The following is a 57,671-nucleotide window of genomic DNA, read 5'->3' as shown; positions in this document are numbered from 1 at the left end:
GTGTCAGAGCGTCCTGGACCCCGGAGAAGACGGAGTAGCTCTTCGAGCCCAGAAAGGACGCGGGAACGGCAAGGTTGTTGACTACGTGCAGCATCGCAATCGTCACGATGAAGCCAAGATAGAACCAATTCGCGACGTAGATATGAGGTTCCCGACGCTTTAGGATCGTCCCAAGATAGACGGCCAGGTAGGCCACCCAAACGATCGTAAGCCAGATGTCGACGTACCATTCCGGTTCTGCATATTCTCGGGCTTGATTGATCCCAAGGACGTAGCCTGTCGCCGCCATCACGATGAAGAGCTGATATCCCCAGAAGACAAACCAGGCGAGGCTGCCGCCGAACAGGCGCGCATGACAGGTCCGCTGGACGACGTAGAAGGAGGTCATGATGAGCGCGTTGCCGCCGAAGGCGAAGATGACGGCCGAGGTGTGCACGGGACGGAGACGGCCGAAGTTGAGATACGGCGCTAGATTGAGGTCCGGGAACGCCAACTGTGCAGCGACGACCACACCGACGAGAAAGCCGACGACGCCCCAGAAGACCGTAGCGATCAGTCCGTAGCGGATGACCTCGTCGAAATAGCCCGAGGTATCCGCCTTCGGCTGATTTCCAGCCGGCGAAAAGTCGACCTTCCTCAGCAGTAATATGGTGCCCGCGCATAGGCAGACGCATAGTATGCCCATATGGACCGCAAATAGGTGATCGTGCGCGAAGGCGGCTCCTAGCAGGGCCAGGAAAGCAGCGACCGCGACCACTACTGTTTCCGTTGTGTAGTTCATGATGTCGTCCCCAGTGCGCAGACGACCGCGTCGCGGCCGGCTCTCTCGTACTTTGAGGCAGGACTGTCATGGGTGCGGCCCGGTCTCCTTGATCTAGGTCAAAGAGCGAGGACTTTGGCGCCCAGGCATGGCGCAGTTACACGCTGTTACACAGTCTCACCATTTGCAACGGGCCAATCATTCCGGTGTGACGCGGGTGCTGTCTATTTCAGGCATCGAAAACGCGGGGACACCAAGATGCTGATGCAGAATCGCCAAGCTTTCCAACCAGTCGAGGCCGCCACGGACATTGCGCGCGGCGGGCGTTCCCTTGGTTCGTTATTCCAGATGTCGACGGTTGAAGTCGTTCCGGGTGGAAAGGCTATCTGCTGGGAAGGGGACGCTGCGAAGCATCTCTTCCAAGTCGTGGAGGGCGTCGTCCGCCTCCAGCGCATCATCGGCGAAGGACGCCGTGTGATTACCGCTTTCCACTTCGCAGGCGACGTTATCGGCGCCTTTTTGCAGAGCGACTTCCTGTTCACGGCCGAAGCCGTCACCGACTGCAAGATCCGCCGCGTTTCGCGCAAAAGCTTCAATGAGGAGGTTGGCCGGTGCGACTTGCTGCGTCCGGAATATATTTCCCTGCTCTGCAAGGAAACCGTCGCGGCTCATGACCAGATGGTGCTTCTCTCCAAGAAGAATGCCGAAGAGCGGTTGTGCACATTCATCGCCAGACTGGTGTCCCGTCGCAACGCCGAGGTCCACAAGGGCCTACTGCGGATTCCCATGAACCGACAGGATATCGCGGACTACCTCGGCCTGACCATCGAAACGGTCTCCCGAACGATCACCAAGCTTGCGTCCCGCAACGTCCTCCTTCCGGAAGGGCGCCACGACCTGAGGATCGTGAACCTGCGCCGGCTGCAGGAGCTGTCGGGCAACCCGGATGATTTTTCAGAGAAAACCTGCCATAGCGTCAGTCTCCACTAATCGAACGCTGGATAAGCCATGCCGCATCGTCTCGTATCGCCACGCACCGCCTCCTATCAGGAGCTTGATGTAATGGTTCATGTGCTGGACGGCGCGGACATTCTGATCCATCGGTTCGAGGGCACCATCACCCATTGGTCGATCGGCTGCGAAAACATGTACGGGTGGACCAGGGAAGAGGCTGTCGGCGAAAAAGTATACGAGCTTCTGGCAACCCGGTTTCCGGAGCCGGTAGACGAGATACGAAACCAGCTCAAGCAAAGAGGGTCCTGGCAGGGCGAAATCGTACACCGCCACAAAAGCGGGCATGAGATCCACACGGCGTCGCGCTGCGTGCTTGTGAACCTTCCCGATGGCGACCTCGCCATCATTCAGACCAACAGCGACGTCAGCGCCCTGAAGCAGGCTCAGGACGCGGTCAAATCGCGCGAGGCCCACCTGAGTTCAATTCTGGACACCGTGCCGGACGCCATGGTGGTCATAGACCACAAGGGAACGGTGCTGTCGTTCAGCAAGGCGGCCGAAAAGCTGTTTGGCATGCCGTCCGAACAGATTTGCGGGCGCAATGTCAGCACCCTGATGCCGAACCCCTACCGCGACGCCCACGACGGCTACATCGATCACTATCTCGAGACCGGCGAGAAACGCATTATCGGCTATGGGCGTGTCGTCACCGGGCAGCGGGCCGACGGCACCCAGTTCCCAATGGAACTCCACGTCGGGGAAGCTACTGCGGACGGCCAGCGCATCTTTACGGGTTTCGTCCGCGATCTGACAGGTCGCTTCAAGATCGAGGAAGACCTCCGCCAGGCGCAAAAAATGGAAGCCGTCGGACAATTGACGGGAGGCTTGGCGCACGACTTCAACAACCTTCTGACCGTGATCAGCGGTAATCTGGAGATGATCGAGGACAAGTTGCCTCCCGGCAAACTTAGAGACATCCTCCGGGAGGCCCAGGACGCGGCAGCCGACGGCGCTAAGCTTACAGGCCAGTTGCTTGCTTTCGGCCGGCGTCAGCCTCTTAACCCGAAGCATGCCGACCTCGGCCAGCTTGTGACAGGATTCTCGGACTTGCTTGGCAGAACTCTCGGAGAGGACATCAAGCTCACTACGACGATCGCGGGATCCGATCTGAACGTCGTGGTTGACAGCTCGCAGCTTCAGAACGCAATTCTCAATATCGCTCTCAACGCGCGCGACGCCATGCCGAAAGGCGGCAGCCTGACCACCGAAATCTCGCGCGTGCACCTCGATGCCGACTACGCAAAGATGTATCCCGAGGTTCGCAGCGGCAATTTCGTGCTCATTTCCATGACCGACACGGGAATTGGGATGACGGAAGAAGTGAGGAAGCATGCCATTGAGCCCTTCTTCACCACAAAGGAAGTAGGATCGGGAACGGGACTCGGGCTGAGCATGGTCTATGGCTTCGTCAAGCAGTCCGGCGGCCACCTTCAAATCTATAGCGAAGCTGGTCGAGGCACGACGATACGGATCTACCTCCCCGCCGTGACCGGATCCAAGCTACAGGAATCTGGTCTGCAGGCAGAGAAAAAGGAGAGCCCGCTTCCTCGAGGAAACGAGCTGATCCTGGTTGTGGAGGACGACGCTCGTGTCCGCCGGGTAGCTGTCGCGCGGCTCGGCGATATGGGATACGCGGTGCTTGAAGCGGACAACGGCCGTGGAGCACTCGAAATCCTGCGCAAAAACGAGGAAATCGCGCTTCTGTTCACCGACATCGTCATGCCCGGCGGCATGACCGGCGACGAGGTGGCGAGGGAGGCTCGGACCCTTCGGCCGGACATCGCCGTTCTCTTCACGTCGGGCTACTCAGAGCCGGCCCTTGCAACGACGGACGTCATTTCCGGTGCTCAATGGCTTCGCAAGCCCTATACCGCGCGAGAACTGGCTTCCATGATTCGCGAGCTTCTCGATCGGCGCTGATAGGCGCGGTTGCCCATTGTTGATCGACACACCTATGCTTCGTAACATTTTGGCAACCCGGATGCGGCAGCCGGTGCCGGGAGCGCGGCTTCACGTTGACTGGTGAAATTACCGGACTGCTTGATCCAATTTCGCCGGTGCCGATCTCCAACCGACAAGTCACGGAACCCGTCACCTCTTCAAAGAACACTGGCCCGTTCTCGACGCCAGGCCGCGACCCTCGCCCTGCCGAAATGGTCGAAGTGCCTCCGATTGATCGTCAGACGCACTATTCCGCTGCTGCGCCCAATGACGCCATAATCAAAAGGCCGAGCAAGCGTCGGCGGAGCACTGTTCTTTCAGGCAAATCCGATCGATGACGTTGTCCGTTCGAAGTCGGGCTCAGTCTTGAAAAATTGATTTTATCCAGGTTTGACGAGCATCAAAGAGCGCTGCGCTGCCATGTCCTAGAAGTGTCCCCGAGGCCAAATCCGGCCCCGCAAACAGGAGACATGAAAATGCGTTTGAAATTCGGTCTGATCGCTGTGGCTGCAGTTCTTGTTACCTCGGCGGCGCCGATGATGGCTGCCGATCACCAAGTTCAGTTGCTCAACAAGGGCGCCGACGGAGTAATGGTATTCGAGCCGGGCTTCGTCAAAGTCGCTCCAGGAGACACTGTCACTTTCGTCCCGACCGACAAGAGCCATAACGTTGAAACGTATAAGGGTCTCATTCCCGAGGGCGCAACCGAGTTCAAGTCCAAGCCCAACGAGCAGTTCCAGGCCACGTTCGACGAGCCGGGTGCATATGTCGTCAAGTGCACGCCGCATGCCGGCATGGGCATGGTCGCGCTCATCCAGGTGGGTGAGAAGCCGGCGAACCTCGACGCCATCAAGACTGCCAAGGTACCGAACCCGGTGCGTAAGCGCCTCGATGCCGATCTCGCGCAGGTTACCCAGTAACGCAGCTTGAAACAGCGGGTGGCGGCAGAACCGCCGTCGACCCGCCGACTGGACCTATGACAATGATCAAGCATCTCATGCTGGCTGCCATCGTTGCTGTCTGAGGCGCAAGCTTCGCCAACGCGCACATAACGCTGGAGCAATCCCAGGCAACCTCCGGAAAGGCCTACCGGGTAGGTCACGGTTGCGAGGGCAAGGCAACCATCAAGATCCGGGTAAAGGTACCCGAGGGACAGCTCTCCGCGAAGCCCATGCCGAAGTCCGGCTAAACCATCGAAAAAGTCCACGCCGCTTACAAGAAGAGCTACGACCTCTACGGAAAGCCGGTGAAGGAAGGCGTCAGCGAAATCGTCTGGAGTGGCGGGAGTCTCGCGGACGACGAATATGACGAGTTCGTTTTCCGGGCAACCGTGGCCAAGGAGCTGCCGCTCGGAACCCGCATCTACTTGCCGGTTGTCCAGGAATACACCGATGGCGCCGTGGAGCGCTGGATCGAAATTCCAGCGGCAGGGAAGAATACCGACGACTACGAGACCCCCGCGCCGTACTTCGACGTCGTCGAGCAGCCGCGTTCGTGATCGGATTGTCGTTCATGTGGTCAAGGATTCCGAATTGGGCGACGTTCATCCTTTCTGTCCGAGCAGCAGCCCTGCTGCTCGTCCTGGCGGCACTCGGCGGCCTCCTGCTGGCGAGCGCGCAAGCTCACGCCGTTTTGAGGAGTTCCTCCCCTGCCAACAACGAAATTCTGGATCGGTCGCCCAGCCGGGTCGATTTCATTTCAACGAGGTGGTCAGACTCGTCAGCGCGAGTGCCACCGACGCTTCGGGCGACCGGATAGATCTGCAAGGAGATATCGCCGGCTCGGTGGTCCTATTGAATCTGCCGGGCTCGATCTCTCGCGGCACTACGATCGTAAGCTACCGGGTGGCGTCGGAGGACGGTCATCCGATCGGAGGATCCGTCGTGTTCTACGTCGGTACCCCGACGGCCACGTCCACCGAAGGTGTCCGTTTCGCCTCTGGCGATTGCGATCTGGGTCGTGCACGCCTCATCCATCATCTTTCTTGCTGTGGTCGTCGGGAGAGCATTGTTCGACCGATGGTTCGGCATTGGGAACCCCTCCCCGTCGCGACAAGATCTCGCTGCCTTCCTCGGCGTCCTGCTGTTCTCCACAAACATCTACCTTCAGGGGCTCGACGAAATTGGCGGCGATCTGAGACTAGCCGGCGTTACGGCCGCTCTCTACGGGCGAAGCGATGCCTCATGGCTGAAGACATCCAGCAGGCGAAAGCAAAGCCGCCGTTGCGAGATTACGGATACCTCGGGCAAAATCCTTGCCGTGGTTCCAGCCTATCGGTGAGCCTGCCGAGACTTCGTTTCGGACAAACATTCTCTAGCTGAGTGCTCTGACCGCCAACTTCTCCGAATGATCTTTGGCGAATCCTTGCATCGCCTCAGCCATGCGCGAGCCGAAACGCGACCCGATCACCGCAAGCGTCGCCGCCTCCTCAGCGACTTCACCAATCGTATTTTGAACGTAGTCCGACGTCACCTCGAGAGCATCGTTATGATCGACGCTTTTAGCCAGATCTCCAAGAAAGCTCATCCACGACTTGCCCCAGCAGGTCGCGAACATCATCGCTTCGGATTGACAACGCAGCGCTGCGGCAATCGACTCGAGTTGGAGTTGAGTGCATAGCTTTGCGAAGCTCTCATTTCCCGAGGGGGGATCGAACGACGAATTTCCGAAATGCTCTAAGATCACGGGGAACCTCCTGGTTTGAGGGAATTTCGGTAAGCCTTGGAACGTTAATCTTTTATTCCGCTACGGCCCGACAGCGATCTCACTGAAATCCCGTAGAAGACGTGCGGTGGCGCCGAGAGCACTGGCAGTTCGGCGGGCTTTAGAGACCCTATTTCCCACCAGTCGGAATGCTGCCTCAGCAGCGACCAGGCATGAACTCTTTCGTCATGCCTGAAACTATCGTCTGGAAACTCTTCGAATTGGCCCTCGATGACGACGCTTGTCCATCCGCCCCCGCTCGCCAGACGCTCGACGTGCAGACAGACCTTGTCGTTCGCCCGCATCCAGTCAAGCTTCCTGCCTGGCATCGAAAAACTGTAGGCCACGTTTCCCGCAAAGGCGAAGTAGATTTGCCGCAATATAAGGCTGGCCATCCCTGCAGCACGCCAGGTGTCCGAAGCGCGCGTGTTCAAGGATTTCGTAGCATTCCGCGTGGCTCAACTCCCGTAGCGCAAATGCCATGAAAGGATCCTCCTCATTATGGTCACGGGAGGGATGCTAACGCTCCGGTGGCGTCGCGTCTTTGATCGAGCGCAACGGACATCCGGAAATCGGCTCGACCATTCCGCATCGACGAAAGCTGGATTGTCGTGAAAAACCGCGATCGGGCTGCGACTGCCACCAAACGACAGGCATTCTAAGCTGCCTCGATGACGGCCACAGACACTGGCTGCGCGTCCTGTCTTTCCAATGCTTTCAGGATCTGGCGAACGATTTCCCGTTCCGCTTTAATATGCCGACGCATGGAACAGAAGAACGAGCGTAAAAGATAACCAATCGCATCCCAGGAGAGATGGCATCGTCCCGCCTTCAGCGCGCAAATCGCGTCGACGACTTCCTGCGCGGCGTCGGCATCGAACAGTCTGCTCGTCCTGCGGCGCTCGACAGCCTCCGTCAGCTCGTCATCGATCATGATCAAACCCAGGTGCGATGAAACGACTCGCGCCTCCAGCAGATGCGTTGTGCTGAGAAGGGGAACGAGACCGTGGATGATGGTCTCGCATAGTCTGTCTTCGACATGGCAAGGCAGGAAGTCGGCGATGGCTTCGAGTAGATCGCACCAGCCCATGAGCTGCCCGTAGCAGGCCTCGAGCTCGGGAAAATTTTCCGTAAGAATGTTCGTCATGTCCTATCTCTGCAGAAAAGGCTGGTGGCGATCGCAATGGCCAGGACGGCGGTCACAACGCCGCAGGACGCCCATACGAAAGAGCGCTATCGCAAACGTCACGATGACAGGGGTCGCTATCGACAGTCCGATTTGAGCATCAGTCATCCGGCTCTCCTTTTCGGCGACAATAGGAGGTCCCCGGAAGACCTTCTTTGAGATCGATCAAAGATGGATTGAGTTAAGCCCCGACCTCTCATCTGGGGCTGCGAACCTGGTCATCATCGGAAAGGGCTGGCAGACGACAGACCGCTCGGCAGCCGAATTTTAAGAGCTGCGTCATCGGGAAGACGCTCCCAGGTCCAATCGACCTCCGTGATAATACGCAGCCGTATGACACGACGCCGACCTGTCGCATCGCTCTCCGCCGGGATTGGATGAGGTCCTGTTTGCGTTCCCGCAAACACACGATGCCATCGCGGCCCCAAGCTCACATCATGACTTCGACCGACGTTAATCAGGATGTGCACGGCCGAACCGCGTCGGACGGCGGCGACCTTCTTGTGTGGATACTTGCGTGGAGCGAACTAGCGGCATTCGGTGCGCTGCTGACGGCCTATGTCATCGCCTCGTGGATACACCCCGATGAATTCGCCAAGGGAGCGGCGAGGCTTCATCAGACGCTCGCCCTCGCCAACACCATTATCCTCCCGACCAGCGGGTGGTTTGCGGTAAAGGCCGCAAGCTGCTGGCATCAGCGGAGCCAGTGCCTGATGTTGCTCGGAGCGGCGGGTGGCGGCTTTTTATTTGTAGCGCTGAAGCTTTATGAATATCGGCTGGAAGGAGTCTCGCTGCTTGCCGCAGACACTTTCTCGCAACTATATCCTCTGATCACCGGCTTCCATATAGCGCATGTCCTGTTCGGGGCGTTGCTGCTCGTGCTCGTCGCCCGCTTCCCGTCACCTCAGAATGTACATTTGTTGACGACGCTCTGGCACGTGATCGATATCGACTGGCTGGTGATGCTTCCTGTGGTCTGTCTTCTATGAATACAGGGCGTGCCAGCACCCGTCCTTCGAGGGCGTTTGCCAGCTTCTGGCGCTTACATCGTATGTTTCAGCCGCCGGGCACGTTCAGGCGGCGATGCCGAAATTTGCGTTCGCGGTCATCGTCACAGTTATCGGAGTGTGGAAAGTGCGCTTCGTCGTCCTCGACTTCCTGGGAGAGCGACAACACCACTCTCCAATTGGGCGGGCGCTTGTCGCCTGGGCAAGTGCCGTGCTCGCCATCGCGCTGACGAAGGCTCTAATGGCTTAACCTGACATCGCGTTCTCGCGGTTTCACATCGAACACATGCCACAGGACGTGGCACTCGCCGACATTGCCCGAATAGAACTGAGCCGAGCCACCGCGGCTTGCGTCATTGAAGCTTTTCCAGGCATGAAAGAGCGGTACGTCCGTCTGAGCCTGGCTATCCTGGCATGTAGACGAAGAGGGAAGCTTCCATTCGTCGAAAGCGAAATTGAGCGGCTGGTCCAGGCAGTCCTCTCGTCGCCCTTGGATCAGCCACTCGCCGACAGCGTGCGGCCCGCGTTCAGGGCCGCCCCCGTGGGCCAGCGATCTGGCCAGACTTCAAACAGTTGGACGACCCCGGCGCGTCGGACCGCGAAAACCTGCCGTCCGAAGGCGGCGATCAGCAGACTGCCAGCCGACCATCTCAAGAGGCCCGACGGGCAAAGGACGCCGACGACCGCAAGCGCAACCCCTTAATTATCAACCGCTTCTAAAAGATCCTCGCCATGGCGAGATGGTCAACGTCGACCGGCCAACGGACGATCGTGAGGACGAGGACGCGAGCGCATCCGACGAACTTGATGAGATCACTCGCCCCGCTGCGCACGAGCTTGCGACCTCCATCCTGGTCGACGTCTCCCTATCCACCGATTCCTGGATCGACAATAGGCGGGTTCTCGACGTTGAAATGCAGGCCCTCGACATCTTTGCCCGCGGCCTTGACGCCTGCGGCCATAGCTTCGCGATCCACACGTTCACCTCAAGGCGACGCAACTGGGTTCGGGTCGAAACGATCAAAGGATTCAGCGAAAAATTCTCCGCCGCCACCGCACACCGCATCGCAAGCCTCAAGCCCGGCTACTACACGCGCATGGGCGCCGCCATCCGGCACGTTTCCACGCAGCTCGACCGGCACGGAACGCGGAAGAGACTGCTGCTCATCCTGACGGACGGAAAGCCCAACGACGTCGACAACTACGAGAGCCGGTTCGCGCTTGAAGATTGCCGGAAGGCAGTCATGGAAGCGCGTGGCAGAGGCCAGGCAGTGTTCGCAGTGACGGTCGATCAGAACGCCGGCGACTATCTGCCGGTCATCTTTGGGCGCGAAGGGTTCTCCCTGGTCTCCAACATCGCTAAGCTTCCGAGCGCGCTGCCATCGATTTACCGCAACCTGACGACCTAGGTCAGGACGTCCCACCGGCTACGCCAGGGCACAGATCGACGTACCCGGCGGTGCCAGGGCGCCGGGAGAAACAGCGTGTCGATGGACGGTGAGGAAATTGCCATTCAGGCTCTGCGCGGAAAGCCCCCGAAGCCGGGAGCCGTCGATGGGAGGGTCGGGCGCTTTCGCCCGCGCTCCAGGACGACCCGTCGCATCAAGCGGCCTTGCTGTGACTACGCCCCAAAGAACCGAAGTAGGCGTCAAACGCAGCAGCCACGGCCCGAACCATGAACCGGGCATTCTTGCTAACGAGCACGCGGCTTCCGTCGACGGTCACCACGCCATCGGAAACCAGAGCGTCCAGCCGATCGTTCCGTTCGAGCAGAAGGCGCGGGTCATACCCGGCCGTATTGCTCAACGCTCCGAAGTCAACTTCGAAATCGCACATGAGCCGTTCGATAACAGCCGCCCGGAGCTTGTCCTCCGCGGTAAGGACGTATCCTTTCGCGGTGGGAAGAACTCCGGAGGAAACCATCTCGGCGTAGCGGCCGATCGCGACATGATTCTGGAAATATCCAGCAGGCAGGCGACCAATCGCCGAAGCGCCGAAACCGATGAGGGTATCGCAGTCGTCGGTCGTATAGCCCTGGAAGTTGCGGTGCAGCGTACCTGAAGCGGAAGCTACGGCGAGTTGGTCGTCCGGCAATGCAAAGTGGTCGAGGCCGACGCGGACATATCCGGCGGAGACAAGTTCAGACGCGATCGCTTCTGCCTGCTCGTTACGTTGCCGGGCGTCGGGAAGTGCTGATTCGTCGATCAGACGTTGATGCTTTTTGAAAGCAGGAACGTGTGCGTAGCCGAACACGGCGAACCGTTCGGGGCGAAGCTTCACCGCAAGCCTCACCGTATCCACGCACGACTGGACAGTCTGATGAGGCAGGCCGTAAATCAGGTCGAAGTTCGTGCTCGTCACGCCATGGGCGCGCAGTCCGACGATTGCCGCCTGTGTCTGGCCGAACGTCTGGATGCGATTGATGGCTTTCTGAACAACCGGATCAAAGCTCTGGACGCCAAGGCTTGCCCGGTTCACCCCATTTTCTCCGAGCGCTAGGATCATCTCGCTGGTCAACGTTCGTGGATCGATCTCGACCGCGACAGTGCAGTCGTTTTCGAAGGCGAAACTATTCGTAAGCGTCATCATAAGCGCTTTGAACTCGTGCGGCTTCATGATCGTTGGGGTCCCTCCGCCAAAATGCACGTTCTTGACGGGCAAATTGTTTCCGGCAGCCGAAGAAACCATTCCAATCTCTTTGGTCATCACCTCAAGGTAGTCGAGGATCGGGGCGTCCTGCTTGGTGATGGTCGTGTGGCAACCGCAGTACCAGCACATGGATCGGCAGAAGGGGATGTGCAGGTACAGCGAGGCCGGCCCCGTGCCCCTCAAGCCAGCCAGGCCGTTCGAATATTCCTGCGATCCGACGGCATCAGAAAAGGCGGGCGCTGTTGGATAGCTGGTGTAGCGGGGTAGTCGGGCGTCGCCGTATTTGTCGACAAGGGCGTCGGACATTTTCGCATCCTCAAAAAAGCGTGTGATGCGTTATGCGCCTTGGCGAGCGCCTACTCGTTGTCATGGATCAATCACGCCGCGAACAATTTGCCGAAACGCCCAGCCCGCGCTGTGCCAACCGTATGCGATAGAGCGCTAAAATCTTGGGAACTCGCACTCGCCAACTCTCCTGCGAACGTGGATCCCAATACAAAGAGGCACGCATTTCAACAGCCGGCGTTCTTCTTCGCCGCCAACAAGAAAGGTCATGCCAATGGTCCAGCTTCGTGAGCTTGACGTAGGACAGATCCTGCGAAATGGCGGGATGCCCTTCCAAACGGGACGCCGCAGATGCCGGCAACTGATGTGACGAAGGAGCAAGTTTTCGCCGCGTTGCGGGAGATTGAGGGTCCGGAAGTCGGAACGAACCTTGTCGACCTTGGGCTGATCTACGAGGTCGATACGACAGAAGCCGGCGTCGTCAAGATCGAGATGACCACGACTACCCGCTTCTGTCCGGCGTCAGCCTTCATCATCGAGGCAGTCAAGACCCGCGTTGGGACGATCGCCGGCGTCGGCGAAGTAGTCATCGATCTAGTCTACGAGCCTCCATGGTCGGCCGAAATGGCGACGCTATTTTCCTTCAAGCAACCAAGCGTAAAAATTACGGTCGGACGCAAGCCATGAACATCGATCTCAAAGGCCTGGTGCTTGACGCAACCGACCTGGCCGGACGTTTCGGATTGTCGCCCGACGCGCTTCGTAGCCAAATGCGGCGAGGTCTGGTTCGCGGAGTGGTCGAGGCCGGCGTTGGCGAAGACGCCGGGAGGACTCGCTTTTCCGTGCGCTTCGGAAATCGGGTCTGGATTGCGGTCGTTGGCATTGGCGGTGAGAGTCTGAGCGAGGAAATGAAATTCGTCGCCTCCGCTGTGCCTCGGGTTTCAAGCGTTTCGTGCAAAACGGGCGGATAATCACAGCTAAATAACGATCAAGTCCAGCGCCTGCTGCCAGATCCATATTCCACACGTACTTCGTCGCGGGAGGCATGGCAGCAATAGAGGATGCCTGGTTCATCCTCGGTTTCGTTCCAAGGTCGACAGGGTGTTCGGCAAGGTGCCGGAGGCCGGCGGACCCTCACTCGTCTATCGGGTATCTTCGAGCATGAGTGCCGTAATCAGATACCCAACGCCCAGCATGTTGGCGAACAGGTACACGAACAAACCCTGCGCGACGTAATAATCCGTCGGACTCGCTGAGTACATTCCGGCAAACCTGTTGTTCCAAACAACGAACCCGACCGCACACCCCAGCCCAGCACCGGCTGCGAGGCGGGTGAGCATGAATGAAATCAACCGAGGCATCTCGCGTCTCCATGGTCTCCGCGCTCAACGTATGAGCGCTGATCAAGTTCCGGTGGCAAAAGGCGCCTTCGATCAATTGGGGTGGCGTGTGCCGGACGGCGTTCTTGATCAAATTGCGGAGCGCGTCTCTCAACAAGGCTGGGGCACCCCGCAGCAGAGCGGACTCGACCTGCGAAGAGAACTCCAGTGAATGGTTGTTCTCATAGACCATGGAGCGAGTTGAGCCACGATAGACGAGCCTAGCTCGATGAGGTCGATGTCTTCGAAAGTGCTATGGTCAAAACCGTCCAACCGCGCGAGAGCGGTGAGCGGACCGACGAAGCGAACGAGATCGTCGAGATTGGCCTCCGCCTGCCTGGCGCGGGGATGGTCTATACGGCCGAGTTCCAGCTTCAAAACCGCAAGCGGCGTGCAGATCTCATGTGCAATCCCGGATGTTAGGATCTTCTGTGATTTCATTAGCTCTCCGACCCGCTCGAAGGCGCGGTTGACCGCGATCACAACATGGGCGACACATTTTGAAGCGAAGCGCCCGGACTCGTGACCGTCAAGTACCACGAGGAACACTCTTTAGCCGTTTCCCCTTGATATTCGATCGGTACAATTCTATGTAGTTAGTGCTTCGCAAGAAGACATGGTGCTAAACCTTTTGTGCAATAGATGTGCAGGACGCGGCTTCGACGCCGCCGCCTCCACCAACAACCGCCGGCGCGACGGCTGTTGATGGGGGCGACATGGGATCGACTGGCATTGAAAGACAAAAGCTGTGCTCGGCATGATACCACCGTTATCGGGTCAAAATAGTAGTTGCAAACGACAACTATGCGGAAGCTCGTCTCGCTGCTTAATCGCAGTGTGACACTTCAAATCAAGCCCTTGGGGTTCGCACCTTAAGGCGGGGTTCGGAGGTACCTGGCAACAGAAACCTCCACCTTTCCCCTCTCTGTCCTGCTGCCTTTGATTGAATGACGCTATGGTGATGTGGACTAAAATTAGTCAACGAGTAGCTATCTTTTTTCCTATTTTCAGACACTTATCTTGAACTAACAATCGTCATGTTCTCATAAGCGTTGGTACCCGGCGCCTCCACCAAAAACCGGCGGCCGCGAAGGCCGGCTTTTGATGGGGGCGAAACAGGATCGACAAGGGTGCGTGACACTTCAATCAAAGTCCTAGTGGTTCGCACCTCTAGGCGGGGTCCGAAGGCACGTGGCAACAGAAGCCTTCACCTTCTCCCTGCCGCCGAAATCATGTATGCTGCTGAAAAACGTGACTCGGCTCCGGTCTTTCCCAAGGCGCCCGGACGTGGCATATAACCTTGTGAAAAGACTTCCGAACCGACGAAAGACAGGAAAAGCATGGGGCAGGATCATATCCGCTACGACATTCTGGCACAGGATGCACTTCGCGGCGTCATCCGCAAGGTTTTGGCGGAAGTCGGAGCGACGGGCCGCCTGCCCGGCGACCATCACTTCTTCATCACCTTCCTCACAGGTGCTGCCGGCGTACGCATCTCCCAGCACCTGAAATCGAAATATCCCGAGCAGATGACCATCGTCATCCAGCATCAGTTTTGGGATCTGAAAATTACCGAGTCGCATTTCGAGATCGGCCTTTCCTTCTCCGACGTCCCGGAAAAGTTGGTCATCCCGTTCAATGCGATCCGCGGCTTTTACGATCCCTCCGTCAACTTCGAGCTCGAATTCGACGTGCCGCTCGCCGATGGCGAGGAATTACCGTCCGGTGAAATCACCGCGTATCCCGTCGACGCCGCAGCAAAGCCCGATGAGGCCGCGGGCGCAAAACCCGGCGATGGCGAAGAGAAGAAGCCGGGTTCGGTCGTCTCGCTCGACTCCTTCCGCAAGAAGCAGTGATTTGAAGGGAGGCCAAGCCTCCCTTTTTCATAAGGATTAAGGGGCCCGCATGAGCGCCGAAATCGTCAATCTCCGCCAATTCCGCAAGAAGCAGGCCCGCTCAGAAAAGGAGGCGCAGGCCGAGCAGAACCGCATTTCCTTCGGCCGCACCAAGGCTGAGAAGCAACTCACCCGCAGCATGAACGAGAAGGCCGACAAGACCCATCGCGACGGCCGGCTCGAGACTGATGACGACGGCGCGTGAAGCTTTCACGCAAAGCTTGAGCCGCCGGAATACAGTGTGAAGATTTTTTATGCATGTCGTCGTCCCGGAACCGCCGCACACTTCCGGGCGACATGCATTGAGATCAGCCACTTATGCAGCTTCCTTGAATCGATCTACCAGCCAATTAGACGTGAAGCCGCTTCATGATACGCAAGCATTCTGCGACGTTGCACGGCCACCGTACCAGTTTCTCGCTGGAAGACGAGTTTTGGGATGAGTTGAAGGCGATCGCCGCAAGCCGTTCGATACCGCTTGCCGCTCTCATTTCCGAAATCGATGACCATCGGCCGTCGGACAGCAACCTGTCCTCGGCGCTGCGGCTCCACGTGCTGGCCTGGGCGAAGGCCGGCGCTGGCCGCGGATTATAATCAAATTCCATGCATTATCATTGCGCCTGAACGCCCGGCACCTGGTCAAAATTGAGCGAACCGGGCTGCGGCCCGCCGCGCCGGGCCGCTTCCGCGGCGGCCCTCGCCTGTGCATCCGCCTTGTCTTTGGCCTCCGCCGCGCGTGCAGCCTCCGCTTCCGCGAGAGCCTTCTGCGCGGCCGCAGCCTGCGCCAATGCGCGCAGCCGCTCTTCCTCCGCCTGCCGTTGCTGCTCGATTTCGGCCGCCCTGACGCGCTGAGCGTCATTGAAGCGGTAGAGCGCCGCCTCGCGGCGCAGCCGCTGCTTTTCGAGCACGATCGCCTGCAACCGCTCGACGCGCCGGCGCTCGCGCTCGAAGGCGCGCAGCGACAGGTAGCTGGTGATATCGGTCACATCCATCGTCTTGCCGGGCGACGGCAGCATGCCGGAAAAATTCAGCCTGAGCGACGGCTCGGCGCCGGACAGCGCTTCCGTGCCAGGATTGAGACCGACGCCTAGCGTCGCGCTGATCCGTTCCTCCGGCAGCGCGATCTGCGCATCGGCGGTGATGCGGGCGAGATCGTTGGCGACGGTGACATTCTGCACGCGCAGTGTCCCGTCGGTGATATTGAAGGGGATGCCGAGCGGCGGCAGCTTCGCCTCTCCGTTGCTGAGCAGCGTCTCGATAATCGGATGCACCTTGCCGGCATTAATCTGCTCCTGCATCGTATCGGTCGCGGCAAGCAGCGGCGGAAGGATGGCGAGGTTCAGTCCGCGTATGCTGGTCTCGCCGAGCCTAAGTTCGCCCGAACCGTTCAGCGAACTGGCAATCTCGCCAATCGTCTTGCCCGAAGCCTCCATCGACAGCGACAATCCGAATTTGCCGTTGGCGATCGGCGCGCCGTCGCGCAGCCAGACGACGCCGGCAACATCGGAATCGGCAAGCGCAAGCTTCGTCTGCAGGAAACCGGTGCCGTCGGCATTGGTGAACAGCAGATTGCCGGAGAGCTTTCCGCCATCCCAGTTGCCGGCCATGTCGTTAAGCTGCAGCTCATCGCCCTTGTAGGCAACGTTGCTGGTAAAGTCGGTGACCGCCGTCTCCGGCAGACCGGGCCAGAACTGCTTGGCGGTCAGCTTCACGTTGACGTCGAGATCCTTGAAGACGGGCAGCCCGAGCGGCGCCGTCGTCAGCGCGCCGTTGGCGGGATCAACGATCTGGCCGAACACTGCCTCGCCAAGCCAGCCGGCATCCGCCTTGGAGAGCGTCAAGTCGCCGGTCGCGGTCGTCTTCGCAGCCCTCCGGTCGAAGCTCAGCGCGCCTGAAAACTCGTTGTCGGCCGCATGCCCCTTGAGATCGGAAAAGACGATCTTGTCGCTGTCGACGCGGGCATTGACCTGCAGGCCGAACGGCAGCCCGGCTCCCGTCTGCGGCAGGGCGATCCCGTTCATGATGAGATAGGGGTCGATATCGGCGCTGTCGAGCGAAAGCGCGATCTTGCCGTTCATGAAAGTTTCCGGCCGGACATCGACTTTGCCATTGGCTGTAAACGAGGTCCGGTCGGTCGCAAAGGTTAGCGCCGCATCGGCGGGATCGTTACCTGATGCCTTCACCTTCAGCGTTAGGCGGCCGTTGGCGCCGACATCGACCGGCAGCGGATCGAGCCCGGCCTGGCCGAACAGGATCGACGGCACGGCATTTTCGAGCGTCGCCTCAAGGCTCGTCGTACCGTTGCCGGTCAGCGCCAGCAGGTCGGACATGCGGTAATCGAGATTGACGCGGCTGCCGTTCGCCACACCGGCAAGCGTCACCGTCAGCGCGTTGCCTTCGTCGCCGCCGAGCGTCAGCGCGCCGCGCAGCGCCGTGTTGCCGTACCAGCCGGCATTGCGCACCAGCCGGTCGAGCACCGGGTGATGCGGCAGGTGCTCGCGCAGCATGGTGAAAAAGCCACCGGGATCGGCCGATTTGAAGGTGATCTCGCCGGCGCCCTTGTAATCGAGCAGCGAGCCTTCCGCCCTGCCCGTCGCCGTCAGTTCAGCGCCTGCAATATTCTTGATCGACAGCCGGTCGACGGCAAGCTCTCCGTCGGCGATCGTGAAGGTGGTCTCGACATTCTCGGCATCGACGCCGAAGGCAGTGAACTTATCGGCCTTCAGCTGGGCGGCGATCTTGTGGTCGAGCACGTTGTCGCCGGCATCCTGGCCGGTCATCAGCCCGCTCAGCGCCTGCAGCGCATCGAGATCGAGCGTGTCGCCATTCAGGGCCACCGATAGGGTCGGCGTCTGGCCGGAGATCGCCTGTCGCTCCAGCCTGCCCTTCAGCGTCGCCGGCCCCATAGCGATCTCAAGATTTTCGAAACGCTGCAATTCGGGTGTCAGGCTGACATTGGCGGAAAAGCCCGCCTGCCGCAATTGGCGGATGGCCGGATCGACCGAGCCGGCAAGCCAGGAGGCAAGCCCGGTCGGCTGGCTGGACGCCACTACGATCTGGCCATTGAACGAGGCTTCGCCCTGCAGCAGGAGTTTGCCTTTGCCTTCCACCTGTGTCCGCCCCGGCAGCGTACCGGTGGCGCTGTCGATCATCCAGCCGGTACCGGCCGGTTCGAGCTCCAACTGCACGTCGCGCAGCGTCGTATCGCCGGCGACGATCGCCGGCAGCTTGACACTTGCCTTGCCCGGCACCTGCGGGATCGGCACCTGTGCGATGACATCAATTAGCGAATTCAGCCGCTGGCGCGCCGAAACCGCCGGATCGCGGGTCGTTTTGCCGGCCTCGCCCTGATTGCCGATGCGGTTGACGTCGATCTGCTGCCCGTCGGCGGTCAACAGGAATTCCGGCGCATTGCCCGTATCCAGCGTCGCCTCCCCGGTTATGACGTAGGGATCGTCCGTCGGTCCGATCTCCATCCGATATTCGGGAATGCGGATGCGTTCATTGGTGAGCTCGAAGCGGCCCTTGACGCGCGGCGGCTGCTCCTTCTTGTTGGCGGGCTTGGCGCTGTTGCCGCTTTCGATCGCCGCTGAAAGCTGCCCCTGATAGTTCGGCTTGCTGTCGACGAGCTTCAATTCGCCATCGAGATCGATGCTGACGGGGTGCTTGTCCGGCGAAAGCTTCGTGCGCATGCGCAGCACGCCCTTTTCGTCGGGCTGGCTGCTCGAGATCAAAAAGCTGCCGTGCTCGCCGTCAAGCGCCGCATTGCCCTCGATGCGCCAGGGGCCGGCCAGCGACTTGGCCGACATTTCCGCATTGAGGCCGGTGATGCGGCGTGAGCGGCCGGACTGGTCGTCGATGAACTCGACTTCGCCGCCGTTGACATGCACGTTTTCGAGAACGACGTTTTTCGCGGGTATTTCGGCGCGGCTGCCGCGCATCCAGTCGAGCGTGCCGTCCTTGAGCAATCTCAGGCGCACCTTCGGATTGACGACGCGCATGTCGAAAATCAGCGCCTCACCCGACAGGAACGGCGCGAGCTCCGCATCCATGGAGAACTGCTCGACCTTGACGATCGGCGTGCCGTCCGCCTCCTGGCCGACGCGCACGTCATGAAGTGTGACCGACGGAAACGGCAGGAGACGCGCATCCACCGTGCCGTAGACGGTGACCTTCTTGCCGATGATGCGGCTTGCCTGATCCTCGAAATTCTTGCGGAAATCCGTCCAGTCGATGAACAGCGGCGCAAGCAGCGCCACAAACAGCACTACGACGATCACTCCCCCTAGAAAGACGAGGAACCGGCCTACCAACGCAAGGATTCTCCATTCAGCATTCTGTTGCCGACACTAGCGCTATTCATGCCGGGGGCAAGGCCCAAGTTCATGAGAATATTCCGTTTTCAGCTCTGGTGGAAAATCTTGCCGGGATTGAAGATATTGTCCGGATCGAGCGCCTTTTTCACCTGTCGCATCAGATCCACCGTGCCCCCCAGCTCTTGTTCGAGGAATGCCATCTTGCCTTGCCCGATCCCGTGTTCGCCGGTGCATGTCCCGTCCATGTCGAGCGCTCGCCGATTGAGCCGCTGCACGAAGCTCTCGGCCTTGGCGATGTCTTCGGCGCTTTTGTCATCGAACAACAGCAGCACATGAAAGTTCCCGTCGCCGGCATGGCCGACGATCGGGCCGAGCAGCCCCTGGGCCTCGATATCGGCCTGCGTTTCGGAAACACAATCGGCAAGCCGCGATATCGGAACACAAACATCCGTCGAAAGTGCGGCAAGCCCGGGCGCCAGCGCCCTTGCCGACCAGTAGGCATCGTGGCGCGCCTTCCAGAGCTTGGTCCGCTCCTCGGCATTGGCGGTCCACAGGAACTCGCCCCCGCCGCATTCCGCCGCGATCTCGCCAAAGGCTGACGATTGCAGCGGCACCGTCTCGTCGGTGCCGTGAAATTCGAGGAAGAGCGTTGGGCTTTCGGCATAGGAAAGCTTGGAATAGGCATTGCAGGCCCGCATCTGCACCGTATCGAGCAGCTCGATGCGCGCCACCGGGATGCCCATCTGGATCGTCATGATGACGGCGTCGCAAGCGGCCTTGACGCTCGGAAAGGCGCAGGCGCCGCCGGCGATCTTCTGCGGGATCGCCTGCAGGCGCAGCGTCACCGAGGTCAGGATGCCAAGCGTGCCCTCGGCGCCGACGAAGAGCCGCGTCAGGTCGTAGCCGGCGGAAGATTTGCGGGCGCGCCGGGCCGTGCGGATTTCCTCGCCATTGGCGGTGACGGCGGTGACGGCAATCACATTGTCCTTCATCGTCCCATAGCGCACGGCATTGGTGCCGGACGCCCGGGTCGAGGCCATGCCGCCGATCGAGGCATTGGCGCCGGGATCGATCGGGAAGAACAGGCCGGTATCGCGCAGATGGATGTTCAGCGCCTCGCGCGTCACACCCGGCTCCACAGTGCAGTCGAGATCCTCGGGATTGACCTCGAGCACCTGGTTCATACGGCTGAAATCGATCGAAATACCGCCATTGGCGGCATTGACCTGGCCCTCCAGCGAGGTCCCGACGCCGAAACCGATCACCGGCACCTTGTGGGCCGCACACGCCCTGACCGCCGCCTTCACGTCTTCGGCGCTCTCGGCAAAGAGCACACCATCCGGCAGCTGCGGCGGGATATAGGTGGTCGTGTGGGCATGCTGTTCGCGGAAGGACTGGCCGGTCTGGAAGCGCTCGCCGAAGCTCTGCTTGAGAATGCCGAGCACAGCTGATATCCCCGCCTCGTTGCGTGTACCGGCCTTCGCGTCCTTCAACGCCATCCCTTTGATCTCCCTGCCATTCCACGGGGCATGTCGTGTCCCATGGGGTCAGGCTGGGTATGCGGCAAGTCAAAGCGGCTGTCCAGTTAAGATTGGGAGAAGATCTCATTCCCTTTTTGTTATACGCCGGTCCGCCGCCTTAAGCGCGTCACGATCTTTCAGATTCGCTCTTGGCGCCTTAGCCCTTTGTTTTCCGCACGTCATAGTCGCAAACGCGTTGCACACTTTTGCGCGACATGCTCAGACGATCGGCGGATTGAGCCGCGCGAAACCCTCTTGCCGCCGGTAGGGAAAATAGGGATAGGGCGCTGTTACAGCGCTGACGGCGTCGAGCTTTGCGATTTGCTCCTTCGACAGGCTCCAGCCGACCGCGCCGAGGTTTTGCCTGAGCTGTTCCTCGTTGCGGGCGCCGATGATGACGCTCGATACCGTCGGTCGCCCAAGCAGCCAATTGATGGCGATCTGCGGCACCGTCTTGCCGGTTTCCGTTGCGATGGCATCCAGGACCTCGACGATGTCGAATAGCTTCTCGTCGTCGACGGGCGGGCCATATTGCGCCGTCTCGTGCAGCCGACTCTCCCTGGGCAGCGGCTGGCCGCGGCGGATCTTGCCGGTCAGCCGTCCCCAGGCGAGCGGGCTCCAGACGAGGGCGCCGACGCCCTGGTTGGCGCCAAGTGGCATCAGCTCCCATTCGTAATCGCGCCCGGCCAGCGAATAATAGACCTGATGGGCGACGTAACGCGGATGGCCGTGGCGCTCGGCAGCGGCGAGCGACTTGATCAGCTCCCAGCCGGCAAAATTCGAAACGCCGATATAGCGGATCTTGCCTGAGGAAACGAGCCCGTCGAGCGTCGACAGCACCTCCTCGACCGGCGTCGAGGCATCGAAGGCGTGCAGTTGCAGGAGGTCGATATAGTCGGTCCCGAGCCGGCTGAGCGCAGCCTCGGTGGCACGGATCAGCCGCGCCCGCGACGTTCCCCAGTCCTGCGGCCCCTCGCCCACCGGCAGCGCTGTCTTCGTCGAGATCAGCACGGCGTCGCGTCGGCCGCGGATCGCCTGGCCAAGCACCTCCTCGGAAGCGCCGGCCGAATAGACGTCGGCGGTGTCGAAGAGATTGACGCCGGCTTCGAGGCAGATGTCGACGAGCCGCCGCGCCTCGTCCGCCTCGGTATTGCCCCAGGCGCCGAACAGCGGGCCGCTGCCCCCGAATGTGCCGGCGCCAAAGCTCAACACAGGCACTCTGAGCCCGGATGCACCGAGATTTCTGTAGTCCATGGATCTGTCTCCTTTGTTTCCACTGAGATAGACCTCGGCCGCCTGGTGATATAGATTGCCTATTAGCAAATCATCTGTGACTTAAATTCATCATGAGCCGTCAGGACATCAACCGCTCCGGCGAAATGGAGGTCTTCGTCAGCGTCGTCGAGCGCGGCGGCTTTACCGCGGCCGCCCTCGCCCGGCGCATGACGCCGTCGGCCGTCAGCAAACTCGTCGCCCGGCTGGAGTCACGCCTCGGCGCCCGTCTTGTCAATCGCTCGACGCGAAAGCTGCAGCTGACGCCGGAGGGTTGTGCCTTCTACGAGCGCAGCGTCGCCATCCTTGCCGATATCGCCGAGGCCGAGCGCCAGGCATCATCAGGCGAACTGGCTTCGGGCCGCATTCGCATCAACACCAGCGGCTCCTTCGGCAATCATGTGCTGGCGCCGCTGGTGCCGGCCTTCATGGCGCTTCATCCCGCCGTGGCGCTGGATATCTCCCATACCGACAGGATCGTCGACCTGATGGAGGAGCGCGCCGATGTCGCGATCCGCGCCGGCCCCTTGAAGAGTTCAAGCCTGATCGCCCGCAAGCTCGGCGCCACAGGCAAGATCATCGTCGCCTCGCCGGATTATCTCAGGCGCCACGGCGAGCCGCGCAGGGTCGCCGATCTCCGCCGCCATTGCCGCATCGGCTTTTCCTATGCCCGCGCCGTCGAGGGCTGGCGGCTACGCGAGGACGGCGAAACGATAACAATCCCGATCACCCCCGGCGTCCAGGTGGGAGACGGCGAAGCCATGCGCCACCTCGCTTTATCGGGCGCCGGCCTCGCCCGTCTTGCCGCCTTCACCGTGCGCGCCGACATCGATGCCGGACGCTTGATGCCGGTGCTCGATGAGGCCAATCCCGGCGATCTCGAAGAATTCTACGCCCTCTACATGGGCCAGGGCGGCCCGCTGCCGGCGCGCGTGCGCGCCCTGCTCGATTTTCTCGTCGGCCATGTGCATCTTTGATAAATCCCGTCCAAACCGTTCGGCAACATCTAGCGATGATATGAAAAAACAATAACTTGAAGCGGCCGGATGAATCGGTTTGGCATCCCGGGGCGGCGAGACGCCAGATTTCGCAATTGACCGTGCGCCTCGCGCCCACCTATACCGGACCCGCGCCAGCCGGTCCTTGCAGCCGGCCTCTCTTCGTCATGCCGGAGCCTCCTCCCATCTTCAGCCTCAGGGCTTGGCACCGGCCGGGAAAGATATGGGGATCATGCCATTAAGCGACGCACGCCGCCTGCTGCGCGATGCCGGCCTGCCGAAATGGGCGCTGCTGCTGGCGCTCTCCACCGCTCTCGTCGTCTTCCTCGAATTCTTCGTCCTACCGGCCTCGCTGCTGATCGGGCCGATGGTCGCGGCCATCCTGCTGGCGCTGACGGTCGGCAAGGGAAAGCTTCGCGTGCCGCTCTGGCCGCTGCAGTTCGGCCAGGTTCTTGTCGGCCTCATGATGGCGCGCACCATCACCCCTGATATTCTCGGCGCCATGGCGAAGGACGCGCCGCTCTTCCTGCTGTTCGTCTTCTCCGTCATCGCCATCGCCACCGGCCTCGGCTGGCTTCTGACGCGCTGGCAGGTGCTGCCGGGAACAACCGCCGTCTGGGGCTCCTCGCCGGGTGCCGCCTCCGCCATGGTGATCATGTCGGAGGCCTATGGCGCCGATGCCCGCCTCGTCGCCTTCATGCAGTATCTGCGTGTCGTCTTCGTCGCCGTCGGGGCCTCGGTGATCTCGCGCCTCTGGGTGGCGGCTGACGGCGGTGAGCCGCCGCCGCTCATCCTCTTCCCCGCAGTCGATTGGCCGGCCTTTATGGCGACCATCGCCTTTGCCGGCTTTTGCGCCTATGGCGTGCGCCGCCTGCAAATCCAGGGCGGCATGATCATCGTGCCGCTCTTTCTCGGCGCCTTCCTGCAGGGTGTCGGCCTCTTGAAGATCGAGCTGCCGATGTGGCTGCTCGCCATCGCCTATGCGCTCGTCGGCTGGAGCATCGGCCTGCGTTTCACCCGCCCGATCCTTGAGCACGTAGCCCGCGCTCTGCCGCGGGTGTCGGCCTGCATTGTGCTGCTGATGGCGCTCTGCGGCTGCATGGCGGCAGCCCTTCATATCTTCGCCGGCATCGATCCGCTGACGGCTTATCTCGCCACCAGCCCCGGCGGCGCCGATTCCGTCGCCATCATCGCCGCCTCCAGCGATGTCGACGTGCCCTTCGTGATGGCGATGCAGACCGGCCGTTTCCTGGTCATTCTGCTGATCGGCCCCACGCTCGCCCGCTTCATCGCCCGCCGCTCCGGCCTTGCGGAAAATCCTACCTAGCAGGCTGCTGAAAATCGTTTTGCGTTACCGTATAGCATGGCGGTGGGTTTGATTTTTAACCGGATTGCCGGTGGATATGCGCTGATCGAGGGCAAGGCGGATGATGTTGTAGGCGGCAAGGGCGAAGGCGAAGGCACACTCTGATCCGCGTGGTCTTCTTGGGGTCGCTTCTGCATACGGACAAGCAGCTCAAGGGCATTTCCGGCTATTCACAAGCTGACAATGCCTAACATGGAGTGGTGTCCGACTTTCATGTCGGACACCACGACTCTCCAACCAGGCGGCAGCCCCTTCAGCCATCGCCGCGAGGTGGCAACGCCTGGAACCTCAGCTCCATCAGCCATCTGTTGAATATCGTTGTCGCGGTGAGTCGGCGCGCCGGCTATTTCGTAGACCCCCCACGATCGGGTTCAGATGAGGGCAGATTACGACGAGCTGTCCGACGCGCAACTCAGGGCTTGCTTGGCCGATACCGAGTCCCGAAATGCACGCGTCGAGCGGCGCCTCGTGGGTATCAAAGGTAATGCTGCACACCTTGGGTTCGAAATCGATCATCGCCGTCTCACACCATCCATGACGAGGCGTCCGCAGTGTCAGGTAAAATCGGAAGTTCGAAGGAAGCATCCGGTCGCAAGCAGATAGCCATCCTTTCTGTAGTAGCGTTTGCTACACAATTCCGGAAAAAAGCAGTATCATCCCAATGTCCGGAAATCAGAACGCAATCAGAAGGATAGCGACGATCGTCAGGAAATATTACGGCCTGCCACCACTTACGAGCTTGGCAGTCTTCGAAGCCACTGCCCGACACGCGAGCTTCAGTCGAGCTGCCGACGAGATGAATGTAACGAAGAGTGCAATCAGCCGCCAGATAAAGGCGCTTGAAGACGAATTGGGGATAAAGCTTTTCATTCGCGCCAAGGACGGTGTGCAGCTAACGGCCGCAGCTCACGATCTTTTCGCGGAAATCTCCTCGAGTTTTTCAAGATGGTCTGAGACAATCCGGACAATAACGACAGACGAACCGGAGGAAAGCGTAACATTGGCATGCACAGAAGCGTTCGCCATACTTTGGTTAATGCCAAGAATACATCAGTTTACAAGCATATTCCCTAGAATTACCATAAACTACTCTATACCGGATAGGGTTGGTGATTATCGAAATGCGGAAGTAGATTTGTTCATTCGGCCCGCTAACGGAGCTTGGCCCAACGAAAAGAGCGAGCCACTTTACGATGACATCATATATCCGGTTTGCGGAGCAGGTTTCGCCGGCCAGCACAACGACTTCGAAGTCTCCTCCATGTGGCAACTTCCCCTGCTTCACCTTGAGTGGACAAGTCCGAACTGGCCACGCTGGCAAGACTTTTTTCAAGCCAAGTCAATAACCTGCCATGGTCTCAGAGGGCCAAGGTTTGCCAAGTACACTGTCTTGTTGGCCGCCGCCGAGGCCAACCAGGGCCTCGCACTCGGGTGGGACGCCATGGTCCGACCCTTGATCGATCAGGGAAAGCTCGTTCGATTTTCGGACCTGTCGTTGACTGATCCGATCGGCTTTTGTGTAGCGTGGAGTGATCGGAAGCCGCTCTCCGATCCAGCCCGAAGGTTTAAGTCTTGGCTTTGTGATCAAGCCAAACGGTCCGTACACAGCTAGGAAATGACCCATGAGGCCCTGACGGAGTTCGTGCGGCTACGTTAACTCCCGTTGATTTTTTTGCGCGATACGAGCGGACATTCCGGTGATAGATAATTGGTCGCTAGTTATTTGAGCCCCGCAAATCAATACTTCAAGAGGGGTCAGAACGCGGTGCGGGAGAGTATTTTGACTTCCATGGCGGTGAATGTCCGCTCAACCTGTCCAAGTATTAATAGCGATAGGCTTCCGCTCAGGCTCCTTTATCAGCGTCACTTTGTCTATCCCGTGGAGGAAAAATGAATAGGTTCTTAGGTATCGCGGTGGTGAGTCTGATGGGCGTCTTCGCCTCTCAGCAAGCTCAAAGCGCGGAATGTGGCGACGTGACTATTGCCGACATGAGTTCGATGTCGGCGGAATTCCTTGCCGCGATGGACAGGTTTATTCTCAACAATGGTTTCGGCTGCAATGCCAATTTGGTGGCAGGCGACACTGTCCCAGGTATTACCTCCATGATCGAGAAAGGGCAGCCGGACATCATTCCCGAAGGCGCGGTGGATGTTGTTCCCGCGCTGTATAAGGACGGCGTGGACAACGGTAAAATCGTAGCCGTATCCGATCCCTTGTCCGACGCCGGGAATCAGGGGCTGTGGGTGCCCAAGTACATGGTAGAGAAGGACGCCGCCCTCGCCAGCCTCGCGGGCGTTCTCCAGCACCCTGAGCTTTTCGCAAGTCCGGAGAACCCCGATCACGGCGCGATTTACAATGGCGCACCGGGCTGGGGCGCGACGATCATCACCGCGCAACTGTATAAGGCCAATAAAATGGCCGAACATAAATTCGACCTGATCGATCCGGGTTCGCTCGCAGGCCTCGATAGCGCGATATCGCGTGCGTACGAGCGGAAGGAAGGCATCATCGCCTATTACTGGTCCCCGACAGGACTTCTCGGCCGTTACGACATGGTCAAAGTGGACCTGGGAGTCCAACACGATCCCTCAGAATGGAAACGTTGCACCACAAATGCGGAATGCACTGATCCAAAGCCGAACTCGTGGACTGCGTCCGACAACATCAAGACGCTCGTGGCAAAGCCGTTCTTGGATCAAAACGCCGAGGTTGTCGAATACCTGAAGAAGCGCCAACTGAGCGCTACCGCGATCAACAAGGTCTTGGCGTGGATGAACGAGAACCAGGCCAAGGGTGAGGATGCCGCGCTCCATTTCCTCAAGGAAAACCAGGGCGTTTGGACGACCTGGCTTGCGCCGGAGGTCGCCGAGAAAGTCAAGGCTGCGCTCTAGCAGCGGTTATGTAAGGAACCTGCGGGTCACCAACCACGCTCGGTGGCCCGTCTTACGCAAGCCATTGGATTTGAGGCTCCTCGAGATCGGACGCGCCAAGGCTTCGCCTCGGTTTGCCGGACGGAATCCGGCGCCACACCAACCAAAGGCCCTACTCTTTTACGCATTTCGACCTCCAATGTTGAGTTTGCCGATGTCGTTGACCACTCTGGCACGGTGGTCGGCAGCGTCTCATTTCGCCAGTTGATCGCTACCATGATCCCTACGGCGTCTGCGTAGCGATTTGCGCAGAACGATTTCCAATAAGAATTGCAGCAATCCCCGATGTCCAAGCAGTCCATCATTATCGACACTGACCCAGGGCAAGATGACGCCTTGGCAATCCTCATGGCTCTTGCCAACAATGAGTTACTGGAGGTCTTGGGCATCACCGCGGTTTGCGGAAACATTGGTGTCAGGGCAACTGCCGCAAATGCGCTGAAGGTGCTGAGGCTGGCTGGACGCGAAGACGTCCCGGTGTTTGTGGGGGCCGCTGCTCCAATTCTCGGGGGGCTGGTCACCGCAGAGGCGTTGCATGGTGCGGCGATAACCGAAGGATGGGATTTGCCCACTTCGACAACGCATCCCCGGCCGGAGTTTGCCGCTGACTGGATAATCGACACCGTGAATTCCCACCCACCGGGCACCATCACGATTTGTGCGCTCGGGCCACTGACTAACGTTGCCTTGGCGATCGCAAAATGCCCCGAAATAGCTGGCAGGTTGCATGGCCTCGTTCTTATGGCCGGAGCGTCACAGGGCGGGAATATGAACGCCGTAGCCGAGTTCAACGTTTTCGTGGACGCATATGCAGCGGCGCGGGTCTTCGCCGCGCCCGTACCGAAGACTGTGGTTTCGCTCGACATCACATCGAAGCTGCTATTGACTGAGCGGGAACTCAACCGGTTGACGTCTGCGAACAACGCGATCACCCCTCGCTTGAAGGGCTTATTGACCCTTTATGAGAATTACATAAAGCTTGGGAAGCCTCGGCCCGTCCACGATCCCGCTGTCATTGCCTGGCTTCTCGCCCCCGAGATGTTTGTCGGCAAAGACGTAAATGTCGAGATCGATACTACCCGGGGTCTGACTCATGGCCAAACGATCGTCGACATGAACGGCGTGACCGGGCGCGCGGCCAATGCGTTTTGGTTGACAGCGGCCGATAACGACACCTTCTACGGACTGTTAGCCCAAGCTCTTGAAGAAACCGGGAGGCGCTCATTGTCCCGGATTGGTGATGGTCGATGAATGTTACCCGGTGGCGCACGTTGAAGCGCCACGAACCGACTGTTCAAGAGCTGGCCCGTGCGCCTTGTAGCTTTCTAAGAGCTCTACCTCGCCCTGATAGGCCTCGCCATAGACGCCCGCGATGACCTCGGGCGTCGCGGCATGATCGCCGAAGGCCTCGCGCAGCATGGCGTCCGATATTTCGCCGACGGTGGCGCCGGCCCGCGCCGCTTCGATCGTGGTTTCGAGCGGGTTGCCGCGGCCGCTGCGTGCCGCCGAGCACGGCAGACTAGCGCATAAATCGCCCTCGACTTCCGGGGTTATACGCCAACGCGGCCCACTGGCCGGGCGTCATTCCGTAGGCCTTCTTGAAATGCCGGTTGAGATGGCTCTGGTCGGCAAAGCCGGTCGCTGCCGCCGTGTCGGAAATTCCCTCTCCTGCGCCGATCATCGCCCGGGCCTGCTGCAGCCGCCGCATCAGCAGATAGCGGTGCGGGCTGGTGGCAAAGGCCGCCCGGAAATGCCGCGACAGCGCGAAACGGTCGAGCCCCGTGACCGCTTCCAACTCGCCTGAGCGTACCGCTCGGGACGCATGCGCCTCGAGATAATCCCGCGCCGCTAGGACCTGCCGCCAGGCGACGCTGCCGAGCGGCCGGCGTGGCATCAGCGCATGCTTGGACAGCCCGCCCGTCACCCTCGAGACAAAGTCGTCGACGAATAGCTCGTCCAACTCGCGGTCGAGTTCGCCGAGCGCGCCAAGCAGCACGCCAGCCAGCGCTGGATCGCCGATAACAGGTTCTCTGACGAAAGGCAGGCCGACGCCATCGGCCTCCAGGCATTCGAGCAGCAGCGACGGTTCGAGGTAAAGCATGCGATACTGCAGCCCCTCCTCGGTCCCCGCCCCGCCATCATGCTCCTCATCGGGATGCAGCACGATCACCTGGCCCGGCAGGCTGAAGCGTTGCGCGCCGCGATAGCCGAAAGTCTGCACGCCCTTCAGTGTCACGCCGAGCGCATAGGTGTCGTGTCGATGCGGCTCGAAGGCATTGCCTGAAAACTGCGCCTCGATACGCTCGATACCGGGAAAGGCAGGGGCCGCCAGGATGGCGTTGCCGGATGGTCCCGCGCACAAACGTTCAAGACCTTCGAAGGCCTGCGGATGTAGATCCTGGCTCAACGCGCCCGATACTCCATAACCCGAGGTGAAAGACTGTCCGATGTTTGATACCAAAATTGCCGTCGTCCTGCGAAACAATCTTGCTGGCTGGCAGAAGCTGAACGTTACCGCCTTCCTGATGACCGGCATCGCCGGCGGGCATCCCGAAATCATCGGCGAGCCCTACAAGGACCGCGCCGGCAATCTCTATAATCCGCTGTCGATCCAACCGATCATCGTGCTCTCCGCCGACGAGACGACGATGTCAGCCATCCATCGTCGCGCGCTGGACCGTGAGGTCACCGCCTCTCTCTTCATCGAGGAGATGTTTGCGACCGGCCATGACGCCGCCAACCGGGCCGTCTTCGCCGAATTTACGCCCGACGACGCCAAGGTGGTCGGCATCGCAGTACGGGCCGAAAAGAAGATCGTCGACAAGATCACTAAGGGCGCGACGATGCAGCAATGACAAAAACGGCCGGGCACCGCCCGGCCGCTTCAGAGATGGGAAAATCCTGCTCAGCCCTGCGTGATCGGCGCGATCTGGATCTCGACGCGGCGGTTCTGGGCGCGGCCGGCCTCGCTGGCGTTGGAGGCGACGGGCTGGGATGGGCCGAAACCAACAGCCGACACGCGGCGCTGATCGATGCCCTGGCCGCCGAGATAATCGGCGACCGAAAGAGCGCGGCGCTGCGACAGGTCCTGATTGTGCTGGAGGCTGCCGGTCGAATCCGTATGGCCGTTGACGTCGATCAGCGTGCGATTGAACTTGCGCAGCACGATCGCCACCGAATTCAGCGTCGGATAGAAGCCCGGCTTCACCGCATCCTGGTCGACGTCGAAGGTGATGTTCGACGGCATGTTGAGGATGATGTTGTCGCCGTTGCGGGTAACCGAAATGCCGGTGCCTTCGAGCTGGGCGCGAAGCTCGGATTCCTGCTGATCCATGTAATTGCCGATCGCGCCGCCGGCGAGCGCGCCGACACCGGCGCCGATCAGCGCTGCGTTGCGCTTGCCGTGGCCGCCGCCGCCGACAGCCACGCCGACAAGAGCACCGCCAAGCGCGCCAAGCGCCGCGCCACCCGCCGTATTGGAAACCTTCTGTTCACCCGTATAGGGATCGGTCGTCGTGCAGGCAGTGAGATAACTTGCTGCGACAGCCAAAAGTACGAATTTCTTGATCATGGACAGGATGGTCTCCGTTCGAAGCTGATGCGAGCAAATGGCAAGGATTGCGGCAAGAAAATGAAGATGCTCTCGTCATAGGGGAATTTCAGGCCCCGAAATAGGAGCCATGTTGCGGGAATGCGCTGATACCAACAGTTTTAATGGATCGACCAAGCCTATAGGCAGCAGGCACGACGATCAGCCCTCATGGTGAAGAGGCCCAAAGGCCGTCTTGAACCACGAGGGCGGGTGGCGGCTCAAAACCTTAGAAATTCTGGAACAACTGCCTGACCGTATCATAAGTCGCATTGGCGATGTTCAGCGATTGCAGACCGAGCTGCTGCTGCGTCTGCAACGCTTTGAGCTTGCTTGACTCTTCCTCCATATCGGCATCGACGAGCCGGCCGATTCCGGCGGTGTTATTGTCGTGCAGTTTCGAGGCGAAATCGTTCTGCAGGTTGATGCGTTTCTCCAGCGCGCCGAAGGCCGAACCGACCGTCGTCAACTGCGTCAGCGCGGCATCGACGACACTGATCATTTCGCCGATCTGTCCCTGCGTCGTGGCGTCCGAAAGGGAGATCACCACTTGCCCGGTAGTGGTGCCGTTCTTGCTTTCCATCAGCACATAATTCTGCGAGGCGCCGAGCTCGGTGGCGAAATAGGCCGATGTCAGCACACCGTATTCGCCAGAACCGGTGGCGCGGTCGTCGATCAAATAGCGCGCGTCCTTGGAGCTCGTCGCTCCCACCGGCGTGTTGTCGATATGATAGCTCAGCATGCCGACCGAGACCGTCCCGTCCGCATTGCGGATGAAGGAGGCCGGGATCTGGCGCGGCTGCGTCGGCGTCGCGTCATTGTTGAGGATCACCCAATTGTCGCTGTTGAAGGTCGCCGATTCCGAAACGCTGCGCAGTTGCTCCTGCAGCTGTTTGATCTCTTCGTTGACCTTGTTCTTGTCGACGCCGTCTTCGGTCGCGGCAACCAGCTTGGCCTTGATCTCGGAGACGACGTCGATGACGTTCTCGACGCCGGTATAGGCTGTGCCCATCGTCGCCGCCGCCATGCCGAGCGCATCCTGGATCGCCGAAACAGCCTTGTTGTCGGTGCGCGCGGTGGTGGCGACCGACCAATAGGCACCATTATCTGCGGCTTTTGCGACACGCATGCCGGTCGTGATGTGGTTTTGCGTGACCGTCATATTCCGATTGATATCGCGCAGCACATGAAGCGCCGCGTCCACGGAGACGCGCTGATAAATACTCACGGGAACTAAACTCCAAAACGCAAACAAAACGCAAACTGCACAAGAAATGAACCGTTGCCGCGCGGACATTCATGTCCGGGGGCGCTGGAAACTCCAGCGCGATGCAGCCTTCAAGAAACGAAGAAGACCAGCCGGTTGCTGGTCACGATCATTGCCGTTTATGCTTAACAAACGGCTAAACTTCAGAAGTAATTTATCTTATTTCGCAAGGTTTCATACACCATAAGAAACGCCGCCGAATGGCGATCCAGCGGCGAGGTCAATTCGGAAATAAGTCTATTCGGCGGCCTGCAACTGCTCATCATCCGGCACGGCGCGTGGCCGCGTGGCGACCGCCATCTCCTCGTGCAGCCGCGCTTCCTCATGAGCGTGTGGCTTGCCGAAGCGGGCAAGCAGCAGATAAGCGACCGGGGTGATGAACAGCGTCACCAGCGTCGCGAAGCCGAGACCGCCGACGATCACCCAGCCGAGTGCCACGCGCGCTTCGGCGCCGGCACCATGAGCAAAAACCAGCGGCACGCCGCCGAGGATGGTGGCGATCATCGTCATCATCACAGGGCGAAGACGCAACGCGCAGGCCTTTTCGATCGACGAGCGCACATCCTGGCCCCGGTCGCGCAGCTGATTGGCGAATTCGACGATCAGAATGCCGTTCTTCGCCATGACGCCGACCAACAGCACCAGGCCGATCTGGCTGTAGATATTGAGGCTGGAGCCGGTGATGATGAGCGCGAAGACGGCGCAGGCAAGGCCGAGCGGCACTGTCGACATGATGATCAGCGAGGACAGCACGCTTTCGAACTGCGCTGCCAGCACCAGGAAGATGATGACGATGGCGAAACCGAAGGTCAGCGCCATACCGCTTGAATTCTCCTCCAGCGTCGCGGCTTCGGCAAGCGGCAGCAGGCGTGCGCCTGCCGGCAGCAGCGGCTGCGCAAGCTCGGTTACCTGCTTGACCGCGTCGCCGAGCGACATGCCATTCTTCAGGCCGGCGGTGATCGCGACGGAGGCGAGCTGCTGCTCGCGGTTGAGCTGCGGCGCAACAGAACCTTCCTTCATCGTGGCGATTACCGACATCGGCACGATCTTACCGTCGCCGGTTTTCAGGAACACGTTTTCAAGGTCAGTCGGATCGTCGATCGGCCGCGTCGTCGAAGTCAAAAGCACGGGATAAGACTCGCCGTCGACAAACACGTCGACCACCGAACGCCCTTCGAGCAGCGACTGGATCGCCGTCGAAAGCCCCGTAATGTCGATGCCGAGATCGGAGGCACGCTCGCGGTCGATCGCCACCGACACCTGCGCCTGGCTCGGTTCGTTGGTCAGGCGCGGCGTATCATATTGGCCGGTGGCGTCGAGCGCCTGCACCAGCTTGGCGGCGGCCGCCGTCAGCGCCTCGTGATCATTGCCGATCAGCGCCATCTGCACGCCGCTGCCTGCGCCGCGGATGCGCAGGCTGTTCGATGAGATAGCATTGCCGCGTAGCGCCGGCACCCTGGAGGCCGCTTGGTTGATATCGCCGACGATCTCCGCCTGCGTCCTCTGGCGCTCTCCCCAGGGGGCAAGCGTCAGCACCATGAAGCCGCTATTCAGCGAACCGCCCTGGCCGGAAATCGAGAAGACGTTGCGAATGTCGCCGCTGTCGACCAGCGGCTGCAGATATTCCTCGACGAGCTGCATCTTGTCGCGGGTATATTCGAGGCTCGATCCCTGCGGCGTCGTCAGCCGCATCATCACCATCGACCGGTCCTCTTCGGGCGTCAGCTCACTCTTGACCGTCGAGAAGGCGACGAGCGCCGCACCGGCAAAGATCACCGAAAACAGGATAACGACGAAGGGCGCGTTGAGGCAGCCGTGCAGCGCCCATTTATAGAGGCGGGCAAGCGCTCCGCCGAGACGGCCGAGCGCACCGTGATCCTCGATCATCGGCTTCGTCAGCATGCGCGAGGCCAGCATCGGGCAGAGCGTCAGCGCCACGATCGACGACAGGCCGACGGAGAAGGCGAGCACGAAGCCGAATTCACGAAAGAGGCCGCCGACCTGTCCCGGCAGGAAGGAGAGCGGGATGAAAACCGCTGCGAGCGTCGCGGTCGTCGCGACAACAGCAAAGAACACCTCGCGTGTTCCAAGTACTGCAGCCGCCCGCGGCCCCATGCCTTCGGCTCGCCGCCGCACGATGTTTTCGAGCACCACGATCGCATCGTCGACGACGAGGCCGGTCGCCAGCACGATCGCCAGCAGCGTCAGGATGTTGATCGAGAAACCGACCATGTAGATCGCCGCCAGCGTGCCGATCAGCGCCACCGGCATGCTGACCGCCGGGATCAGCGTCGCTCGCCAGTCGCGCAGGAAGAGATAGATGACGGCGGTAACGATGACGGCGGCGAGCAGCAGCGCCAGCACCACCTCGTGGATCGCGCCCTGGATGAAGACGGCGTCGTCGCTGGTGATCGCGATCGTCGTGCCCTCGGGCAGCGTCTTCGACAATTGCTCGACGGCGGCCTTGATGCCGGTCGAGATGTTCAGCGTGTTGGATTGCGCCTGGCGGATGATGCCGAGGCCGATGCCCGGCTTGCCGTTCGATCGCAGCGCGGTTTCCCCGTCGCGCGGCCCGAGCGTCACCGTCGCGACGTCGCCGAGCCGGACGCGATCCTGCAGCATGACGCTGGAAAAATCCGCCGGCGTCTGCAGATTGGCGGTGGCGCGCACCACGATATCCTGGGTACTGCTCTTCAGCGATCCCGCCGGCACGTCGAGTGCGGCATTGTCGAGCGCTTTGGTCAAGTCGCCGATAGTCAGCCCGCGGCTCGCCAAAGCGCCCTGGTCGACATCGACGCGGAAGACCTTCTCCTGGTCGCCATATTCCTCGACGTCGGCGACGCCATCAACGGAGGCAAGGCGATCGATCACCTCGTTTTCGACGAGCTGCGTCAGATCGTCCATATTGAGCTTGGTGGAGGTGACGGCAAGGCGCATGATCGCCGAGGAATCCGAATCCGCCTTGACGATCTGCGGTGCATCCGCCTCATCAGGCAGGTTCTGGGTGATGCGGCCGATCGCGTCGCGCACGTCGTTGGCAGCGACCGCAAGATCGATCGCATCCGAGAATTCGAGTGTCACCCGGCTCTGGCCGAAGGAAGAGGTGGACGAGATCGATTTCAGGCCGCTGACGCGCGCGACCGCGCCCTCGATCACCTTGGTCAGTTCTTGATCGATCGTCTGCGGCGATGCGCCGTCGAAGGTCGTGCGCACAGTGACGACGGGACGATCGACATCCGGCAGTTCGCGCACCTCGACGCCGACGTAAGCGGCAAGGCCGGCGACGACCATCAGCGTATTGAATACCAGTGCCAGGATCGGCCGGCGGACGAAAAGCGCGGTGAAGCTCTGCTTGCCCGAGGCCCTGTCCTGATGAATCTCGGTCACACTCATTGCGTGGCGACCTCACCATTCGAGGCCACGTCAGCGGAAACGCGCACCGCCCCGCCCTCACGCACGCGCTGCAGGCCTTGCGTCACGATCTTGTCGCCGTCCTTGAGATCGGCTTTGACGAGCACGAAATCCGGGTTGCGCTGCACGACGCTGACCCGCACCTTATGCGACTTGTCGTCGTTGACCAGCCACACGAACGACCCCTGCGAATCCCACTGCACGGACTGCGGATCGACCGCCGGATATTTGTCACCGGGGAATTTCATGCTGACACTGAAGGACATGCCGGCGCGCAGCTCGTCGGAAGAGTTGTCGATCCGGGCGCGCAGGCGTAGCGTGCGGCTCGCCGCATCGATGCGGTTGTCGACAGCTTCGACTTCCCCGGAAAACACCTGCCCAGGTTTTGCGACCGACATCGCCTCGACCGGCTGGCCGACCGACACCGTGTTGGCAAAGCGCTCAGGCACCCAGAAGTCGACGAGGATTTCCGAACGGTCGTCGAGTGTGACGATCGGGATGCTCGTCGTGACATTGTCGCCGATATTGACCGGCACGATGCCGACGATACCGTCGATCGGCGCAACAATGTTGCGCCGTGCGAGATTGAGCTCGGCGGCCTGCAGCTGCAGCCGGGCGCCCTGCTCGGCGATCTCGGAATCGAACACGTCCATGCGCGACACGCTGGACTTGATGTTGTGATAGAGATTGGATTTCTCGACGGCGGCCTTGACCGCAACGTCAGCCTGACCGCGGGCAATCACCTGCTCCTCGCTGTCGAGCTTGGCGAGCACCTGGCCGGCCTTCACCCTGTCCCCCGACTTGATGAGGATTTCACGGATCGTCCCCGATGCCTGCGGCGTGACCGCGACCGAGCGGATCGCGTCACCCGTCCCGATGGCGTTCAGCCGGTCGTTGACGACACCCTGGACGACCGCCTGCGTCGCGACGAGAATAGCGCCGTTGCGCCCGCCGCCATTGCGGCGGTTCTCGCCCTGTCCCTGGCTCCCCTGTCCCTGGCCTTGACCCTCGCCACGTTGCTGGCCTTGCGACCGGGCGGGAGCGTCGGCAACCGCCGTCTGCTCGGCCTTCGGCGCGATCCTGGAAACGATGCCGTCTGGAATACCCGCATCTCGCATCATATCGCCGGCGCCCGGGACAAAGAAAACCCACGCGGCAAAGCCGGCAACAATAACGATGAGCGAAAGTATAAACTGCTTCCAAAAGGCCATTCACGTCTCCGGAGGGACTCGAGGTTGGACCAGGCTCGGTCGAAAGAGGCGCTGCGGGATGACGGTCCCGTCTGATGCGACAATATCGCGCGTTTACAGCGTACCGGCAAGCATAAGCAGCCGGCATTACCGATTTGTAATATCAGCAAAGAATGGAAATAACCCGGCCGCTCACTTTTGCTTGAACGAACACTCGCCGTGTCTTCAACACCGCCGATTGGCGGCCAAGGCGCCATGCAAAATCTCTGCCGATGCGGCCTAAATGTCTACCGCCTCATCGACCATCGCAAGCCCATGACGGCCGCAATTCCCAATATCGGCCACACCGCCCAGAACTGTCCCGTCCAGGTGAAGAGGTTGATGCCGGCAATGCCGAGCGCCACGATCGCCAGCGAGGTGATCTTCCGGTTGAACAGGGTCTGATTGCGATTCCAGGCAAACGCCGCGACGACGGCGAGCGCAAGCACCGGAAAGCGCGCCCAGAAAACGCCCTGCCACGATAAAAGATTGATGCCGATCAGTACAGCCGCGATGACCCCGAGCACAGCGAACAGCCTGCGTCGCCCAGTTACCGGGCTTGCTTCGGTAATTTGAGCCGCGGGCTGCGGCCGCGGGGGGCCTGGTCGTCGAGGCGGCGGCGTCTCATCCTTGGCATCGCCGATCTTCACCGCGTAGCTCGGCACGCCTTCATCGACATTCTTCACCATCAGCGGCCCGAGAAACTCAAAACCGACCGCGACCTTGTTGCGGACTTGGTCGTAGACGGTGCTTGAGATGACGATGCCGCCGGCCGAAGCCGAAGCCTGCAGCCGTGCGGCGATATTGACGCCGTCGCCGTAGATGTCGTCGTCTTCGACGATCACATCGCCGAGATTGATACCGATGCGGAACAGCATGCGTCCGTCTTCTGGGCGACGGGCGTTGAAACCAGCAAGTTCGTTCTGGGTATCGACGGCGGCGCGCACCGCCTCGACCACGCTTGGGAAATCGGCGATCAGCCCGTCGCCCCAGGTGTTGACGACACGGCCGCCATGGCTTTCGATCAGGCGTCCCATCGCTTCGCGGCAACGCTTCAGCGCCGCAAGAGTCCCTTCCTCGTCGGCCCCCATCAGCCGGGTATAGTCCTGCACGTCAGCACAGAAGATCGTCGTCAGCTTGCGCCGCGTTTCACTCATGGTCTCTCGTCTCCGCGCTGTCTGCTCCCGCAAGGTCGCTGCAAACGTGGAATGTGGGTGAGTGATGGGCGATTGCAGCGGCGGTAAGTTACTAAGCCTTTGTCTTCGTTACCATCGATAATTGCACACTATCGATGGTAACAAGCACGGCCTGGAGAAAGATCGATGATCATTGAACGATCTTGCGCGGGCTCGCCGTGTGCTCTCTCGCCACGCTGTTCGAACTATCGATTTCCTGAAGCAACACGTCGTAGCCCCAGAGATCGGCGAGGTGCTGCAGGACAGCCCTCGTGTCGGCTTCCTGGAGATAGCTGCCGCTCATCATGATATGTTGCAGCAGCAGGCGGCGGTCACCCGCGAGGTCGACATCGACGATATCGATTGCCGGATCGGTCCAGCCGATATCGTATTCGCGGGAAAGCTGGCGGCGGATGCGCAGATATCCGCGCTCATTGTGGATCGCCGAAACCAGCACACCCTCGGTCTGTTCCGGATCGTCGTAGAGGTGGAACAGCCGCAACTGGCGGATCAGGTTCGGGCTGAGGAATTGACTGATGAAACTCTCGTCCCGGTAATTGGCCCAGATGTCGCGCAAAACAGACATCGCATCGCCGCGGCCGGCGATATCGGGAAACCATGCGCGGTCTTCGTCCGCCGGCTTCGTGACGATCCTCTCGATATCCTGCATCATCGCAAAACCGAGCGCATAGGGGTTGAAGCCCGAGAACCGGCGATCATCGTAGCTCGGCTGGAACACGACGTTGGAGTGCGACTTCAAGAATTCGAGAAAGTTTCCGTCGCTGATCTGCCCCCGCTCGTGAAGCCGGTTCATGATCTGGTAATGGACGAAGGTCGCAGTCCCCTCATTCATCACCTTGGTCTGCCGCTGGGGATGGAAATATTGGGCGACATGGCGGACGATGCGAAGGATCTCACGCTGCCAAGGCTGCAGCCGCGGCGCAGTTTTCTCAAGAAAATAGAGGATGTTGTCCTGCGGAAGACCGAGTGCAGCGCGGCGCTTTTCCAAGCCGCCGTCGCTCGTCTTTTTGGCCTTGCCGACCGGAACCGTACGCCACAGATCGTTGAACATCTGCTCCTCGTGGGCACGGCGCTCCTGCTGCCGCTTCTCCTCCTGGCGAAGGTCGATGGTGGTCTTGCCCGCATAGCGATGCACCCCGTGCGACATCAGCGCGTGCGCCGCATCGAGCGTCCGCTCGACGGCCGTCTCGCCGTAACGCTCTTCGCAGCGGGTGATATAACCTTTGGCGAAATCGAGGTAATCGAGAATCCCTTCCGCATCGGTCCAAAGCTTGAAGAGATAGTTGTTCTTGAAGAAATGATTGTGGCCGAAAGCCGCGTGCGCGGTGACGAGCGTTTGCATCGTCGCCGTATTCTCCTCCATCAGATAGGAGATGCAGGGAGAGCTGTTGATGACGATCTCATAGGCGAGGTCGCGCATACCGCGGCGGTAGAAGGCTTCGTGATGCGCGAAGTGTTTGCCGAACGACCAGTGGCGGTAAAACAGCGGCATGCCGGTCGAGGAGTAGGCATCGAGCATCTGCTCCGAGGTGATGACTTCGATCTGGTTCGGATAGACGTCGAGGCCGAGTTCGCCGAGCGCGATTTCCTCGCAGGCGTCGTGGATGCGCTGGAGCGTCGAAAAGTCCCAGTCGGCCCCCTCGAACAACAGCCGCTCTCTTGGCCTCATCGTCGTATTCATGGCGTCACCCTCGACTGTGCGTCACGCTTCTGGAAGAGATCGTGGAAAACCGGGAATATTTCGCTTCGCCGGCAGACCTTGCGCATCGAAAGCGGCAGCAGCTCGGAGCGGATCCCGTCATAGAGCATCCATAGCGGTGAACGCGATACCGAAGAGTCACCGCCTTCTTCGCCGACTTCGATATAGGCGAAATACTGGCAGAGCGGCAAAATCTCGCGCAGCAGCTGCCCGCTCAGGTTTCCGTCCGAATGGGCGTTGTCGCCGTCCGAGGCCTGGGCGCCATAGATGTTCCACTCTGCCGGATCGAAACGCGCCGCGATGATGCCGCGCATGGCGGCAAGGGCGCTGGAAACCAGCGTGCCGCCGGTCGCCGGACCATAGAAGAAGGTTTCCTCGTCGACTTCCTCGGCCTTGTCGGTATGGCGGATGAAGACGATCTCGACCTTCTTGTAGCGCTTCGACAGGAAGAGATAGAGCAACAGGTAGAACCGTTTCGCAAGGTCCTTCATGTGTTCCGACATCGAGCCGGAGACGTCCATAAGGCAGAACATCACCGCTTTGGCCACGGGTTTCGGCTCGTTCTCGAAACGGCGGTACCGTACATCCAGCGGATCGATATAGGGAATGCGGCGGCTTTTTTCCGTGAGGGATTTGAGTTTCGCCTCGAGCGCTAGGCGGCTCTCGTCGTCTTCGCATTCTACGATCTGCCGCTGCAGCGCTTCGATCTCTTCGCGGCGCGGCCGGTGAAGCGCGACGCGGCGCATCATCGCTAGCCGCGTCGTGCGGCCAACGGCGATGTTGGACGGCGATCCGGACACGGAATAGCCGGCCCGCAGCGGCGTTTCCTCTTCGGTTTCGGCTAGACGCCGTTTGGCAAGATCGGGCAGTTCCAGGTCGTCGAGGAATACATCGAGGAATTCCTCGCGCGTCAGCACGAAACGGAAACCGTCCTCACCATCGCCCTCGCCCGCATCTTTTGGCTTGCCACCCCTGCCGCCCGGCGGGCGCGGAATGATATCGCCTTCGACGAACGCTCTGTTTCCCGGCAGGATGTGATCGGCGGTGCCGCCCTCGCCTTTGCGAAGGCTCGGTTCGGCCATTCCGTCGATCGGCAGGCTGATCTCCCCGCCGTCGAGTACATCGCGGATGTTGCGGTTTTGCAGAGAACGTTTGACCGCCTGCTGCACGGCGCCTTTCATGCGCCGAAGAAACCGTTGCCGATTTTCCAGACTTTTACCGCGCGGATTTAGCCGACGGTCGACAATGTGCATGGTGGCTCCGCATTAACTTGCCTGTTTGACGCGCATGTACCATTCGACGAGGCGCCGAACCTGCCTCTCCGTGTAACCCCGCGCGGCCATGCGCGAGACGAATTCGCTGTGCTTCTTTTCTGTTTCCGAATCCTTCTTCGATCCGAAGGAAATGACCGGCAAAAGATCCTCGACCTGCGAGAACATACGCTTCTCGATCACTTCCCGGATCTTCTCGTAGCTCGTCCAAGACGGATTTTTTCCGCCGTTGGCTGCCCGCGACCTCAACGAGAATTTGACGATTTCGTTGCGGAAATCCTTCGGATTGGCAATTCCCGCCGGCTTTTCGATTTTCGTCAGTTCCTGGTTGAGGAGCTCGCGGTCGAGAAGCTGACCGGTATCGGGATCCTTGAAGTCCACGTCTTCGATCCAGGCATCGGCATAGTCGACATAGCGGTCGAACAGGTTCTGTCCGTAGTCCGCATAGGATTCAAGATAAGCCTTCTGAATCTCATTGCCAATGAACTCTGCGTAGCGTGGCGCAAGATCGGCCTTGATGAATTCCAGATAGCGCTTCTCGACATCGTCGGAAAACTGCTCGCGGCGGATCGCCTGTTCCAGCACATACATCAGATGCACAGGGTCGGCGCCGATATCCGTGGTGTCGTGATTGAAGGTGGAGGCGAGCACCTTGAAGGCAAAGCGTGTCGATATGCCGTCCATGCCCTCGTCGATGCCGGCCGCATCCCGGTATTCCTGAACGCTGCGGGCGCGCGGATCGGTTTCTTTCAGGCTCTCGCCGTCATAAGTGCGCATCTTCGAGAAGAATGTCGAGTTCTCATGCTTGCGCAGGCGTGAAAGCACCGAAAAACGGGCCAGCATTTCGAGCGTTGCCGGAGCGCACGGCGTATCCGCGAGTTCCGACCCTTCGATCAGTTTCTCGTAGATCTTCTGCTCTTCCATCACCCGGAGGCAATAGGGCACCTTGATCACACAGATGCGGTCGATGAAGGCCTCATTGTTCTTGTTGGCCTTGAAGGTCTGCCACTCCGCTTCGTTCGAATGTGCGAGGACGATGCCGGAGAAGGGTATGGCGCCGATATTTTCGGAGCCGATGTAATTGCCCTCCTGCGTCGCCGTCAGCAGCGGATGCAGCATCTTGATCGGTGCCTTGAACATTTCGACGAATTCAAGCACGCCCTGATTGGCGCGGTTGAGCCCGCCCGAATAGCTGTAGGCATCGGGATCGTTCTGGGAGTAGGTCTCAAGCTTGCGGATGTCGACCTTGCCGACCAGCGACGAGATATCCTGATTGTTCTCGTCTCCGGGCTCGGTCTTGGCGATGGCGATCTGGCGCAATCGCGAAGGCTGAATTCTGACGACGCGGAAGCGGGAAATATCGCCGCCGAAGTCGTCGAGCCGCTTCAGGCACCACGGGCTCATCAGCCCGTTCAGGCGCCGCAGCGGGATGCCGTATTGCTCTTGGAGAAGCGACCCCATCGTCTCCGGATCGAAGAGGTTGAGCGGGCTTTCGAAAACAGGGCTGATTTCGTCGCCCGCCTTCAGCACGTAGATCGGATGAACCTCCATCAGCAGCTTCAGCCGCTCCGCCAAGGACGACTTGCCGCCGCCGACCGGGCCGAGGAGGTAGAGGATCTGCTTGCGCTCCTCGAGCCCCTGTGCCGCGTGACGGAAGAAGGAAACGATGCGTTCGATCGTCTCTTCCATGCCGTGGAAACCGGCAAAGGCCGGGTAGATCCGGATGGTCCTGTTCATGAAGATTCGGCCAAGCCGCGCATCTCTCGCAGTGTCGACCATCTGCGGCTCGCCAATCGCGGCGAGCAGGCGCTCGGTCGCATTGGCATAGGCGATCGGGTCTTTTTTGCAGAGATCGAGATACTCGGCCACCGACATATCGGTTTCGCGGCGCGCTTCGTAACTGCGCGTAAACGCATCGAATACGGATTCGTTCAGCATGGGCCCTCCAGTAAGGTTCTGCCGCAGGCTCAAAGTCGTATAACCATCGAGATGGCTACGACGTTCCTAAGAATCAATAATTTCGTAGCTATATTCGACGCTCACCGGCTGTTTCTTGCAACGCACAAAAACGTGCATGCACCGGTTATTTTTACTCTACGAAACTGTTTCTCATTATAGTTGAAAAAAGCACCCGTGCGGTATCAGCACATTTCGCGACGTGACAGAAAGATGAAAAGGGTGTGCAATGTCGCCCGTGATTCGAGTTCCGGAAAAATCGACGATTGGCAGCCAAATCTGCACAGAGTCGGTGCTGGACAGCATGTGCCGGTTGGCGCCCGACATGGCGGAAACGGCCGCATGCCGGCCGTGAGCCAAGCGTTCGAATCATTCGCCGCCAGCACAATTCAGCCGTTGAATGCCTTCTCCAGCCCGGCGACATCGATCTTGACCATGCCGAGCATCACCTCGGTCACGCGCCTGGCCCGCTCGCGGTCGCCGTGGGCGATCATCTCGGAAAGCATGCGCGGCACGATCTGCCAGGATAGGCCCCAGCGATCTTTCAGCCAGCCGCAGGCCTCCGGCGTGCCGCCATTGGCGAGGAATGCTTCCCAGACCCGATCGATCTCGGCCTGGCTTTCCAAGAGGATCGCGATCGAGAAGGAATGGTTGAAGCTATCGGGCGGACCCGCCTTCATCGCCAGGAAGGCCTGATTGCCGAGCGTGAACTCGATCAGCTCGACGCTGCCGGGAGGCCCGCTCGGCGTTTCCGCCGGAAGAATGGTCGTGCGGCCAACCCTGGAATCCGGGATTATGGACACATAGAATTCGACGGCTTCGCGCGCTTCCTGCGCGAACCAGAGATTTGAAACGACCTTCGCCATGATGCAGCCTCCTTGTTGACGGTAGACCCGGACGATTGTCCGATGATCCAAGGACGCCCCGCCGACGCGGTTTCCGACAAGTGCGGCTGAAATTTTCCGTCGGGTTGCCTCTGTCCTATCAAGCAGCCTTGCCGCCATGCGTAAACCCCTTGGGATAGCGGCGGCTTGGGAATGAAAGCAGAACATCTTTTCTGGTCTTTCCTTCCCGAATCACTACATTACGCGCCATGAGCAATAGTTTCGACGATATTCCCTTCTTCGACGAAGAGCCGGGCGAGATGGCGCGCAAGCCGCAGCCGCCTGCCGCGCCCGCCGGGAGGGCGCCCGCCACCGGTGGCATTGCCGCCCGCGCCATGGCCGCCCGCGACGGCGGCAGCCGGCCGGATTATCTCTCCGGGCTGAACCCCGAACAGACCGAAGCCGTCGAAACCCTGGAAGGCCCGGTCCTCGTGCTTGCGGGCGCCGGCACCGGCAAGACTCGCGTGCTGACAACTCGCATCGCACATATCCTCAATACCGGCCGCGCCTTCCCCTCGCAGATCCTCGCCGTCACCTTCACCAATAAGGCGGCCCGCGAGATGAAGGAGCGCATCGCGTTGCTCGTCGGTGGCGCCGTCGAAGGCATGCCCTGGCTCGGCACCTTCCATTCTATCGGCGTCAAACTTCTGCGCCGCCACGGCGAGCTCGTCGGCCTGCGCTCCGATTTCACCATTCTCGATACCGACGACGTCGTCCGCCTGATCAAGCAGCTGATCCAGGCCGAAGGCCTCGACGACAAGCGCTGGCCGGCCAAGCAGTTCGCCGGCATGATCGACACCTGGAAGAACAAGGGTCTCGGCCCCGCCGATATCCCTGAGGGTGATGCGCGCGCCTTCGCCAACGGCCGCGGCCGCGATCTCTATTTCGCCTATCAGGCGCGCCTGACGACGCTGAACGCCTGCGACTTCGGCGACCTGCTGATGCATCCTATCGCGATCTTCCGCAAGAACCCCGATCTTCTGAAGGAATATCACGGCCGCTTCCGCTATATCCTCGTCGACGAGTACCAGGACACCAACACCGCTCAATATATGTGGCTCCGGCTCCTCGCCCAGCGCGCCAAGGGCGAGCCGCAGAACGTCTGCTGCGTCGGGGACGACGACCAGTCGATCTATGGCTGGCGCGGCGCCGAGGTCGACAACATCCTGCGCTTCGAGAAGGATTTCCCCGGCGCCAAAGTCATCAAGCTCGAGCGCAACTACCGCTCGACCGAACATATCCTCGGTGCCGCTGCCCATCTGATCGCCCATAATGAAGGGCGGCTCGGCAAGACACTGTTCACCGACCGCTCCGATCCGGACGACGTCAAGGTGCAGGTGCACGCCTCCTGGGATTCGGAGGAGGAAGCCCGCGCCATCGGCGAGGAAATCGAGCAGCTTCAGCGCGGCAAGCATCTGCTCAACGACATGGCGATTCTCGTGCGCGCCTCCTTCCAGATGCGCGAATTCGAAGACCGCTTCGTCACCCTTGGCCTCAACTATCGCGTCATCGGCGGCCCGCGCTTTTACGAGCGCCTGGAGATCCGCGACGCCATGGCCTATTTCCGCCTGGTCGCTCAAGCCTCCGATGACCTCGCCTTCGAGCGCATCATCAACACGCCGAAGCGGGGCCTCGGCGACACGACGGTGCGCGCGCTGCACGACTATGCGCGAGCCCGCGATATCCCCATGCTTGCGGCCGCCGCCGACATCATCGAAACGGATGAGCTGAAGCCGAAAGCGCGAAAAGCCCTCTTCGACGTGATTCAATCTTTCCGCCGATGGCAGGAACTGCTTGAAAACACACCGCATACCGAACTTGCCGAGCAGATCCTCGAAGAGTCCGGCTATACCGACATGTGGAAGAACGATAAGAGCGCCGAAGCGCCCGGCCGCCTAGAGAACCTCAAGGAACTGATCCGCTCGATGGAAAGCTTCGAGTCGATGCGCGGCTTTCTCGAACACGTCTCTCTCGTCATGGATGCCGAGACCAACGAGAACCTCGATGCCGTCTCGATCATGACGCTGCATTCGGCCAAGGGCCTCGAGTTCGACACCGTCTTCCTGCCCGGCTGGGAGGAAGGCCTCTTTCCGCATCAGCGCTCGCTCGATGAAAGCGGCCGCGCCGGCCTGGAGGAGGAACGCCGCCTCGCCTATGTCGGCATCACCCGTGCCAAGCACCGCTGCCACATCTGGTTCGTCTCCAACCGCCGTATCCACGGCCTCTGGCAATCAACCCTGCCCTCGCGTTTCCTCGACGAGCTGCCGGAAACCCATGTCGAGGTTGCCGAAATGGAGCAGAGCTATGGCGGTTACGCCCGCGGCGGCTACGGCCAATCCCGCTTCGACAAGGCGGAGCCCTTTGCCAATTCCTATTCCACGCCCGGCTGGAAACGCGCCCAGGCCAACAAGACCGATGCCACGCGCGACAATTGGGGCAGCCGCTCCGGCCACGCCGTCGAACGTATCGGCTATGGCGAAAGCGGCCCGACGGGACGCACGATCGAAGGCGAGCTGGTGGCAAAATCCACCTCGTCGGAGCCTTCGCGTTTCACCCTCGGCGACCGCGTGTTCCACCTGAAATTCGGCAACGGCAACATCACCGGCATCGAAGGCAACAAGCTGACGATCGAGTTCGACCGAGCCGGGCAGAAGCGGGTGCTGGACGGGTTCGTCGAGCGCGTGTGATAATCACCTCTGCGCGACGCAAGACCCTTTACCCGAGCATCCGCATGCTGCCGAGCCCGAGAATATCGTTCATCAAGGCGATGCCCATCCCGATGGCCACGATCGACAATCCGATCAAGAAAAGTCGGCGCGACCGGTCATATTTGACGGCAAGCAGCGAGTCCCGCGCCAAGAGATCGGCAAACACCTTCACCTGAATAGCGATGCCGACGGTCAGGAACGACATCGGCAGCAGATCGACGCGGCTCCAGTCATTGGGATTGGAAACCCAGAGACTGATGAAATTGAGAGAGAAACCGAGGATGATCCCGGTCGCCGTCAGCGACCCGTTGCGGAACGTCGCATCGATCTTCTCGTTCGGCTCTGACTCGGACATGGTTTCGCTTCCGGCTTGGGTCTGAGCAAGAAAGGCAGAAATTGCGGCCGGGAGCAAGATCGGCCTCGCATCGCGCTTCCGCGCCCGGTGCAGAACTCCATCCGATCGAACCCATCTGTCTACAAAAACACAATAATTCCAAAAAGATATCTTTGGTAACCGAAAAGTTAACGTGTCAAAACGTCGCTTTGACGCTTGGCGCAAATCAGCTTAGCCCGGAACCTGCCCGTCCATGAAAGGCGGGCTTCACGACGAACTTTTCGAAGGAGGTTCAAGTGACCAGCGTTTCATCTCTCGGCAGCACATTATCCCAGTACCAGTCTCCGCTTTCCAGCCTCGACAAGAATGGTGACGGCGTCGTTTCGGCGGACGAACTCGCCGCCGCGTCGCAGTCCTCGTCATCCGGCGCGGCTGCGACATCAGCCGACGGTGACGACAGCAGCGCCGATATCGTCAAGAAGATCACCGCCGACATCCTGTCGCTGATGCTGTCCCTGCAAAAGACCGATGACAGCGACGATCAGGCTGATGGCAGCGATCAGAGCGACGACACCTCCAAGGGCGTTTTTGCCGCGATGGATAGCAATGGCGACGGCAAGTTGACCGAAGCCGAATTCCTCGCCGCTGATCCGAACAAGATCAGCACCTCAGGCGACAGCGATCCGCTGCTCACCAAAGTGCTGAGCGACATGCAGACGGCCCTCCAAGCCCATCGCAATACCTATGGCGCATCCCCTGCGGCAAGTGATTCCGTAGCCGACGGCGTGACCGCGGCATAGTTCGGCACGGGGTTCCGCCGGGGGAGCCTCGATCCGCCAGACGCAAAAGCGTCTTCCGCCTTCCCTTCCATTTCGACACGAGGGCCGTCGCAGGCTCTCGCGGTGATTGCATTAGCGTATTCTTTTTCAGCCACTTACTACCGCTAGTACCAGATTTAACACTTGCGCGTCGGCGCCTGGAAATCCACTAGTTGATGCGTTCAATATGCTTGGCGTCTTTACACTGGAATAAGCGAAGGGATTGGCCTTGATGAAAGCGCTGCTGCTCGTCGACATTCAGAATGGCTTCTGTCCGGGCGGCAATCTGCCGGTACCGGATGGCGATAAGGTGGTTCCTATCGCAAACAGTCTGATCGACAGCGGCAAATACGATCTGATCGTCGCCTCCCAGGATTGGCACCCGCCGGGCCATGGCAGTTTCGCCTCCGCCCATCCGGGTGCGGCACCTTTCGAGATGGGCGAACTGTCGGGCAAGCCGCAGATGATGTGGCCCGATCACTGCATTCAGGGCACGCTCGATGCCGAACTGCATCCCGTGCTGAAATCCGAAGAGATCGACCTGATCCAGCAGAAGGGCGAGGATCCCGACATCGACAGCTATTCCGCCTTCCGCGACAATGACCGCGATGCCTCGACCGGCCTTGCCGAATTCCTCGAGGGCCAGGCTGTCACCGATCTCGACGTCTGCGGGCTGGCGACCGACTATTGCGTCAAGTTCTCCGCGCTCGACGCGCTGGAGATGATCCCGGGTATCCGCGTCCGCTTCATCGAGGATGCAAGCCGCGGCATCACCCCCGAAGGCGTTGCCGCCGCCATCGACGAGATGCGCGCCCATGGCATCGCGATTATCGACAGCGCCGAAGTCCTGGACGGCTAACTGACGCTATAAAAGCGCGTCGCGATCGTTCAGATTCGCCCCCGGCACTTCGGCTCCTTGTCTTTATGCATGTCGTTTTACGCGACAGGCTTTAAAAACAATGCGGGGAATGTCGGATTGGCGCACGCCGACCCGTCCTTGGCTATGAACACACCGACCATGGGAGTCGAGAGATGAGAAAGCTTGTGACCGCTGCCTTTGTCAGCCTGGACGGCGTAATGCAGGCGCCCGGCGCGCCTGAGGAGGATCCGACCGGCGGCTTCACCCTTGGCGGCTGGACCGTCAATTATTGGGACGAGGCGATGGGCCAGTTCATGGATGGGATCTTCACCGACCCCTTCGCACTGCTGCTCGGCCGCAAGACCTACGAGATCTTCGCCGCCCACTGGCCTTATGTCGGTGAAGACGATCCCATCGGTAAGGCCTTTAACGCCGCGACCAAATATGTCGCGACCACCTCGGCGGAGCCGCTCAGCTGGGAAAATTCCATTGCGTTGCGCAGCGATGCTGCCGCCGAAATCGCCCGGTTGAAACGGGAGGATGGCCCCGACATTCTCACCCAGGGCAGCAGCAGCCTTCTGCAAACACTGCTGGCGCACGACCTGATCGACGAACTCCGGCTTCTGACCTTCCCGGTGATCCTCGGCCCCGGCAAGCGCCTTTTCGGCCATGGCGCCAGACCGGAAGCACTGAAACTCACCGCCAACTCGGTATCGACCACGGGCGTCATCATGAGCGTCTACGAACGCGCCGGCGAGGTCGAACCCGGCAGCTTCGCCATGTCGGAGCCCTCGCAGGCCGAAATCGCGCGCCGGGAGCGGATGAAGCGGGAGGGCTGAGGAAGAGACTGCAGTCCAGTGTCTTACTTCATGACATAGGCATCGTAGGTCTCGTCGCTCCCGGCATCTGGGCCGAAGCGTTTGACGAGTTCTGTCGCACTCTGGAAAGCAGAGATATCCTCCGGCGTCAGGGACAACCGCCAAACATAGCTTTCACGCAAGGAGACGGGGGCCGTAATCTGGTCGAGCCGCTGCGAAAGAAGAATGACGACAGGCACCTGCTCACTCTGCTGCAATCGACGTGCCGTTTGCAGCATATCGGCAAGGCTGAGCGAAAGCCGCGCGTTGCGGGTATATCGCACGATGGCGCCGAACCGCTCCTCGCGCGGAAGATAGGTGCGATTGGAAAGATAATAGGGCAGCGCTTCCACGAGATAGTCGGGATCTGCCATGATGATCGCATCCTTGAGATCGGGGCGCGATTGAATGAACGCCCCGAAATCCCTGCTCCGGCTAAAGGGTATTTCGGCCACGAAGGCGCGATTGACCTTTTCGATACCGGACACGACCTGCAGCGCCAGTAATATCAGGAAGCACAGACGCCCGAACTTTACGCCGCTGCCGGTTGCCTTCATGCCGGCAACGTCCACTCCTTCACGCTGGAAGTTCGTGCTCAAGGCGGTCATCGCGATCATGAAAACCAGCCAGAGCGCCTGATGTCTGTATCCGCCGGGATAGACAAGCGTAAAAAGCAGCGAAAGCCCCAACAGAACAAGACCCGCTGCGATCATCGCCGGCCGCCTGTTCGCCAGCGACAACAGGCTGGCATAGACGAGCACGGACATCAGCGCTGTGAAAATGCGTGACGCCAGCGGATATGCCACGACCAATTCAAGGATGCAGTTGGGATAGAATTCCATAAAATGCGAACTGGGCGCAGCAAGAGCGCCAAGGGCAAGCAAAACGAAGTTCTTGCCACTGAGATCGTTCTGCCCCGTATCATTGAAGGTCGGATAGACCGTTACGAAACACAGGACAATTCCAACCGCGGCAATGGCGGCAGCTGTTGCAAAGGCCCGGTATTCCGTCAGAGGAGACCGCGGTCGCACCAGAATTAAATCGAAAAACCAATAGGCGAGGAAGCCGCCGACAAGGACGACCGAATGGACGTTGGAATTTGCCAGCAAGGCAAACAGCAGGCCGAGCAAGATCCCGTTGCGGGCTCCTTTCTCCCAGATCAGAACGATTAGGAAAATCACCAGCATGCTGATGCCGTAGTTTCGCGACATCGCGGCGTATTCGAAAATCGAAAAGCTGCCAAACAGCGACAGCAGCATGATGGGAAGCGGCAGTTTCAGCCTGAAAACAAGAAGATAGGCCGCGGCCGCCGCAATCGTCAGCGCGACAACCTTCAGAACGACGGGGGAGCCGACAACGACATAGGCGGCGCGCAGCAGGATATACCAGAGAGCTGGATGACCCTCGCCATGCAGCTGGCGAAGCATATCGGCGAAATTGTCCCCCTGAAGGGCCAGCGACAATGCGCGAACCTCGTCACGCCAAACGGTTTCGGACCAGCAAAGAGCAGACGCCAGCGCAAGCCAAACCAAAAAGATCAACGGTTTGCCGAGCTTGGCGAAACGCGGTTCATCAACAACAGAGACAATCGAGGCCAAATGACACGCAAACCCGGTGAATGACAGCGTGACGACCATATCGGCCGTGACATAATTTGGCGTTAAATGAAGGCCGCCATTTGATTATCAGGCGCCAGAGGTTTTGCTCTCCCTCTCGAGAAGATGGATGTCCTCGGCTAGATCCTCCATTCTCTTCAACAAGGCAGCCTGGGCGTCTCTCAGCCCTCGATTGTAGAAGTACGGACCGGTCTCCTCGGCGAAGAAGTCGAGCAGGAATTCAGCCGGCAAGGCGCCAATAGGATCGAGCTCCCGGTCGAAATAAGCGCGAATGCGCGAAACGATCTCAGCCTTTTCGTCCTTGGAAAATTCGATCTTCTTCATGGTTTCCTCTTTGAATGCGACCGGGGCTGCGATGGTTCAGCGAAATCGATCGGTCAATCAATGAAATTCAATTGCCGCTGCAATCCATAGACCATAAGGGAAAGCTTGGATTCCAACAGGATAAGATGATCGCATGAATCGCGCCGACTTTGTTGAAGGTTTGCGGGGCGGCTCCGCCGTTGCGCTGGCGTCGGCGCCCTTCGGCGCTCTGTTCGGGGCGCTCGCGGTCGAAAACGGCCTGTCGCTTTCCGAGGTCGCCTTTATGAGCGCCACCGTCTATGCCGGCGCCAGCCAGATGGTCGGCATCGAGCTCTTCGGTCACAATGTCCATGCCTGGCTGATCGTGCTGTCGATCCTCGCCGTCAATTTCCGCCACGTGCTCTATTCGGCGGCCTTGGCGCGCTATATCGGCCATTTCACGCCGGTGCAGAAATTCCTCACCTTCTTCCTGCTCGTCGATCCGCAATTTGCCGAAGCGGTGAAGCGCAGCGAGGCCGGCAAACCGCTGACCTTCGCCTGGTATTTCGGCTTCGGCATCATCATCTATATCCCCTGGGTACTGATCAGCGTCATTGGCGGCATGCTCGGCGGCTTCATCGGTGATCCCAAGGCCATCGGCCTCGATATCCTGCTGCCGGCCTATTTCCTCGGCATCGTTCTCGGCTTCCGCAAGCGCGACAATTTCCTGCCCGTGGCGCTCGTCAGCGCGGTGGCTTCCGTGCTCGCCTATCGCTATGTCGGCTCGCCCTGGCATGTCAGCCTCGGCGCCGCTGCCGGCATCGTCCTTGCCGCCCTGCTGCCATTGCCGCCGCAGGAGCCCGATCTCGAAGCCGACGCCCTGCAATCCGAAGTGCATCAGGTCTGAGCCATGGAATTCGATCTTCACATGGCGCTCGTCATCCTCGCCGCCGCGGTCGCCACTTTCGCCACACGCATCGGCGGCTACATCCTCATCACCCGGATGAAGAGCATCCCGCCGCGCATGGAGGCGGCGCTGAATGCGGTGCCGGCCGCCGTGCTGACGACGCTGGTCGCACCTGCCTTTTTCATCGGCGGCTGGGACTCGAAGCTGGCGCTGATCGTCGCCCTCTTCGTCGGCCTGCGTTTCACCCATACGTGGATGCTGGTCGCCGCCTGGACCGCAGTGATGATCTGGCGTCATACCGCCGGCGTCTAAGGCCGGCATTCAGACGACATTGCCTTAATATTCCACCGGCAACGTCGCGTTTTCGAGCCACGCCCGGATATCGTGATCATGGATCAGCGGCATCAGCGCCTCGCGCGTGCGGCGGTGATAGTCGTTGAACCAGTGCAGCTCGTCATGGGTCAGAAGCTCAGGAATGACGAGACTGCGGTCGATCGGGCAGAAAGTCAGTGTCTCGAAGCCGAGCATGGCCGCGTCGCCGCCGTCGATCTCCTCGGCCGCGCGCACATAGATCAGGTTTTCGATGCGGATGCCGAAGCTGCCGGGCCGGTAATAGCCCGGCTCGTTGGACAGGATCATGCCGGGCAGCAGTTCCTGCGTCGAAAGCCTGGAGATGCGCTGCGGCCCCTCATGCACCGAGAGATAGGAGCCGACACCATGGCCCGTGCCGTGCGCGAAATCGGCCCCTGCCCGCCACAGCGCGATGCGCGCCAGCGGGTCGAGGTCACAGCCGCGCGTGCCTTTCGGGAAACGCGCGGTGCTGATCTGGATCATCCCCTTCAGCACCAGTGTGAAGAAACGGCGATGTTCTTCTGAAACCGCCCCGATGCCGACGGTACGGGTGATGTCGGTCGTGCCGTTGATATATTGCGCGCCGGAATCGATCAGGAAGAGCTCGCCAGCCTCGATCATCCGGTTGGTCTCGGTCGTCACGCGGTAATGCATGATCGCCGCATGTTCGCCAGCGCCGGAAATCGTGTCGAAGGAAATATCCTTCAACGGGTTCTGCATATTTTGGCCGACCCGGGCCCGCGCCGCTTCGAGGTGCTCGGCGGCAACAATTTCGCTCACTGTGCCGGGTTTTGTCTGCGACAGCCAATAGAGGAATTCCACCATTGCCGCCCCATCCTGCAGATGCGCGGCGGCCGAGCCATTGATCTCGACGTCGTTCTTGACCGCGCGCGGCAGCTTGGCGGGATCGGCGCCCTCCACCCCTTCGCCGCCCGCCTTGCGGATAATCTCGGCCAGCGCATAGGAGGCGATATCGGGGTCGATCAGCACACGGCCGCCATCCCTGGAGACGGCGCCCAGCCTCTCCTCCAGCGCCGAGGGCGGCAGCTGCGTGCAGATCTGCGCGAGATAGGCCTCCAACTCGATGCCGGTCTTGCGTTTGTCGAGGAAGAGCTCAGCCCGCCCGTCGGCATGGACGATGGCACGCGCCAGCGGATGCGGCGTGTGCGGCACGTCGGCGCCGCGGATGTTGAAGGTCCAGGCAACCGAGGAGGGATCGGCGATTAGCACTGCCGCCAAGTTCTTCTTCGAAAGGTCGGCGGCGATCGTGGCGATTTTATCCCTGGCAAGCACGCCGGCCTGCGCAACATTCTGAATGCTGACCGCGCCGAGCGGCTCGGCCGGCCGGTCGCTCCAGAGCCTGTCGAGCGGATTGTGCGGCAGGAAGGTGAGCGTGCCGCCGATCTGCGAAAGCGATCGTTCCAGACGGCGCACCTCGGCACCCGCATGCAGCCAGGGATCGATGCCCAGCCGAAGCCCCTTGGCTCCGTTTGCGGCAAGCCAGAGATGCGGCGGCTCGTTGACGAGATCGCCGCTCGAGAAGACCGAACCGTCGACCTGTTCGGCAAGCTGCGTCACATAACGCCCGTCGACAAAGACGATCGCCTGCGTGCGCAGAACCATTGCAATGCCTGCCGAGCCGGTGAAGCCCGTCAGCCAGGCCAGGCGCTCCGAACATGCGGGAACATATTCGCCGTTGAACTCGTCGGCGCGCGGCACAAGAAAGGCGTCGATCTCGAGGGAATCGAAAGCAGCGCGCAGCGCCGATACCCGATCCCTGCCGAATTGGGGCGTGGAGGTGACTTCGAAGGACTGGAACATGCTGGAAACCCGAATGGTTGAGACGAATCCGGTAAAGGGGATGCCGGCTATGTTAGCGAAATTTCAATCGATGGGGAGAAAAAGCGACGAAACGAGTCGAAACCGTAGGGGCGGCCTAATATTTTGACAGAACTGTGACGCCAAAAGTTAATTTGGCACGCTTTATGCATTAGCCGCATGGCTCCCATGAGCCAAACCCTCTGCCTCCGCCTTTCAGAATAGCTATATAGACGGCATCGAACGGTTCGCGATGAACCTGCAACAAAGGAATTTTTGAAATGGCCGCCTCTCTCTCGCGCTTCGCATACAGCAGCCCGGTGCAGGCTGGCGAACGCCAGACCGTACGTCACGTCATCGGCGCCCGCCGGCCGCAGAACGACGACAGCCTCAAGCTGCTCGGCGCGGGCCAGCGCGCCACGCGCCACAACGGCGCTCCCAGCTACGCGTTCTGAGTCTGAAAGCCCGTCCGTCTCCTCCCTCCCGGACCGGCCTATTGGAATGCAGTAGAGCCCGCTCGAGCGCTCCTCCCCTTTGAGCTCGCGGGCATTGACCGGATAGACCGGTCCAAGGCGGTGCCATCGGCACCGCCTTTTTTGTTGTCGTCGGTAGGGTTTAGCTGGTGGACAGGTTCCTGATATAGGCGCCTGTACGGTGAATGGCTCCTTCCGTCGACCCCACGCTCCGTCATGCGGCCTTGAGCCGAGCATCCATGCGGCAATGAGGTGATGTTCTCGCCAAACTCGCCGCCGGCGCAGTGAAACACCGCGTCGGATGCGCCATCAGACAGGCACTCGCCTCCTCATCGCCCCAAAAACTCAAGGCCGATCGAAATGGATCGTCACCCAGCCGTTCCGCCAGATCGTCCTGACATGCCGAAGCCTCGCGCCGCTATAGGCGGCGATCACCTTCCAGCGCTGCGCGGCGAGAATGCCCGAAAGGATCACCGAGCCGCCGGGTGCGAGATGCGTCGCAAGCTTCGGCGCCATGCGGATCAGCGGCCGGGCGAGAATGTTGGCGATGATCAGATCGAAGGGACCATGCTCGGAAAAGGCCGTCGAATGAAAGCCCGGCGCAGTCCGGGTGACGATGCCCGAGGCGATGCCGTTGCGGCGCACGTTTTCTGCCGCCACCCGCGTCGCGATCGGGTCGATGTCGGTTGCGAGCACCGGTATGTTCTTGAGCTTGCGCACCGCAATCGCCAGCACGCCGCTACCGGTGCCGAGATCGAGCGCGTTGCAGACCGGGCGCGACCGCACCACGGCGTCGATCGCCTCGAGGCAGCCGGCGGTCGTGCCGTGATGGCCGGTTCCGAAGGCCTGGCCGGCATCGATCTCGATGGCGATATCGCCGGGGCGGACCTTGTCGCGGTCATGCGAGCCGTGCACCAGGAAGCGCCCCGCCCTGACAGGCTTCAGCCCCTCCAGCGATTTCACGACCCAGTCGACATCGGGGATGACTTCCCGCTCCAGCCGGGCATCGGGGAAAGAGGCCTTCAATGCGGCCTCGACGCGGGAATGCACTTCGGCCTCGTCTTCGGCCATCATATAGATCGAGGCTTCCCAGATATCTTTCTTCTCGTCGATCTCGGTGGTGCCGATGGCAAAGTCTTCTTCGCCGAAGACCGCACTCAGAAGATCGAGGATCTCTTCGGCCTTGCTCTCGGTCGTCGTCACGTAAAGGCGGATTTCACTCACGATAGGCGGTCTTTCCCGTTTCCGTTGCTCGCCACCGGTCGAGCCAACGCCCCATCACGCTGAAACCATCACCCCTTATTGACGAGATTCTCCAGCTTCTTTACCGCCGTGTCCGGGTTTTCGCCATAGGCGATCGTTCCGGCAAACCGCCCGGCCGAATCGAGTAGGAAGACCGAGGCGGTGTGATCCATCGTGTAATCGCCGTTCGGATCCTTCTCGTCGACCGGCACCTTCTTGGCATAGACGCGGAAACCCTTGATGACTTCGGCAATCTTGTCCGGCGGACCCGAAATGCCGGTGATGCGCCTGGAAACGTTGGAGACGTATTCGTTCATAATCTCGGGCGTGTCGCGCTCTGGATCGACGGTCACGAAATAGGCTTGCAGCTTGTCACCCTTGGGATCGACCTTCTCCATCCAGCCGTTTAGCTCGAAGAGCGTCGTCGGGCAAACCTCTGGGCAGTGGGTAAAGCCGAAAAACAGCGCCGTCGGCTTGCCGCGCAACGCTTCCTCGGTGATCGGCTGCCCGCTCTGCGAGACCAGGGTAAATGGAACACCGAAGGGCGCCTCCGCCGCCACATCCCCCGATTTCAAAGGATACCATCTGGCGAAGCCGAGAACCCCGGCAAGTATCAGGACACCGACCCAGACGGCGATGCGGAATGTCTTCATTGGCGAGATCCTCGATCCAGGCGGATGCGCCGCCCGCCTCTTCCGGCGTGATTATAGTCTCGACCGAAGGGGCGCAACTCAACAATATGTTTTCTGACCCGTGATTAATTGTCTCATCGGCCGCAGCCGTTCCCCGACCGGAAATCGCCCCCCAGAAATCAGCACGATAAAAAAAGCGATGTTTGTGAATAGCTTGCCTTCAGAGCGACGGACAATCCCAAAATACATATCGTTAGGAAAGACTTAAGCCGTCACATCTATATTTAACGGCAGTTCTGCATCGCTACTCCGCCGGGGATAACTGGGAAGAATTCTGACCATGAACAACAACAACGCCATCAAGCAGTCGGGCGCTTATCTCGAAATCGTCTCGTTCCACCTGGGCGACCAGGAGTTCTGCATCGACATCATGGCCATCCGCGAAATCCGCGGCTGGGCGCCGGTGACGCCGATGCCGCACACCCCGCCCTACGTGCTCGGCCTCATCAATCTGCGCGGCGCGGTCATCCCCGTCATCGACATGGCCTGCCGCCTCGGCATGAAGATGACTGAGCCCTCCGAGCGCTCGGCGATCATCGTCACCGACATCGCCGGCAAGCTGGTCGGCCTGCTGGTCGAGCAGGTTTCCGACATGATGACTATCAAGAGCGAAGACCTGCAGCCGCCGCCGGAAATCATCCCGGAAGCCCAGCGCGCCTTCTGCCGCGGCATCGTCGCACTGGAAAAGACCATGGTCTGCTTCCTGAACCTCGATACGGTTATCGCCGACGAGCTGACTCAGGCGGCGTGACATTTATCGCAAAATGGAATGCGAAGGCCCGGCTCGTCCGGGCCTTCTTCGTTTGAAGACCGACTCGTCGCCGATCTCTCCATCCTCTCCTCCCTCATCTCTCTGCTCGTGACAGAGATCCAGCTACCGCGCGTCTGCGCGGTGAATGACTCGCTTCAAATTGGTCTCCCGCGCCCAAGGACTTGGGCGCGCTGGATGCCTGAGGGAGCTCGGAGAGATGCATTACTCAAGGTGAAATG

At 60.3% G+C, this 57,671-nt stretch carries 48 protein-coding genes, 1 other RNA gene and 5 pseudogenes (1 of these 54 cut by a window edge); 27 read left to right on the top strand and 27 right to left on the bottom strand.

All coding sequences use genetic code 11. The annotated features are described in order from the left end of the window. Positions 1–781: the beginning of a cytochrome-c oxidase, cbb3-type subunit I gene (gene ccoN / locus FHX03_RS09560; RefSeq protein WP_183777652.1), read on the bottom strand. It extends 842 nt beyond the left edge of the window; 781 of the gene's 1,623 nt are visible here — the first part of the coding sequence; it begins with the start codon at positions 779–781; its stop codon lies beyond the left edge, outside the window. Positions 782–1,018: 237 nt separating this feature from the next. Between ccoN and FHX03_RS09555 the strand changes: the two genes are divergently transcribed. The 5 genes and pseudogenes from FHX03_RS09555 (at position 1,019) to FHX03_RS09535 (ending at position 6,036) form a co-directional block, all read left to right on the top strand. Further along, positions 1,019–1,750 carry a Crp/Fnr family transcriptional regulator gene (locus tag FHX03_RS09555; protein WP_183853428.1) on the top strand — a complete coding sequence of 244 codons (732 nt, stop codon included), beginning with the start codon at positions 1,019–1,021 and terminating at the stop codon, positions 1,748–1,750. Positions 1,751–1,768: 18 nt separating this feature from the next. Continuing rightward, positions 1,769–3,694 (top strand): PAS domain-containing sensor histidine kinase, encoded by a 1,926-nt coding sequence (locus FHX03_RS09550; RefSeq protein ID WP_097628298.1) that lies wholly within the window; start codon positions 1,769–1,771, stop codon positions 3,692–3,694. 497 nt (positions 3,695–4,191) lie between these two features. After that, positions 4,192–4,635, top strand: coding sequence for a pseudoazurin (locus FHX03_RS09545; RefSeq protein WP_097628297.1), 444 nt, complete (start codon positions 4,192–4,194; stop codon positions 4,633–4,635). 128 nt (positions 4,636–4,763) lie between these two features. After that, a pseudogene (locus tag FHX03_RS09540) lies at positions 4,764–5,213 on the top strand (YcnI family protein). Continuing rightward, a complete protein-coding gene (locus tag FHX03_RS09535) occupies positions 5,107–6,036 on the top strand; it encodes a copper resistance protein CopC (protein WP_246699211.1) in 930 nt (309 codons plus the stop codon). Before FHX03_RS09540 ends, FHX03_RS09535 begins: the two are co-directional and overlap by 107 nt. Here FHX03_RS09535 and FHX03_RS09530 read toward each other — a convergent pair. From FHX03_RS09530 to FHX03_RS09520, 3 genes and pseudogenes are all read right to left on the bottom strand, one after another. Then, the gene (locus FHX03_RS09530; protein ID WP_097628295.1) at positions 6,029–6,400 is read right to left on the bottom strand and encodes a hypothetical protein; all 372 of its coding nucleotides are present in this window, start codon (positions 6,398–6,400) and stop codon (positions 6,029–6,031) included. The genes FHX03_RS09535 and FHX03_RS09530 overlap by 8 nt on opposite strands. Before the next feature lie 44 nt (positions 6,401–6,444). After that, positions 6,445–6,901: pseudogene (locus FHX03_RS09525) on the bottom strand (pyridoxamine 5'-phosphate oxidase family protein). A gap of 175 nt (positions 6,902–7,076) precedes the next feature. After that, positions 7,077–7,565, bottom strand: a complete 489-nt coding sequence (locus FHX03_RS09520; RefSeq protein ID WP_183777649.1) for a hypothetical protein — start codon at positions 7,563–7,565, stop codon at positions 7,077–7,079. Positions 7,566–8,041: 476 nt separating this feature from the next. Between FHX03_RS09520 and FHX03_RS09515 the strand changes: the two genes are divergently transcribed. After that, positions 8,042–8,593, top strand: coding sequence for a cytochrome c oxidase subunit 3 family protein (locus FHX03_RS09515; RefSeq protein ID WP_183853425.1), 552 nt, complete (start codon positions 8,042–8,044; stop codon positions 8,591–8,593). Between the two features lie 812 nt (positions 8,594–9,405). Then, a pseudogene (locus FHX03_RS35080) lies at positions 9,406–10,020 on the top strand (nitric oxide reductase activation protein NorD); the annotation flags it as partial. A 193-nt stretch (positions 10,021–10,213) separates the two neighbouring features. On the opposite strand, the gene hemN reads toward FHX03_RS35080, so the two are convergent. Further along, positions 10,214–11,566, bottom strand: a complete 1,353-nt coding sequence (gene hemN, locus FHX03_RS09505) for an oxygen-independent coproporphyrinogen III oxidase (RefSeq protein ID WP_183777646.1) — start codon at positions 11,564–11,566, stop codon at positions 10,214–10,216. 330 nt (positions 11,567–11,896) lie between these two features. Between hemN and FHX03_RS09500 the strand changes: the two genes are divergently transcribed. Together FHX03_RS09500 and FHX03_RS09495 are read left to right on the top strand one after the other, a co-directional pair. Then, on the top strand, positions 11,897–12,232 hold the full coding sequence (locus FHX03_RS09500) for a metal-sulfur cluster assembly factor (RefSeq protein WP_131711344.1): 336 nt from the start codon (positions 11,897–11,899) through the stop codon (positions 12,230–12,232). Then, entirely contained in the window at positions 12,229–12,516 is a 288-nt protein-coding gene (locus FHX03_RS09495; protein WP_097628289.1) for a DUF6522 family protein, read from the top strand. Before FHX03_RS09500 ends, FHX03_RS09495 begins: the two co-directional genes overlap by 4 nt. A 171-nt stretch (positions 12,517–12,687) precedes the next feature. Here the strand turns inward: FHX03_RS09495 and FHX03_RS34370 are convergent, their stop codons facing one another. Together FHX03_RS34370 and FHX03_RS34365 are read right to left on the bottom strand one after the other, a co-directional pair. Further along, on the bottom strand, positions 12,688–12,906 hold the full coding sequence (locus tag FHX03_RS34370) for a hypothetical protein (RefSeq protein WP_246699216.1): 219 nt from the start codon (positions 12,904–12,906) through the stop codon (positions 12,688–12,690). An 82-nt stretch (positions 12,907–12,988) separates the two neighbouring features. Further along, positions 12,989–13,419: pseudogene (locus FHX03_RS34365) on the bottom strand (two-component sensor histidine kinase); the annotation flags it as partial. 67 nt (positions 13,420–13,486) lie between these two features. Here FHX03_RS34365 and ssrA point away from each other — a divergent pair. From ssrA to FHX03_RS09465, 4 genes are all read left to right on the top strand, one after another. Beyond that, positions 13,487–13,839: a transfer-messenger RNA gene (gene ssrA / locus FHX03_RS09480) on the top strand. Positions 13,840–14,264: 425 nt separating this feature from the next. After that, the gene (locus FHX03_RS09475; RefSeq protein ID WP_097628287.1) at positions 14,265–14,780 is read left to right on the top strand and encodes an SspB family protein; all 516 of its coding nucleotides are present in this window, start codon (positions 14,265–14,267) and stop codon (positions 14,778–14,780) included. A gap of 49 nt (positions 14,781–14,829) precedes the next feature. After that, the gene (locus FHX03_RS09470) at positions 14,830–15,024 is read left to right on the top strand and encodes a DUF4169 family protein (RefSeq protein ID WP_097628286.1); all 195 of its coding nucleotides are present in this window, start codon (positions 14,830–14,832) and stop codon (positions 15,022–15,024) included. Between the two features lie 164 nt (positions 15,025–15,188). Further along, positions 15,189–15,413: a ribbon-helix-helix domain-containing protein gene (locus FHX03_RS09465; protein ID WP_097628285.1), complete on the top strand. Its 225-nt coding sequence runs from the start codon at positions 15,189–15,191 to the stop codon at positions 15,411–15,413. Positions 15,414–15,430: 17 nt separating this feature from the next. Here FHX03_RS09465 and FHX03_RS09460 read toward each other — a convergent pair whose 3' ends face one another. The 3 genes from FHX03_RS09460 to FHX03_RS09450 form a co-directional block, all read right to left on the bottom strand. After that, complete coding sequence (locus tag FHX03_RS09460) at positions 15,431–19,132, bottom strand: AsmA-like C-terminal region-containing protein (RefSeq protein WP_183853424.1); 3,702 nt, start codon at positions 19,130–19,132, stop codon at positions 15,431–15,433. A gap of 89 nt (positions 19,133–19,221) precedes the next feature. Then, positions 19,222–20,634: an FAD-binding oxidoreductase gene (locus FHX03_RS09455; protein ID WP_097628283.1), complete on the bottom strand. Its 1,413-nt coding sequence runs from the start codon at positions 20,632–20,634 to the stop codon at positions 19,222–19,224. A gap of 240 nt (positions 20,635–20,874) precedes the next feature. Then, a complete protein-coding gene (locus FHX03_RS09450) occupies positions 20,875–21,909 on the bottom strand; it encodes an aldo/keto reductase (RefSeq protein WP_097628282.1) in 1,035 nt (344 codons plus the stop codon). Positions 21,910–22,001: 92 nt separating this feature from the next. Between FHX03_RS09450 and FHX03_RS09445 the strand changes: the two genes are divergently transcribed. The 5 genes from FHX03_RS09445 to FHX03_RS09425 all read left to right on the top strand — a co-directional run bounded on the left by FHX03_RS09445 (position 22,002) and on the right by FHX03_RS09425 (position 28,473). Then, the gene (locus FHX03_RS09445) at positions 22,002–22,904 is read left to right on the top strand and encodes a LysR family transcriptional regulator (RefSeq protein ID WP_097628281.1); all 903 of its coding nucleotides are present in this window, start codon (positions 22,002–22,004) and stop codon (positions 22,902–22,904) included. A 253-nt stretch (positions 22,905–23,157) separates the two neighbouring features. Further along, positions 23,158–24,252, top strand: coding sequence for an AbrB family transcriptional regulator (locus FHX03_RS09440; RefSeq protein ID WP_183853423.1), 1,095 nt, complete (start codon positions 23,158–23,160; stop codon positions 24,250–24,252). A 700-nt stretch (positions 24,253–24,952) separates the two neighbouring features. Then, on the top strand, positions 24,953–25,903 hold the full coding sequence (locus FHX03_RS35075; RefSeq protein ID WP_097628280.1) for a LysR family transcriptional regulator: 951 nt from the start codon (positions 24,953–24,955) through the stop codon (positions 25,901–25,903). Positions 25,904–26,181: 278 nt separating this feature from the next. Then, positions 26,182–27,183 (top strand): glycine betaine ABC transporter substrate-binding protein, encoded by a 1,002-nt coding sequence (locus FHX03_RS09430; protein WP_097628279.1) that lies wholly within the window; start codon positions 26,182–26,184, stop codon positions 27,181–27,183. A gap of 324 nt (positions 27,184–27,507) precedes the next feature. Next, positions 27,508–28,473: a nucleoside hydrolase gene (locus FHX03_RS09425; protein WP_183777642.1), complete on the top strand. Its 966-nt coding sequence runs from the start codon at positions 27,508–27,510 to the stop codon at positions 28,471–28,473. 78 nt (positions 28,474–28,551) lie between these two features. Here FHX03_RS09425 and FHX03_RS35070 read toward each other — a convergent pair. Both FHX03_RS35070 and FHX03_RS09415 read right to left on the bottom strand, forming a co-directional pair. Beyond that, positions 28,552–28,725 (bottom strand): annotated as a pseudogene (locus tag FHX03_RS35070) (protein sbm); the annotation flags it as partial. Positions 28,726–28,741: 16 nt separating this feature from the next. Beyond that, positions 28,742–29,629: an AraC family transcriptional regulator gene (locus FHX03_RS09415; protein WP_183853421.1), complete on the bottom strand. Its 888-nt coding sequence runs from the start codon at positions 29,627–29,629 to the stop codon at positions 28,742–28,744. Between the two features lie 40 nt (positions 29,630–29,669). Between FHX03_RS09415 and FHX03_RS09410 the strand changes: the two genes are divergently transcribed. Then, a complete protein-coding gene (locus FHX03_RS09410) occupies positions 29,670–30,077 on the top strand; it encodes a DUF2000 family protein (RefSeq protein ID WP_097628276.1) in 408 nt (135 codons plus the stop codon). Positions 30,078–30,127: 50 nt separating this feature from the next. Here the strand turns inward: FHX03_RS09410 and FHX03_RS09405 are convergent, their stop codons facing one another. The 9 genes from FHX03_RS09405 to FHX03_RS09365 all read right to left on the bottom strand — a co-directional run bounded on the left by FHX03_RS09405 (position 30,128) and on the right by FHX03_RS09365 (position 43,706). After that, entirely contained in the window at positions 30,128–30,793 is a 666-nt protein-coding gene (locus FHX03_RS09405) for an OmpA family protein (RefSeq protein ID WP_003593423.1), read from the bottom strand. Positions 30,794–31,040: 247 nt separating this feature from the next. Then, positions 31,041–32,039, bottom strand: coding sequence for a flagellin (locus tag FHX03_RS09400; protein WP_097628275.1), 999 nt, complete (start codon positions 32,037–32,039; stop codon positions 31,041–31,043). Positions 32,040–32,315: 276 nt separating this feature from the next. After that, complete coding sequence (locus FHX03_RS09395) at positions 32,316–35,471, bottom strand: efflux RND transporter permease subunit (RefSeq protein WP_097628274.1); 3,156 nt, start codon at positions 35,469–35,471, stop codon at positions 32,316–32,318. Further along, the gene (locus FHX03_RS09390; protein ID WP_097628273.1) at positions 35,468–36,700 is read right to left on the bottom strand and encodes an efflux RND transporter periplasmic adaptor subunit; all 1,233 of its coding nucleotides are present in this window, start codon (positions 36,698–36,700) and stop codon (positions 35,468–35,470) included. Before FHX03_RS09390 ends, FHX03_RS09395 begins: the two co-directional genes overlap by 4 nt. Before the next feature lie 266 nt (positions 36,701–36,966). Continuing rightward, the gene (locus FHX03_RS09385; RefSeq protein WP_183777640.1) at positions 36,967–37,875 is read right to left on the bottom strand and encodes an adenylate/guanylate cyclase domain-containing protein; all 909 of its coding nucleotides are present in this window, start codon (positions 37,873–37,875) and stop codon (positions 36,967–36,969) included. Between the two features lie 169 nt (positions 37,876–38,044). Then, positions 38,045–39,595 (bottom strand): SpoVR family protein, encoded by a 1,551-nt coding sequence (locus tag FHX03_RS09380; RefSeq protein ID WP_097628271.1) that lies wholly within the window; start codon positions 39,593–39,595, stop codon positions 38,045–38,047. Then, positions 39,592–40,866, bottom strand: coding sequence for a YeaH/YhbH family protein (locus FHX03_RS09375; protein WP_097628270.1), 1,275 nt, complete (start codon positions 40,864–40,866; stop codon positions 39,592–39,594). Before FHX03_RS09375 ends, FHX03_RS09380 begins: the two co-directional genes overlap by 4 nt. Positions 40,867–40,878: 12 nt before the next feature. Further along, on the bottom strand, positions 40,879–42,822 hold the full coding sequence (locus FHX03_RS09370) for a PrkA family serine protein kinase (RefSeq protein WP_003593409.1): 1,944 nt from the start codon (positions 42,820–42,822) through the stop codon (positions 40,879–40,881). A gap of 407 nt (positions 42,823–43,229) precedes the next feature. After that, positions 43,230–43,706, bottom strand: a complete 477-nt coding sequence (locus tag FHX03_RS09365) for a VOC family protein (protein ID WP_183853420.1) — start codon at positions 43,704–43,706, stop codon at positions 43,230–43,232. A gap of 227 nt (positions 43,707–43,933) precedes the next feature. On the opposite strand from FHX03_RS09365, the gene FHX03_RS09360 reads away from it, so the two are divergent. Then, positions 43,934–46,411 (top strand): ATP-dependent helicase, encoded by a 2,478-nt coding sequence (locus tag FHX03_RS09360; protein WP_183853419.1) that lies wholly within the window; start codon positions 43,934–43,936, stop codon positions 46,409–46,411. Between the two features lie 28 nt (positions 46,412–46,439). On the opposite strand, the gene FHX03_RS09355 is transcribed toward FHX03_RS09360, so the two are convergent. Next, positions 46,440–46,787 (bottom strand): hypothetical protein, encoded by a 348-nt coding sequence (locus FHX03_RS09355; RefSeq protein ID WP_183853417.1) that lies wholly within the window; start codon positions 46,785–46,787, stop codon positions 46,440–46,442. A gap of 275 nt (positions 46,788–47,062) precedes the next feature. Between FHX03_RS09355 and FHX03_RS09350 the strand changes: the two genes are divergently transcribed. The 3 genes from FHX03_RS09350 (at position 47,063) to FHX03_RS09340 (ending at position 49,282) form a co-directional block, all read left to right on the top strand. Further along, a complete protein-coding gene (locus tag FHX03_RS09350; protein ID WP_183853415.1) occupies positions 47,063–47,566 on the top strand; it encodes an EF-hand domain-containing protein in 504 nt (167 codons plus the stop codon). A 250-nt stretch (positions 47,567–47,816) separates the two neighbouring features. Continuing rightward, the gene (gene pncA / locus FHX03_RS09345; protein ID WP_097628265.1) at positions 47,817–48,443 is read left to right on the top strand and encodes a bifunctional nicotinamidase/pyrazinamidase; all 627 of its coding nucleotides are present in this window, start codon (positions 47,817–47,819) and stop codon (positions 48,441–48,443) included. Positions 48,444–48,616: 173 nt separating this feature from the next. After that, entirely contained in the window at positions 48,617–49,282 is a 666-nt protein-coding gene (locus tag FHX03_RS09340; protein WP_097628264.1) for a dihydrofolate reductase family protein, read from the top strand. A gap of 23 nt (positions 49,283–49,305) precedes the next feature. Here FHX03_RS09340 and FHX03_RS09335 read toward each other — a convergent pair whose 3' ends face one another. Together FHX03_RS09335 and FHX03_RS09330 are read right to left on the bottom strand one after the other, a co-directional pair. Next, complete coding sequence (locus FHX03_RS09335; RefSeq protein WP_183853413.1) at positions 49,306–50,898, bottom strand: hypothetical protein; 1,593 nt, start codon at positions 50,896–50,898, stop codon at positions 49,306–49,308. An 87-nt stretch (positions 50,899–50,985) separates the two neighbouring features. Further along, positions 50,986–51,240 carry a DUF2164 domain-containing protein gene (locus FHX03_RS09330; RefSeq protein ID WP_097628263.1) on the bottom strand — a complete coding sequence of 85 codons (255 nt, stop codon included), beginning with the start codon at positions 51,238–51,240 and terminating at the stop codon, positions 50,986–50,988. Between the two features lie 133 nt (positions 51,241–51,373). On the opposite strand from FHX03_RS09330, the gene FHX03_RS09325 reads away from it, so the two are divergent. Together FHX03_RS09325 and FHX03_RS09320 are read left to right on the top strand one after the other, a co-directional pair. Next, positions 51,374–52,105 (top strand): AzlC family ABC transporter permease, encoded by a 732-nt coding sequence (locus FHX03_RS09325; protein ID WP_183853411.1) that lies wholly within the window; start codon positions 51,374–51,376, stop codon positions 52,103–52,105. 3 nt (positions 52,106–52,108) lie between these two features. Beyond that, entirely contained in the window at positions 52,109–52,417 is a 309-nt protein-coding gene (locus tag FHX03_RS09320) for an AzlD family protein (RefSeq protein ID WP_183853409.1), read from the top strand. Between the two features lie 24 nt (positions 52,418–52,441). Here FHX03_RS09320 and FHX03_RS09315 read toward each other — a convergent pair whose 3' ends face one another. Then, positions 52,442–54,277 carry an aminopeptidase P family protein gene (locus FHX03_RS09315; protein ID WP_183853407.1) on the bottom strand — a complete coding sequence of 612 codons (1,836 nt, stop codon included), beginning with the start codon at positions 54,275–54,277 and terminating at the stop codon, positions 52,442–52,444. 278 nt (positions 54,278–54,555) lie between these two features. Between FHX03_RS09315 and FHX03_RS09310 the strand changes: the two genes are divergently transcribed. Further along, on the top strand, positions 54,556–54,729 hold the full coding sequence (locus tag FHX03_RS09310) for a hypothetical protein (RefSeq protein ID WP_165503931.1): 174 nt from the start codon (positions 54,556–54,558) through the stop codon (positions 54,727–54,729). Positions 54,730–55,092: 363 nt separating this feature from the next. Here the strand turns inward: FHX03_RS09310 and FHX03_RS09305 are convergent, their stop codons facing one another. Continuing rightward, positions 55,093–55,971, bottom strand: coding sequence for a 50S ribosomal protein L11 methyltransferase (locus FHX03_RS09305; protein WP_097628260.1), 879 nt, complete (start codon positions 55,969–55,971; stop codon positions 55,093–55,095). A 68-nt stretch (positions 55,972–56,039) separates the two neighbouring features. Further along, positions 56,040–56,642 carry an SCO family protein gene (locus FHX03_RS09300; protein WP_183853405.1) on the bottom strand — a complete coding sequence of 201 codons (603 nt, stop codon included), beginning with the start codon at positions 56,640–56,642 and terminating at the stop codon, positions 56,040–56,042. Positions 56,643–56,961: 319 nt separating this feature from the next. Here FHX03_RS09300 and FHX03_RS09295 point away from each other — a divergent pair, with 319 nt between their 5' ends. Beyond that, positions 56,962–57,432, top strand: a complete 471-nt coding sequence (locus tag FHX03_RS09295) for a chemotaxis protein CheW (protein ID WP_003541378.1) — start codon at positions 56,962–56,964, stop codon at positions 57,430–57,432. Positions 57,433–57,671: the final 239 nt, after the last annotated feature.

Origin of the sequence: Rhizobium sp. BK456, from assembly GCF_014194045.1 — a bacterium.
In the GTDB taxonomy this organism is placed as follows: Bacteria; Pseudomonadota; Alphaproteobacteria; order Rhizobiales; family Rhizobiaceae; genus Rhizobium; species Rhizobium redzepovicii.
The sequence above is the reverse complement of the archived record's forward strand: the minus strand, read 5'-3'. Positions and strand labels throughout refer to the sequence as shown.

Coding starts and splice junctions, on each gene's coding strand:
- FHX03_RS09535 (WP_246699211.1), top strand. CDS start 5,107: ATGGCGCCGTGGAGCGCTGGATCGAAATTCCAGCGGCAGGGAAGAATA.
- FHX03_RS09495 (WP_097628289.1), top strand. CDS start 12,229: ATGAACATCGATCTCAAAGGCCTGGTGCTTGACGCAACCGACCTGGCC.
- FHX03_RS09450 (WP_097628282.1), bottom strand. CDS start 21,909: ATGGACTACAGAAATCTCGGTGCATCCGGGCTCAGAGTGCCTGTGTTG.
- FHX03_RS09430 (WP_097628279.1), top strand. CDS start 26,182: ATGAATAGGTTCTTAGGTATCGCGGTGGTGAGTCTGATGGGCGTCTTC.
- FHX03_RS09545 (WP_097628297.1), top strand. CDS start 4,192: ATGCGTTTGAAATTCGGTCTGATCGCTGTGGCTGCAGTTCTTGTTACC.
- FHX03_RS09325 (WP_183853411.1), top strand. CDS start 51,374: ATGAATCGCGCCGACTTTGTTGAAGGTTTGCGGGGCGGCTCCGCCGTT.
- FHX03_RS09295 (WP_003541378.1), top strand. CDS start 56,962: ATGAACAACAACAACGCCATCAAGCAGTCGGGCGCTTATCTCGAAATC.
- FHX03_RS09425 (WP_183777642.1), top strand. CDS start 27,508: ATGTCCAAGCAGTCCATCATTATCGACACTGACCCAGGGCAAGATGAC.
- FHX03_RS09470 (WP_097628286.1), top strand. CDS start 14,830: ATGAGCGCCGAAATCGTCAATCTCCGCCAATTCCGCAAGAAGCAGGCC.
- FHX03_RS09370 (WP_003593409.1), bottom strand. CDS start 42,822: ATGCTGAACGAATCCGTATTCGATGCGTTTACGCGCAGTTACGAAGCG.
- FHX03_RS35075 (WP_097628280.1), top strand. CDS start 24,953: ATGTCCGGAAATCAGAACGCAATCAGAAGGATAGCGACGATCGTCAGG.
- FHX03_RS09410 (WP_097628276.1), top strand. CDS start 29,670: ATGTTTGATACCAAAATTGCCGTCGTCCTGCGAAACAATCTTGCTGGC.
- FHX03_RS09550 (WP_097628298.1), top strand. CDS start 1,769: ATGCCGCATCGTCTCGTATCGCCACGCACCGCCTCCTATCAGGAGCTT.
- FHX03_RS09300 (WP_183853405.1), bottom strand. CDS start 56,642: ATGAAGACATTCCGCATCGCCGTCTGGGTCGGTGTCCTGATACTTGCC.
- FHX03_RS09310 (WP_165503931.1), top strand. CDS start 54,556: ATGGCCGCCTCTCTCTCGCGCTTCGCATACAGCAGCCCGGTGCAGGCT.
- pncA (WP_097628265.1), top strand. CDS start 47,817: ATGAAAGCGCTGCTGCTCGTCGACATTCAGAATGGCTTCTGTCCGGGC.
- hemN (WP_183777646.1), bottom strand. CDS start 11,566: ATGTCCGACGCCCTTGTCGACAAATACGGCGACGCCCGACTACCCCGC.
- FHX03_RS09455 (WP_097628283.1), bottom strand. CDS start 20,634: ATGGCGTTGAAGGACGCGAAGGCCGGTACACGCAACGAGGCGGGGATA.
- FHX03_RS09515 (WP_183853425.1), top strand. CDS start 8,042: ATGACTTCGACCGACGTTAATCAGGATGTGCACGGCCGAACCGCGTCG.
- FHX03_RS09405 (WP_003593423.1), bottom strand. CDS start 30,793: ATGATCAAGAAATTCGTACTTTTGGCTGTCGCAGCAAGTTATCTCACT.
- FHX03_RS09315 (WP_183853407.1), bottom strand. CDS start 54,277: ATGTTCCAGTCCTTCGAAGTCACCTCCACGCCCCAATTCGGCAGGGAT.
- FHX03_RS09390 (WP_097628273.1), bottom strand. CDS start 36,700: ATGGCCTTTTGGAAGCAGTTTATACTTTCGCTCATCGTTATTGTTGCC.
- FHX03_RS09375 (WP_097628270.1), bottom strand. CDS start 40,866: ATGCACATTGTCGACCGTCGGCTAAATCCGCGCGGTAAAAGTCTGGAA.
- FHX03_RS09365 (WP_183853420.1), bottom strand. CDS start 43,706: ATGGCGAAGGTCGTTTCAAATCTCTGGTTCGCGCAGGAAGCGCGCGAA.
- FHX03_RS09330 (WP_097628263.1), bottom strand. CDS start 51,240: ATGAAGAAGATCGAATTTTCCAAGGACGAAAAGGCTGAGATCGTTTCG.
- FHX03_RS09355 (WP_183853417.1), bottom strand. CDS start 46,787: ATGTCCGAGTCAGAGCCGAACGAGAAGATCGATGCGACGTTCCGCAAC.
- FHX03_RS09385 (WP_183777640.1), bottom strand. CDS start 37,875: ATGAGTGAAACGCGGCGCAAGCTGACGACGATCTTCTGTGCTGACGTG.
- FHX03_RS09445 (WP_097628281.1), top strand. CDS start 22,002: ATGAGCCGTCAGGACATCAACCGCTCCGGCGAAATGGAGGTCTTCGTC.
- FHX03_RS09555 (WP_183853428.1), top strand. CDS start 1,019: ATGCTGATGCAGAATCGCCAAGCTTTCCAACCAGTCGAGGCCGCCACG.
- FHX03_RS09320 (WP_183853409.1), top strand. CDS start 52,109: ATGGAATTCGATCTTCACATGGCGCTCGTCATCCTCGCCGCCGCGGTC.
- FHX03_RS34370 (WP_246699216.1), bottom strand. CDS start 12,906: ATGCCTCGGTTGATTTCATTCATGCTCACCCGCCTCGCAGCCGGTGCT.
- FHX03_RS09395 (WP_097628274.1), bottom strand. CDS start 35,471: ATGAGTGTGACCGAGATTCATCAGGACAGGGCCTCGGGCAAGCAGAGC.
- FHX03_RS09475 (WP_097628287.1), top strand. CDS start 14,265: ATGGGGCAGGATCATATCCGCTACGACATTCTGGCACAGGATGCACTT.
- FHX03_RS09465 (WP_097628285.1), top strand. CDS start 15,189: ATGATACGCAAGCATTCTGCGACGTTGCACGGCCACCGTACCAGTTTC.
- FHX03_RS09440 (WP_183853423.1), top strand. CDS start 23,158: ATGCCATTAAGCGACGCACGCCGCCTGCTGCGCGATGCCGGCCTGCCG.
- FHX03_RS09380 (WP_097628271.1), bottom strand. CDS start 39,595: ATGAATACGACGATGAGGCCAAGAGAGCGGCTGTTGTTCGAGGGGGCC.
- FHX03_RS09520 (WP_183777649.1), bottom strand. CDS start 7,565: ATGACGAACATTCTTACGGAAAATTTTCCCGAGCTCGAGGCCTGCTAC.
- FHX03_RS09500 (WP_131711344.1), top strand. CDS start 11,897: ATGCCGGCAACTGATGTGACGAAGGAGCAAGTTTTCGCCGCGTTGCGG.
- FHX03_RS09360 (WP_183853419.1), top strand. CDS start 43,934: ATGAGCAATAGTTTCGACGATATTCCCTTCTTCGACGAAGAGCCGGGC.
- FHX03_RS09340 (WP_097628264.1), top strand. CDS start 48,617: ATGAGAAAGCTTGTGACCGCTGCCTTTGTCAGCCTGGACGGCGTAATG.